This window comes from Bacteroidota bacterium (assembly GCA_016711505.1).
GTDB lineage: Bacteria > Bacteroidota > Bacteroidia > AKYH767-A > 2013-40CM-41-45 > JADKIH01.
The window spans coordinates 57,672-115,342 of the sequence record JADJSV010000001.1; the positions used below are offsets into that span (position 1 = coordinate 57,672).

Sequence of the window (57,671 nt, forward strand, 5' to 3'; positions counted from 1 at the left end):
TCATCTTTTATACTTTAGTTAATTTATTATACAACACTTCTCTTTTCTCGATTTAACATTTGCAATTTGTCCAAAACAGCTCCAACCCATTAAAAGGTTCCCCCTGAAATAAACTTCTTGATTTAACTGTTTGTGACCTGAAATATCTTGTCCGGATTTAATGCCGGTTTGATTACTTCTTTCCCCTCAAACTTTTCGTAGGCGAAGATATATGTAAAAGTCCTTCGTGATACGTCTATAATCCTTTAAGTTGCAAAAAAATCCAAAAATACTTCATATTCACGCCAAATTCGAGGTTTTTGAAGGTGAATCCCTCTTCATCTTTGAAAATCCAAGATACTTTGTAGGGTACATGAAGTTTTTCTAAAACTTTAACATTTAAAGTTTTCAACAATCTAGACCGTTTATGAACAAAATCAAAATCCCGGTCATAAACCGGGATTTTTCTTTGTTAAGGCATACTTTTTTGTGTGTTTTAAGGTTGTTATTTTTCTATCATTAATCGCTTTGTTTCGTTTTGGTATGGTGTCACCAGGCGGATAAAATATATCCCGTTCGGTAATTCCTGTGTATCTATGTAAAGTTCATTATCTCCATCAATGAAATATGGATTCATCTGTTTTATAATTCTTCCTCCGATGTCTATAAAATCAATTGTTGATTTAGTTTCAGCAAGTGAGAAGAATGATAGGGTAAGATTCTCTCGGGCAGGATTGGGATAGATTTGTAATTCTTCCGTTTCGATATCCTCGATTCCAATCGACTTCGATGCATAAGAAGAAGGTGAAATTAGTGCTGAGTTTGAAATTGTAGTGAAATTCTTTTTTGGTGAATATGATCCGGAAGTTGCACCACAAATAGTTTTTACTCGCCATTGATATTTAGTATTTGGTGCAAGTCCTGTCAGGATAATATTTGTTTGTCCTACATTCGGCATTCGAACGTAACTGTAGTTAGGAGAATTTTCAGGTTTATACCGGATCACCAATGAATCACTTGCCGGCAAGGCATTCCATTTTAGTTTTTGGGATTTAGATGTTATTGATTCGGAAAGCATTCCATCTGGTGTAGTTAATAAACATACTTGTTGAGTCGGAATAACAATGCTTTCCGTTAATGAAGTTGCTGAACAACCTAAACTATTTGTTACAACTACAGTATAGTCACCGGTAGTAGTTGCATCATGATTTGCATTGTTAGCTCCACTGATCGATGAATTATTTAACTTCCATTGATAGCTGCTGATCGTTCCTGTGGTTGCTTCTGCTATTGATGAAATTGTGATCGAATTATTATTTAAAGCTCCCTGAGAAATTGATACTGTAGGTAAGCCATTCACTGCTACTGTAACTGCTGATGTTGTTTGAGTAACACCGTTCTTTGTAACCTGACAAGTATAGGTTCCCGAAGTTGTTGCAGTTATGGATGAAGTTGTGGCATTGTTCGACCACAGGTAAGATGTACCACCACCGGCAGTAATCGTTACACTTCCTCCAGCACAAAATGTAGTTGCACCCGAAGCATTAATAGTAGCGGTGAAGGTGGTATTACCTGATCCGGGTAATGGCTTTGGCATGTAACTGTACGTAAACCATTGAAAACCGAGCAGGTTTATATACTGAACACTTGCTGAAAGATCAGCCTGGAAATCTGCCTTGTATTTATTGAATGCTTCAATCTGTGCATGTGAATTTAACCATGGCCCCATAAAATTCGGTTCAGAAGAAAAGATAGGAGCGACATTAACTGTTGAATTATTTGATGCAAGATATTGCAAACGATTTTTACTGTAACCATAAACGGAAGATGGATCAACTCTATATGCATGCAATAATATCCGGTCAACATTCCTTTGTATCTGAGAACCTTGCCCTTGGTTGAACCAACCTAGATATGTTTCTGATGTAACCCCCTGAACTGTTGCAAGTGAATCGATCAGATGCATATTCTGTATGAAATATTTGAATCCACCACTTGAATCACACGAACAATTGTTTGGCTGAAGATATTGCGTGCAATAATATCCACCGGGATTTACTGATGCTGCTGTCCAGAATTCAAACTCAAGATTGAAAGCAGAAAATTTTTCATTTGCATTTGTTCTTCCTGCATTATATGGACCAATTTTATTTTGAAAAGTTGAATATGATTCCCCAACTGCTCCTATGTCAGCAATACCATATGTTTCTCTCGCCTTTCTGATAAAGGATGCCAACCTGTTTACTGAAGTTGAATTGCTGAAGTTTATTGTATGAAGATCATACAATAGGAGATAGTTGAATGAACTATCCACTGCATACTGTAGTAGACTATCTTCCTTTACAGTGTTTCCTAATATCGAGGCAAAGCCATTGACATAGATCCCACGGAAGGAAGGAGTTTGCTGTGCTTCTGATCTGAAAGAGAACAGATAGAATGCTAAAAGTGCGATTAAGTATTTGTGTTTCATTTGCTGTCCAGATGTTTTAAATGTCTGATATGGTTGCAAACTACACTGTGAGAGGCCTTGCAAATTGAACTATTCAGGAGTTTGAGCAACTTGTAAGTTTTATCCGTCTATTCAGCCTTCATTCTGGAATGATTATGAAACCTATAGTAAAAAATGCTTTTTTTGCGAAAAAATCGCATTTTAATTATGCCAAAGTTCATTTTTGATAAAATCACATCTGTAATTTTTCATTTTTTAGGGCTCAAAACAAGACAGTATTTCAGGAAAACCAATAAAAATAGCTGCTTTTTACATTTATCATTTGGTTTTGATTTTCTTTGTGAACTAATCACAAGATTGAATGAAAAAAATTGCATTAGCCTTGCATGGTGGAGCAGGAACTATTTTAAGATCATCGATGACTCCGGAAAAAGAAGCAGAATTTAAAAAAGCTTTATCAGATGCTCTATCAGTTGGATATTCTGTATTGGAAAAAGGAGCATCTTCAATTGATGCAGTTGAACAAACAGTAATGAGTCTGGAAAACTGTCCTTTGTTCAATGCAGGCAAAGGCTCTGTTTTTACAAATAACGGAACACATGAAATGGATGCAGCTATCATGAATGGTTTTGACCTTTCAGCCGGTGCAGTTGCAGTAGTAAGTGGAGTAAAGAATCCTGTCCATCTTGCTCGTATGGTCATGGAAAAATCTGAGCATGTTCTGTTAAGCGGTGAAGGAGCAAGTCAGTTTGCAAAGCAACTTGATCTTGAATTTGAGAATGAAAAATATTTTTTCAATCAGTTTCGTTTTGATCAATTGCAGGAAATTCGTTCTACCGATACATTTCAACTTGATCATTCCGATAAAAAATTCGGAACAGTAGGAGCCGTTGCGCTGGATAGTAATGGAAATATTGCTGCTGCAACCTCAACAGGAGGAATGACAAATAAGAAATACAATAGAGTGGGAGACAGTCCAATCATTGGTGCCGGTACTTATGCTAATAATAAAACATGTGCTATCTCCTGTACCGGACATGGTGAATATTTTCTGCGTGCTGTCGTTGCCTATGACATTTCTTGTCTGATCGAATACAAAGGACTTTCACTTCAGGAAGCCTGCGAATTTGTTGTAAATGATAAGCTCAAAAAATTTGGTGGCGAAGGTGGACTTGTTGCAATTAATAAAAATGGAGACTGTGTTCTCACCTTCAATTCTGATGGCATGTATCGCGCATGGAAAACGTCGGATGAAAGTAATGGGGTTGAGATTTACAAATAGATCTCAACACCATTATTATTACTGAATAATAATTTTGCCTTTGGTTGATTTATTACCTTCTATAATTTCATAGAAATATAAACCACTTTCCCTATTTGGAATTTCTACAGTTACATTAGTTTTATCAATATTTTTTGAAACTTTTATTTCAGAACTCTGAATGTTTGTAATCCTGATTATTGAATGCTGACTTAAGAGAAAATCTGTTTGGATTTTAAAATTTGAAGTTGCCGGATTTGGAAAAACAAATGAATTAGCAGCTGCTAATTTATCAATTCCTGTAATTGAATTTGGAATTACAACTGAAGTTGAAAGTCCGGCAGTCGAAATTCCCGTCCCAAGATTTATTCCATTATCAACTAAGTCACACGCAAGTCCAATTGCATCCGGATTATTTATCGTTGCAAGATAGTTGCTTGAATATTTTGCAATGTAAATTTTACCATCTGGGGCTAGTTTTAGATAACCGGCTTTATAAGATCCATGTGGATTTGTAATTGCTCCTAGATTTATTTCAGAGGCATTTATATCTGTTGGATTATAATTTAGCAAACTATATTGATAAATATTTGCACTTTGCCAATCTGTTGCATACAACATATTACCGTCAGGAGAGAAAGCTACACCCCATGAATTGTTGCGGTTTATAATTGTAATTGGACTCGAAATTAATCCTGTTGCGATATCAAAATTGAATAATTGTATCTGATCACTATAATTCATTGCATTGGCAATTCTTGTTCCGTTCTCGGAAATGGCTAATTGTCCCATAGCTCCATGTCTTGATCCAAATGATCCGCCTGTATTTGCATCGCCAACATTGGAAACAACCGGATTAATATTTAGGCCAGTTGAATTAACTTTGTAACAATTGAAATTTGAATTGCCAAATTCATGTGTGATTATCCAATAACTGTCATCAGATTGATTATAAACCGCTGCTAATTTTTCACATGACGATAAATAAATTAAATTATTTTTAGAAACCACTTCACCGCGGCCGCTATCTAATGACATATCTACAATTGAATAATGCAAACCACCGGTACCAAATTCTGCAACTGTGAAAACGTAGTAATTGTAATTATTCCCTTTGCCGTTATCAGGCTGCTTTATTATTAATGCTGGCTGGCCACCGGTTAAGCTTCCAAGAATACCATTGCCATTTACCATTAGAGCATGATCTTTATTCCAAATGTTTTCTCCATCGCAATAGAATGCCAATGATCCTTGCTCGTCACTGATCGTTGCGACATTATCATAAGTATTAGTTGCACCATTCAATAATGCAACAGGAGTTTGACCGTTAAAATCAATTCCGGCAAGATTTCCGAAATACCAAATTTTGTTTATGCCTGGTAAAATAGCCTGTGCAAAATGTACATTTGACATCAATGCGATAATAAAAAATAATTTAATTTTCATTTCCTTAAACTTCTATGGGAGATTAATTTTTTGACTAATATACTTTATTTAGATAAAATAGATAGTTTTCTGCCTTGAGAAATTAATCTAAATTTTAACATTTCATATTTACAGTTTAAATCGAAGCATAGGCATTATGAAAAAAAGATTGAACGCAACATCAAAAATTACAAAACATTGACATTTTAGCGTTTTTTTGGCCATAGAAATATATCTTTTAGCCATAAATTCTTTGGCTCAACCTTGTTTTTTAATACATTTGATTATTCCTTCATGATGATCAAGAAAAGCATCTTATTATTTTTCTTTTATGGCTTATTTGTAGTCTTTCCAAAAATAAGTACTGCCACTCATATTGCCGGTGGTGAAATGAATTACAGATTTCTTGGCGGTACAACTTATGAAGTAACCCTTACTGTTTACAGAGATTGTTACAACGGCATACCTGACTTTGATAATCCCGCAATTATTGGAATATATGACGGAAATGACGAACTGTTATCTACAACAAGTGCTTTCATTACAACTTCTGGTCCTGTTTCAAATGCTATAAATTCTCCATGTCTGATTCCTCCGACAAATGTTTGCTATGAAGTAGCGAATTATGTCTTTAATATTGATCTGCCTCCTGCTCCCGGAGGTTACACCATTACATATCAAAGATGCTGTAGGAATTCTACTGTAGTGAATATTGTGAATGTCGATGATGCTGGTGCAACTTATTTTGCTACCATTCCTGATCCATCTATTTCAACATTTAACTCAAATCCAAAATATATTAATTTGCCACCAACTTTTATTTGCATGGGTGTTCCTTTTACATTCGATCATTCTGCAATAGATTATGAAGGAGATTCTTTGGTTTATAGTGTTACTGCGCCGTTTCATGGAGGTAGTACATTTGATCCTGTTCCTGACCCTCCGGCTGGACCTCCTTATTCACGGGTGGTTTTCAGAAATCCGTATTCGGTCGCTAACGCATTAGGTGGAACTCCAATGGTGATTGATGCTTCAACAGGATTGCTTAAAGCAACTCCTAATTCACTCGGACAATTTATCTATGGGATTACTGTAAAGGAATATAGAAACGGAGTTTTACTCGGTGAAACTACCCGCGATTTTCAAGTTAACGTTGTGAGTTGTCCCGAAATAACTGTAGCATCGATATTTTCCCCAACAATTTCTTGTGGAACTTTATCCGCAAATTTTGAGAATACAAGTTATAACGCTGCAACTTATCATTGGGATTTTGGTGAATTGGGAGTTACTTCTGATACATCTGCTTTGATGAATCCAACCTATGCTTATGCTGATACAGGCGATTATGTTGCAACTTTGATTGCATATTCAGGATTAAATCCAAATTGTAATGATACCGCCCGCGGTAATGTCCACATCTATCCGGTCTTCAATTCCGATTTCGATATCCGTAATGTATACTGCTCCGGAAGATTTGATTTTATAGACAGATCTTATGGAATTGGTGGCGTAGCTAATTTCTGGAAATGGAATTTCGGCGACGATTCACTTTCTTATGATGTAAACCCCGTTCACATTTATGAAAATCCCGGAATCTATAATGTTTCTTTAATCACTTCTGCTGATTCATCCTGCTATGATACTCTGCAACAAAAAGTCATAGTGCAACAAAATCCTTTTTCGAACTTTGGTATTCAGCTTGACACTTGTTCCTATACAATTAGAACAATTGATTCAGCCTTGTTTGCCGCTTCCTACCGATGGGATTTTGGTGATGGTAATGTCGATTATACTTCTGATCCCGTACATTCTTTTGCAACGTATGGAAATTATACAATTCAGCAAATAGTTTTCACAGATTCCACATGTATAGACACTTCAACATATACCATAACGATCCCGCCATTATCTACTGTAGATTTTGGATATTCAGTCGCAATGTGTGATTCTGTCGTTAATTTTTCAAATTTATCAGTCAATGCAAAAGGCTACCTATGGAATTTCGGTGATGGGCAAACTTCAGTAGCAGAGAACCCTTTACATACTTATTCTTTAGCAGGAACCATTCCTGTGACACTGACCGGAATTTCAAGATATGGTTGTGAAAGCATAGTTAAAAAGGAAATAAATTTTATATCCTTCAAAGAAGCAAAATTCAGTTCAACTCAGGATTCATGTACAGGAAATTTTACCTTTTCAAATGTGTCTGAGAATGCTGTAACGTATGATTGGAATTTTGGCGATGGTACATTAAGTGAAGACAGGCTTCCTGTCCATAATTATGGCACAACAGGAAAATTCTCAGTTTTATTAATTGTCAACAAAGAATCAGCTTGTTCGGATTCTATCACTATTGAACTGGCTCCGGAAGAATTGCTTGGCGAGATATTATATGTTCCCAATTCCTTTACTCCTAACGGTGATGGCCTGAATGATTTTTTCAAATTCAGTACATACAGACCATGCCTGAATTATTCAATACAGATCTACAACAGGTGGGGTACAAAAATTTACGAGAATGAGAATGCAGGAGAAATGGAATGGGATGGTAGATTCCAGGACACAATGGTTCCTGCAGATATTTATGTTTATATTCTGAATAATGGTGAACAACAAAGAAGTGGAATGATCAATGTTATTCGTTGATCCTAAACTTTTCAAAAACCTGCTTAAATTTTTCTTTCCTTTTTTCAATTGAGTAGTTTTCCTTGATTCTTTCTCTGGCAGATTTCCCGTTTTTATTCAGATCTTCAGCAGCAAGATTCTCAATTATTTTTTTTAATGACTCCGGATTTCTTTCATTTAGTATGTAGCCCGTATCACCAATGATTTCAGGAATGGAAAATACATCTGAGCCTATTGGAATACACTGACAAAGCATTGCTTCACATAGAGCATTTGGAAATCCTTCAGCCATACTTAATTGTAAATAATATTTGTGCTTGCTTAAAATTGACGGGAGTTCGTTGTTTGCAATAAAAGGAACCAGATGAATGTTGCTGCTTAATTTGCTGAAAAATCTTTCTTCTCCACCAATGATAGTAAACTTGAATGTAGGGAAATGCTTTGCAACCTCAAGAATAAGATCAATACCTTTTAACTTTTGTTGTGATGTTTTATGTAATAATCCTGCAACTGTTACGAAGCTATTTTCCTCCGGATCACTTTTACTTATAAATTTATTTTCATCATATCCGTTTTCTATGCACATGTATGGAGTTTTAATTCCTTTATTGAAAAAGGCAATACCTTGCTCCGGATAATCGTTCTTATCGTAAGTGTAGTTCGTTCTCCAGAGCGTATGATGTTTTGGAAGGATCAGTGAGCAAAATCTGAAAGAAATCCGTGTAGCCATTCCTAGAAATGTTCTCTGATAATTTCCATACCCAATTGATGGGAAAGAATGGCAGTCTGTACCTGCAGCGATAATTACACTTTTCTTTCCGCCAAGTTTTGAAATAAGTACTGGAAGCAAAGAGTGTATGCCGGCAAGTTGTATATAGCAAATTTTATATCCGGAAAAATTCCTGATCAGAAAAATGAGTTGTTCAAATAATTGAAAAGGTATTTTCCATTTTTGCCCAAAGTCAAAATTGAATGTTCTTACATCATAATATTCTTTATAAATCGCCAGATCTTTCTCTACAAAAGTTGATGTACCCATGAAAAAGTAGAGTGCTTTTTGCTTTTTCATTTAGTCAGTTACAATTTTCTAGCTGAAGTAAAAATTCCGCCTGCAAATCTCTTACCTGCCGGCATAGTACCTATGAAATTTTCCAGGATCCAAATTATCTTTGATGCATAACGAATTGTTTTAACAAAGATTTTTTTTATTTTAAAATAGGGAATTTTTTTTCCATCGATTCCTTCGAGAGTAATTGCAAAACTTAATGCTAAAAAGTATTCATTAACTTCTTCTTTCAATCCTGCTTTTTGAATTGCATCTCTCATTTCATCCGTACCTAGTGGGACATGGACGTCATATACTGGTTTGTTTAAAAATTTATGTAATGTCCCGGTTGCTCCTTTAAAGTTTGGGAGAGTACTTATTAGAATACCTCCTGGTTTCAGGAATTTTGCAAATGCTTTCAAGGTTGATGCTGTATCTTCAAAATGTTCTACTACACCAAATGAACATACAACATCAAATTTCTCAAGAAAGTCTTCAGGCGGCTTGAATGCATCGGCATGGATGACCGACCCTTTAACTTTGTCCCTTTCAAATATTTTTTCAGTCTGCTTACAGCCAAGTTCAGAATAGTCTAAACCGTAAATATCAAAATTGAATTCTTTTTAAAATAGGTTAAAAAGACTGAATTGCCGCAACCAATTTCAAGGATCTTTTTATCAGTAGTATCTAAACCCTTAAATGCTTTCTTGAATAATTTATGCATTAGGCGATTAGGATATTCATTTACGTTAGAAGAATGAATGTTAATTGGTGGTGGAAGTTTAAAATTCTTCCAGAATTGTGTCCAATATTCTTCACCGGCTCTATCCGATTTTATCTCTGTAATTTGGTCTTGCGATGTCATATGATTACTTGGCCGTGAAATTAGCCAAATGATTTAAAATTTTACGTCTTTGGTGCTTTTTTATGTAGTTTAGCAGCAGAATTATGTGTGGAATAACAGGTTTCGTAGATTTTTCAAAGCAGTCTGGACGTGAGGTACTTAGCAACATGGCCAAAGTGCTTCATCATCGTGGGCCTGATGATTCAGGGGCTGAAGTAATTGAAGTTTCCAATGCTGTCATAGGTTTAGGATTCAGAAGACTTTCGATATTAGATCTTTCACCTTTAGGGCATCAACCTATGCAAAATCCGGTTAATGGAAACTGGATTGTATTCAATGGCGAGATCTATAACTTTCAGGAAATAAAGAATGAATTGATTGCTTTGGGACATTCATTTAAATCAATGGGTGATACTGAAGTAATTTTACATGCTTATCAACAATGGGGCAAAGAATGTGTTAGTAGATTTGTTGGAATGTTTGCAATTTTAATTTTCGATAATGCACAGAATAAAATTATTGCATTCAGAGACAGGGTTGGAGTAAAGCCTTTTTTTTATTATTGGTATGACGGACTTTTTATGTTTGCTTCTGAATTAAAAGCATTTCATCAAATCCGTTGTTTAAAAAGTAATCAATAAAAATGCTTTATGTTCTTTTTTCAGCATGGATATATTCCTGCTCCTGATACGATTTTTTAATAATTGCTTCAAATTGAAACCAGGTCATTGGATAGAACTCAATTTAAACGATCGTCAAATCAATTCCGGCTGTTATTGGAATCTTAATGATTTTGCAGAAAGGAAAAGTTGAAAATTGATTATGAAAGTGCGCTTAAGGAAACGGAAAGAATTCTTATTTCAGCTTTTAATTATCGGTTAGTATCTGATGTTCCCGTTGGTGTTTTTTTAAGTGGAGGTTATGATAGTTCATGTGTAGCTGCAATTTTGCAAAAGGAGAAGTCTGCACAAATTAAAACATATACAATTGGTTTTGATGAACCGGGTTATAATGAAGCTGTGTTTGCTAAGGAGGTAGCTAAAGTTATTGGAACTGATCATCATGAATATTATTGCACTTTTCAGGAGGCAAAAGATATTATTCCAAAACTTGCAGAAATCTATGATGAGCCATTTGGTGATTCTTCTGCAATCCCAACAACTCTTGTTAGTATGATAGCAAGAAAACATGTGGTCGTAGCTTTAAGCGCCGATGGAGGTGATGAGTTGTTTGCTGGTTATCCACGACATATTAAGAGCCGGGATCATATTAATAAATTAAAGTTGCTTCCACCCGGAGTTCGAAAACTTGCAAGTTCATTTTTGCCGGATAGCATTCAAACGTTAGATAGACCAAATCGGAGAGATAAGTTAAAAAGAGTATTAAATGCAAAGGATGATGAAGAAATGTTTGATGTAATTAATCAGACTTTTACCTTGTCTGAAGTTTCAAAGTTGATCAAAGGTGAATTTGGCACTTCACAATCCTTTTTTCAAACAGGAAGATTGTCATCAGATAAGGATTTAATTTCTAAGATTCTTGCATTTGAGTTTCAGACTTATTTACCTGAGGATATATTGCAGAAAGTTGATAGAGCAACAATGTCAGCCAGCCTTGAAGGAAGAGAGCCATTTTTGGATCATAGGTTAGCAGAATTTGTATTTCAACTACCCGGTGAATTTAAGATAAATGGCAGTGCACAAGAAAATTATTTTGAAGGATATTGTACATAAATATATTCCAAAAACAATTATGGAACGACCCAAAATGGGATTTGGTGTTCCTGTGGAACGATGGTGCAGAGAAGATCTGTTGGACTTATTTATGGAGCACATGTCAGATGAAGCCTTGTCAAGATCAGGTTTGTTAAACACAAATGAAATAATTCCAATCAGAGATCGTTATCTGAAAGGTAATTTGGAGAATTTTGAGAGAATCTGGTTTATTTTTATTTTCCAACAGTGGTTTAAAAAATGGATGTAATTACTGTTTTGGTATTCGGAAATATCATAACATTGTTGAATAGATTTTTTTATGGGCGTAATTCGCAGACAAGGTATAAAAAACACAATTATTGGATATCTGGGAATTCTGATCGCTTTTGTCAGCTTTTTTGTGGTGCAGCCTTATTGTTTGACTAAGGAAGAAATTGGCCTGACCCGGGTACTGTATTCCTTTTCAATTATTGTTGCCATGTTTGTGCCGTTAGGAATTGGTAATGCTACCATAAAATACTTTCCTCTATTTAAAGATGAAGAGAAAAAGAACCACGGCTTTTTTGGATTCATGAATATCTTTCCGTTGATTGGATATGTTGTTTCTGCCGCACTGCTATTTACGTTCAAAGATTTTATCCTTAACCAATACCGTAGTGAATCGCCATTGCTATTGGAATATTTCGATTTCGTTTTCCCACTCATTTTCTTCAATGCTTTTATTGCGATTCTTTCTGTGTATTGCAATGCTAATTATAAATCAACTATTCCTTCTTTTCTTAATGATGTTGGTGTCAGATTAGCTATGATTGGAATCGTCGGAATTTATTTTCTTAAGATAATCTCCCTTGACCAATTCATTGCAGCTTACATAGGTATTTTTGGTCTGCAATTAGTTCTATTGCTGGTTTATATCTTCTTCTTTGATAAACCTAGTTTCAAAGTGGACTGGCCGTCGTTCAGAGAAAAGAAAATGTTCGAATTGATCCGCTATGGACTACTGCTTTGGTTTGCAAGCGTTGCTTCAATCGGTATAAACAATCTGGATGTAATTATGCTTCCGAAATATCTGACACTGGATTTGGTAGGGATCTATGCTATCGCGGCTTTTATTCCAACAGTTATTGAAGCGCCTATCAACGCTCTGGACAGGATTGCTGCACCTAAAATTTCATTTGCATGGAATGTGACTGACAAGTCACAGATCCAGGAGATCTATCATAAATCTTCTTTATATCTCTTTTTATTCGGTGGATTTTTTCTCATCAATATCCTGACAAATATTCATACTGTTTTGCAATTTCTACCCGATGGATTTCAGAGAGGTGAACCTGTAGTTATCATCTTTTCCATTGGTGCATTGATCAATATGGCTACCGGAGTAAATGGTTCAATTCTTAATACATCGGCAAAATTCCGGTATGGAGCTTTTTATCTGATCCTTCTGGCTATCCTCCTGATCGGTTTTCAGGTCGTTTTCATTCCGGTTTTTGGAATGATAGGCGCTGCATTAGCTACCACTTCTGCACAAATAATATATAACCTACTGGTCTTTCTCACAGTTTACAAATTCTTTAAACTGCAACCTTTCAATATAAAAAACTTGTATGTGCTTATAATAATTATTTGCACCTGCATCCTTTCTTATCTGTTACCTCACTTTGAAAATAAATTTTTTGATATAGGAGTCAGGACTGCTGTTGTTTCACTTATTTATTTCCTGGCTGTGTATTGGATGAATATTGTCTCTGAATTTCACAAACATTTGCCTTGGAAGAATGAAAAGTGAAAAGTGAAAAGTGAAAAGTGAAAAGTGACGGTATAGTTAATCAAGTATTTGCCCAATTGCCGATTATTAATTATTCTACCATTGATTTCGCCTTTGAAATAGTGTTCTTATCGTCTTCGTCTTCCGGTTTCATTTCTATCACTTTTTTGAACCAGACATTTGCTAAAATATCGTCACCTTTATTGTCTCTGTCGTGATATGTTTGTGCCAATTCATATTTGTGCAGGAGGTCATTTGGTTCCAGTAAAACTGCCTTGGAAAAATTTTCTATCGCTGCCTCAAAAGAACCGCCGTCAGGTACACCGCCATACAAGGTATTGATCGCAGCTTTTTCGACAAAATTAAAGTTAGCTATCGTGCGATGCCAACGGCCAAGAATATGATATGCACCGGCAAGTTTTGAATCGTACTTTATGGCTTCTTCGCATTCAGTCCTGATGACTTTCGCATTTGAAATCTTTTGTTTGCTTGATGCATTCTCATTGATCCTTCCTAATGCCAATGCATATGTATAATGTGCCTGCGCATTTCCTTTATTAATTGCAATTGCTTTCCTGGAAAGATATGCGGCATTATTGAAATATTTTTGTTTCTCAGTTTCTGTAGAACGCAAATTTCCAAGTTTGCTGAATAAATATGATGTGTTCGTAAGCAGATCCAGATTATTGGAATCTGTGTTGAGCAACTCTCTGAAGATCTTAAAAGATTCTTCCCATTTTTTTTCTGACTTTAAAATGAGTGCTTTTGAAATTTCATTCTGACAATTTGCCCTAAAACCGCAAAATAAAATTGTTATTAGTAAAATTGCTTTTTTCATATTCGTTCAGTCTTAGTCGCAGGTTTTTCGTTACTCTGCGCTTTGCATTATCAATGCTTGCATTCAATTCAAATCCCAAAATGAGGATCAATGAATTGAAATACATCCACAACATCATTACGATCAAAGTTCCGATTGAGCCATAGATCTTATTATAACTTCCGAAATTATTCACAAAATATGCAAAGCCCGTTGAAACAACTATTGAACTTAGAGCAGCAAATGTCGACCCTGCTGAAATGAATCGCCATCTCTTTTTAACAGATGGAGCATAATAATATAAAAAAGAAATTGCGATAAAAAATAGTGCTAGTACGACTGCCCATTTTCCCAACATGATCAATGCAACTTGTGTTTTGGATTTCAGAATACTTTGAGTAACTAAATATTTTGTCGCTGTTGCTGAAAATATAATCAATGTAGTGGAAATGATCACCAGAGTTGAAAGAATAAATGTCAGTACAATAGCTACCATCCGTTGTCTGAAGGGTGATCTCGTTTCGGATGCGTGATACGAACTATTGAAACCACGCATCATCGTCATAAAACCATTGGTAGTAAAATACAGAGCGGTAAGGAATCCAATTGATAGCAAACCACTGTGCTGGATCTTAACGATGTCAGTAATTGTTGTTCTTGCACTGGCAAATGCAGCTGAGGGTAAAACACCTTCAATGATATTAAGCAATTCATTCTGAAATCCCTTTATCGGAATGTAGGGGATGAGAGAAAAGAGGAATATCGTTGCCGGAAAAACTGCCAGAAAGAAACTGAAAGCCAATGCCTGCGCTCGCGTAACGATGCCACCTTTCTTGATTCCGGTGAAAAAGAAATCAGCTACATAGTAAATGGGCATGTTATCAAAGCCGGGTAAGGCAACCCTTTTTGTATAATCGATAAATGACCTTACCGCAGGGGTGTCACCGAAATATTTTACAATTTCTACAGATGCTCGTTGTAATTTTTTTCCTGCCACTACTTTACTATTTTCATACTTATATCAAGACTCTTATGAGAATGAGTCAATGCTCCTACAGATATAAAATCAACTCCGCTTTCAGCAAATGAACGAATAGTATCTAATGTTATTCCACCTGATGCTTCAGTTTCAAATTTCTTATCGATCAGTTTAATTGCTTCCTTTAGAAGTGCAGGGGAGAAGTTATCCAGCATAATTCTGTCAACTTTTCCGATTGATAAAACCTGATTTACCTCCTCTAAAGATCGTGTCTCAATTTCAATTTTAAGCTTTTTGCCAACTTTTAAAATATATTCATTGGCTCTTTCGATGGCATTTTTTATTCCCCCCGAAGCGTCAACATGATTGTCCTTAATAAGAATCATATCATATAATCCGAATCTGTGGTTGTTTCCACCACCAAGTTGAACAGCCCATTTTTCAAAGATCCTGAAATTTGGGGTGGTCTTTCTTGTATCCAGTATTTTAGTACTGGTTCCTTTGATGGCTTCCACATATTTATTCGTTAAGGTGGCAATTCCACTCATACGTTGCATACAATTTAAAAGTAATCGTTCTGCTGTCAATAATGATCGCACTTTTCCTTCTACTGTCATCACAATATCTCCCGGCTTTACTGCACTTCCTTCTGCGACATGTACCTTTACAATCAAACCTGAATCAACCTGATTCAGAATCTGATCTGCAAGAACCAGCCCGGCAATAATTCCATTTTCTTTGACTTTCACATTTGCAATTCCATGTTCTGATTCCGGAATGGTGGATAATGATGTATGATCCCCATCACCAACATCTTCTTTCAATGCATTTGCAATAAAATCTCTGATCGATAAACCGTAGTGTTCCGTAAATTCCATAGTAATACTTCTAGCTGTGAAATTAGAAAACTTAAAGTGATAATAAGGAAAGGATTTTATGAAGATATTCACAAAAAAAGGCTGCCAGAATAAGGCAGCCTTCCTAAAATTTCGTTGATATTTCTAAATTTCAAATTGTTTAAATCAATCTTTACTCAGATTCAAATCGCAATTCCATCAATACATTCTTGCCGCCGGAACTCTTAAAATAAAAGGATGTTCTATAAGATTTTCCGGAGCTACTTACCAGATTGCCGATTGCATATTGAGTTCCCTCCGGTGATGAGCCTTTATGAATAATGGTAAAAGATTTTGGAGCGTTCTTGCTGAAAAAATCCTTTATTACCTGTTCTGCCTGAGCTTTACTATAAACATCTTCACGGTTTATTATAGTAAGATCTAACGTCGGACCAAAGTAAGTGGAAAGTTGTTTGGCGTCTCCACTACGAATTGCAAAGGCAATTTCGTCGAAGACATCAAGAGAATAGCTCTGACTGAAAACCAGTAAAAGCATTATTAGGGAGATTGTTTTTTTCATTTTGTTGAAAGTCACAGGACTAAAGCAAACATCAAGCCACTTTGGCCCTTGATATGGCTAAAATAATTGTTTTTAAGCATAGAAAGTGCTTTATTTACTATGTTTATGAACATAATGAGGTTATGAAAATATCCTCAAATCATTAGAAGTGTGAAAATCGAATTTATTTTTATCGGAAAAACGACTGAATCCTATTTAAATGAAGGAATATATACTTATTTGAAAAGATTGGTCAACTATCTGCCTGCTGAAATTTTAACACTTCAATCATCGACCTCTAAGATCAGAGAGAAGATCATTGAAGAGGAAAGTAAATTGATCATTTCGAAAATTCAGCCGCGCGACTACCTGGTATTGCTGGATGAGAAGGGAAAAGAATTTACTTCACGTGAGTTGGCAGCATTTATTGAAAAGCAAATGCTGGCTGGTACTAACAGAATGCTTTTTATTACCGGTGGAGCCTATGGTGTGTCTGACGAACTGAAAAAGAAAGTTCATTTTACTCTATCTGCTTCTAAGTTTACCTTTACCCATCAGATGATCAGATTGCTTCTGACGGAACAAGTATATCGGGCAATGACAATACTCCGAAATGAATCTTACCATCATGACTGATAGTAATCAAACTTTATTAAATTTGTACACAGACATCATACTATATGGTAGAATATCTTTCTTTTGTTGACCTGATTATTCCCGTTATTTTTTTAGTCATCATATACCTTATTGCAAAAGGTAAACAGCTGAAAAATATAGAGACTAATTCCAGTTATAGATTTTATATGTATGGTCTTATGATCAAACTTTTCGGCGGAATAGCAGTGTGTTTGATCTATGCTTTATATTATGGTGCCGGTGATACTGTAAATTATTATAACGATTGTGTTGTCTTATTGAATCTTGGTGAAAAGTCTGTTATGAATATTTTCAAATTCATAATTGGTCCGGAAGAATCAGTAGCTTTTGAATTTGATTCCAATACCGGAATCATGCAATATGGGGCTGACCCGCATGCACGTGCTGTTGTTAAACTTACCTGGCCTTTATGTCTGATCGCATTTAAAAGTTTTATAGGTATGACCATTTTGCTTGCCTATATTTCTTATTGGTCTATATGGCGCTTGTATCAGGTATTAGTAGAAGAATTTCCTAAACTTGAATTTGAATTTGCTGTTGCTCTATTATTTATCCCATCAGTATTTTTTTGGGGTAGTGGATTATTGAAAGATACTATTACATTTTCTGCTGTATGTTTATTTTCTTCTTCCTATTTTATAATTCTGACAAAAAAAAGAAACTTTATAAGGAATATTTTGTACATCGTTATTAGTTCAATGTTATTGATATGGATCAAACCATATATATTTTTCGCATTATTGCCTGGAAGTTTCCTTTGGTATGGTGGTATACAGCTTGAGAAAGTTAAGAATAACCTGATCAAGTCATTATCAACCCCTTTCCTGATCATCTTCTCCCTGATCTCAGGTTATTTTATGTTGGATGTTATGAGTGGATTTCTGGGCGATTATTCATTGGAAAATGTACTGGACAAAGCTGTAATTACTCAAATGGATCTGAAGAGTGAACACTATCAGGGATCTGCATACGATATCGGTGATTTTGAACCCACGATAAGAGGGATCTTTTCAAAAATGCCGGCTGCGATCAATGCTGCGCTATTCAGGCCTTACATCTGGGAAAGTTATAACTTTACAATGATTCTTTCGGGAATAGAAAATTTACTAATGCTCGCATTCACAATTTATCTTCTGATAAAATTAAAAGTTTACAATCTTTTCCGGTTAATGTTCAGGCACAGGATCCTGTTTTTTACTGTGTATTTTAGTTTATTCTTTTCCTTTTCGGTTGGATTAACTACATCAAATTTTGGAAGTCTTGTGAGATATAAAATACCTGCAATTCCATTTTATGTTATTTCTCTCATCATTATCAGCTCAACGTATCGTGAGTTGAAAGAAGAGGATAAATTGGATTACCAGGTCGATTTAAAAAAGTCGACCGCATAAACCTTATTGTAGACTTTTTCAGCAATTTCAAAACTTCTGTATTTTTTTGCTACAGCAAATATCCGTGTGGAAAGTGAACTTCCTTCACGTAGAAGAATTTCTATTTTGTCAATTGCTTTTTTGTACTCTTCAATATTTAATTCCTGTAACACTGCGCCTATATTTTCAGATTCAATAATAGACGAATCATCAGATATATCTTTTGTAATGATCACCGGTAATCCAAGTGCCCAGTATTCTCCATCTTTGATTGGGGAGCAGTACCTTTTTGTAGGAATCGGTTTGACGGGTGTAATAGCAAAATCTCCTAAACCCATGTAGTCTCTCACTTCATGATGATGGACAAATTTGCATACTATTTTATTAAATGAGAGTCCGGCTTCATTAGCCCATTGCCTGATCTGATTTGTATCATGATTAGTAAGTAACAGAACCCTGAAATTATCTCCCCATTTATTTTCTGCTTCTTTCAGAAGATAAAAAACTTCTTTTGTAAGATAAATTCCTCCAAATTTTCCTGCATAAACCGCTACTATTTTGTTTTCAAAGCCAAGCCGGTCAGAAAGGACTTTATTTTTTTTTCTCTGTAAGTTGAAATCTTCCAGATCGACACAAGCGGGTTTTACTAAAAAAGTTCTGAGGTTGAAAATTATATTTTCTTACTGCATAATCATACATTCCTTCAGTAGCACTTATCAATATTTTTGCATGCCTGCTCAACTTTTTTTCTAGAAAAAAAAGTAGCCTGAACTTTAAACTATCTTTTGTCCAGGTATTGTTTTCTACCATCGCTTCAGCATGAGGTTCATAACTATCTACAATCAGCCTGCAACCGGTAATTTTACTTAAGATATAACCAATGCTACCGCCTGGAGTACACCAGGCATGAATAATTCCAATGCGGTTTTTACTGATCGCATTTAACAATTTATAAAAATAGCCAAACGCTTTAAATGGAAAATTCAAATTGATTTTAGAGTACTCTAAAGTAAGTAATTCTATTCCGTTTTTGCTTAATAACAATTCTTGTTCTTTTTTAACAATGTCATTCATTTTTAAATGCTCTTGTTCAAAAGTTACAAGGACGATTTTCCTGGCAGGATCGATATTTTTTCTGATCATCCGTACATAGGGTAGAGTATAGGTCTGAACCAGAGCATCCTGAAAACTCCAGTGTGTTAAAACCAAAATACTATTCCTTTTGCTCATTTAAATTTTAAAATTAATTTTCTTCCTACAATTGACTTTGCCAGTAAAGTTAAATATTTACCTTTTAATCCTCCTTTAAAAATTGCTTTGATAGAAAATGAAATTGCCTGAATACGATCTCCATCAAGATAACTGTGAATTCCACAGAAATAATTCCTGTGTGAATAAAGTTTGTTTAATTCTGAAACTGTCAGATCTATATTGTTTCTGATCCATTATGTTGCTTTGATAGTTCTTTCAACAATGATTTTGTTATTTGATTTCATAGAACGATCGGAATGGTCGAACATAGAAATAGTAAGATCATCGAGTAGAATAAGTTTGTGATTTCTTAAATTGCTGATCAGAAACATCCAGTCTTCTTTAATTGCAAAACTTCTGTCTTCTATAAAATAGTTCAGATCTTTAAGATTTCTTTTGAATGATATATTGCATGCCAGCGGATTTCCGTTCAGAAAAAGTGAATAGTTGTAGGTGCCTTCTTTATAATTACTGATATCAGAATTAAAGATCTTTCCATCCTCATTTCTGAAATTAAATTTAGTAGCAATAAAGTCAGGAAAATTATTTTTGAGGATACCTTTGTGAAGTTTAGACAAATGGTCCTTGTGCATAAAATCATCAGAGTCGAACAGAACGATGTATTCTCCTTCAGAATTCCGGATTCCATTGTTTCTTGCAGCTCCTCGCTCTGAATTTGGCTGTGAGATCAACCTGATGTTTGGATAAATTTCTATAAGTGAAGCTAACTTCTTTTCAGGATGATCGGTACTGCCGTCGTCTACTATAATAACTTCAAAATCTGTAAATTCCTGTTTCATGAGGTAAGTTAACCTCTGTTCTAATATTTCACTTCGATTATAGACCGGAATAACTATTGAAAAAACGGAATTTTCATTTTGACAATTCTTTTCGCAGCTCTTCGTATAATTCCAGATGCTTCTGCACCTTATCAGAATACTGAAAATACTTTAATGCATCTTCACGTGCTTTTTCACCTAAGCGTTTTCTCAATCCCGGATCTGAGATCATGCGTTTTAAAGCCAGATAAACTGCCTCAGTATTTGAATAAGGAACAACGAGGCAATTTTCTTCATCACGAGCTGTGAAACAGCTTATTCCGGATAATGTCAATATCTGCGCACATCCACTGATCATTCCTTCCATGATGTTAATTCCAAAAGTTTCACTCTCGGAGTTAATCGGAATGTGAACATGGACATCAAATAATTTAAATAGTGCAATATTATCTGATACGAATCCTTTATATATGATGTGATCCTGAAGATCGTAATTTTGTATATAACGCAATACTGAATTAAAGCTTTCTCCCTTACTGCCAAATATGAGCATTCTGACATTAGGGTATTCCATAAGTAATTTTCGAAAAGCTTCAATCGCAAAAATGTGACCTTTCCAGAATTCAAATCGTGCAACCATTCCAATTATGAAAACATCAGTTTCCAGATTCAGTTCATTCCTTAGTTTTTCAACTCTATTGTCGTCTGTAAAAATGTATTCATCGGATTTCAATGAGTGATGGATAATGGTAAGCTTACTTTCAGGAATCTGGTAGTTTTTTATCAGAAAGGATTTTGCTTCCTCTGTAAGAGCTATAACTTTTTTAGACAAGAAATATGTGATCTTATCTATCATTTTTTGCTTTTTGTTATTATAATCAAAAGCCCATGTAGTATTTCCACAAGTGGATACTCTCATTTTTATTCCGCAAAACCAGGCAGAAATTAATCCTACAAGATTACCATAAGGTACTCCGTATGCACAAGTGATATTTTATTTTTTTTGAGTATGTAGCAAACTTTGATGAAGTTTATAAAGAAATGATAAAAATGTTTATGAGGTAAATAGTAAACCTTAACTCCCATTTTCTTTAGATCATCAGCTAATAGTGGGTAAGTTTCATTTATTATAATATGTATATGCGGAACTCCTCTCTTAAGAAGTTCGTCCCAAAACCAATTCCACCGTGTAGATTGATTAATATGTGAAGTGATAAATCCTATCTTCATCTGTAAAAAAATCTTCGTGAAATTTTCCTTGCCTCTTTAATAAGTGATGGTGGAAGTTTGGTTCTCCACACGATCCTTTCAATTTCCGGTTCTGATTTAAGAAAGTCACGGAAATGAACATTCAGATATTTTGAGATCTTTCTCGCCCGTGAAAAACGTTCAGATTCATAATCATATCGCAGCACGAAACAAAGGAATTTGAATAATAATTTTTGCTGGTCAATAGACTTTGAATCAAAGTGCTTTGAGAAAAAATGAAATGTTGAATCATTTCTTTCTGTTTTTATTTCAAGGTCTGTTATAATTTTTATAGCAGATTCAAATTTTCCTGATTCTGCAATACCGATAAAAACTTTCGACCAGTCATCAATAAATTTTGAAACCGCAGAAACAGATTTGCTCTCAGGATGTAATCTGTATTTTGAAAGACAATGATCTACAAATTGAAATTTAGAAATAATAGCAAATTTGCTGAACAAATCATAGTCCATACCATAATGAAGATTTTCATCAAGCAAGCCGGTTTGTTCTAATAATGATCTTCGGAAAAATGCAGACGGTTGCGGGAAAGTCATACCGGATAGTATATTTTCCAGACTATCATCTTCATTGCCTTTATTTAGCCTTATAACTTTGTTTCCCGAAAATATAATAGAGCTTCCATGAATCAAACCAACTTCATCGGGCATTGCTTTAAAAAGCTCATTTACCTTATGCAATGCACCTTCTGTAAAAAGATCATCACTACATAGCCATGTAGCAATATCTCCGGTGCATTTTTTTAATCCTTTATTTATTGCTTCACTTTGGCCATTATCTTTTTCTGAGATCCAATATTTGAAATGTGCACTGTATTTATTAATAAGTTCTTTTGAATTATCTGTGCTGTCTCCGTCAATAACCACAATCTCCAGATTCGGATAATTTTGGTTAATTACAGATAAGATTGTTTCCTCCAGAAATTCACCTTGGTTGTATGAAGGGATAACAACAGAAATTTTAAGCATATTATTTTTTGACATAGAAGACCTTCAAAGATTCTCCTCTGTTGGTCAGATTTAAAACTGAATTAGTTGCTTTTTTAATAAGTGAAAGTAGAACTTTTTTATCTATTTGAGCACTAAAATTTCGATCTCGTTCATTGTAATCATACTGGAATTTAGTCTCTTTGTCTTTTCTTTTCCATTTTAAAAAAGGGTAAACCAATCGGGAGGGACTGATTCCTTCTGTTTTAGAGTATATTTCTTTGAAATTGAATGAAGTCAGTAACTTTTTCATAGTCTTTTTTGTGAAATAACAAAGATGCTCTGGGAAAACAATATTGTTCCAATTCACTCCAAGAATAATTCTCGCCAACGAATTGAAATTGGGCGTTGTCATATAAAGACTACCTCCTGAGCGTAATAGTTTCTCAAAACCGGCAACGTAGAATCTCGGATCAGGTAAATGTTCAATTACTTCAAGTGATATTATAATGTCAAACTCGTCTGATTCTTCAGGTGGAATACTTTCAAGACTGTTAAAAATATTGTGTTTTTTTCTGATTGCATTTTCCAGCAAGGGAGCAGAGATCTCAGTACCGTAGGTTTTCCAGTTCTTTGATTTTGCTTCATCTAAAAAGTAAGCTTCTCCGCATCCGACCTCAAGAATCTTTCCCGTTTTCCTGAATTTTTCAAGATAGTCGAGCAGGGAAATATATCGTTGTCTGGTTAACTCAAAATACTCATTCGCTATGGGATACTTATCATAAAAATCCTGTAACACTTCCTGAGACGCAATTTTTCTGCTGAAAACAAATGAACAGTTTGCGCAACGTGTTATAAAATGATCATCACCGAATATGTTGATCAGTTTATTCTCTCCACACAATAAACAATTTTGATGATATTTTATTTCTTTATCCATTCGATAGTTAAAAAGCCTGTTTCTCAGATGCCCTGTTTTTATTTCTCCTTACGAATTCAGCAATTATTGTTTTTATGCGTTTGAATTTTGTTCTGTAGTATAATAATTCACTCAGATATGCATTTGTAGCTTTGTTATAGATAGAAGCGTAAAATAATAATTCAGGATCTTTTAAATTTCTATTTTTGAAATTGAAGATCATCAATTTGATATAAGCTTTAATGTAAATATTCATAACTGATCTGTCTGGTTTATAAAAATTGCTTATATATGATCTATAGAGTGATAGAACAACTTCATCACGGCCAAATCCCTTTTGTAATTCGATCAATCGTTCAATGTTTAATCGTGATTCCGGCATATAGTGATCGAACTTCAGTCGCTCGTCGTACCAAAGCTTAAACCCTAAAATTATCAGACCAAAACTTAGTTCACTATCTTCACCGCCACCTCTGTGAGTTATTGATGACCGTCCTGTCTGAATACCCGGAAAATTACTTTCTATCAATAGCTCGTAACTTTTTTTTCTGAGATTAAAACCGGCGCCGTATAAATATGAGCGTTTCTCTTCAACATATCCTGATTTTGGTCCCTGAGGTCCAATAGCAAAATTCTCCTGATATTTTTTAAACCAAAATGGTTCTGTCTTTTCAAAAACTGCACGTCCAATTCCTCCGCAAGCAGCACATTCAGGATGGGCAGAAAATATTTCTGCCACCAAAGTGACCCAGTTTTTACAAACTCTGTTGTCGTCGTCTACAAATGAAATTATATCATACGCAGACTCCTGAATTCCTTTCTTTCTTGCAAATGCTTGTCCCGGCTGAGGTTCTGATACTACTCTGAAATTAGTGACGTTGTCTTTTTTCCAGATCATTTCACTGACTTCAATAGTTTTATCTGTTGAGTTATTGTCTACTAAAAGTACTTCCCACTTTATATCATTGCCTACTTCTTGCATTTGCAAGGCTTCAAGCGTTTCTTTTATACGACTTTCACTGTTATAGCAACAGATAACTATACTTATTCCCTGCATTATTTTTTTAATTCAAATGTGTCAACAAGCTTCTTTTTAAATTCCTCAATGTTTATTGAGTAGTCAATAGGAACTGTTTTCGTATTACCATTTAAAACAAACAACATTTTATCTGCAAGATCGTCAGAGCTGTTCTTGTCGAAGAACAGTACATTGGATTTTATTTGTTCCTTGTTAACAGCCAGATCGCTTGCAATTACAAATTGATTTAATGCTTTGCAGTCTTCAATTACTGTGCTCCAGCCTTCAAATAAAGATGGTTGGAGAACTGCCACTGAGTTTTTCATTAAGACAAGTTCATCCTCTCTTGAAATAAAACCGGTAAGGTTCACCTTTTTGTCAAGTCCATTCTCATTCAAAAAATTTTCAATTTTTAGTATGTATGTTTTATCTCTGTATGAGGTCTTTTTTCCTGTCATTACAATCTGAAAGTCAGGATTAATTTTATTAAGTGACTTAACTGCTTCAACAACCAACAGATGATTCTTATGAGGCCAGAATTGATTCGCAACCAGAAAATACTTTCCCGTAATATAATATTTATTCAATATTTTTTTGTGATCCAGTTTTGAAATATCGGGTACCAGGGAAATGAATGGAAGTATTTTTATTATATTCTGATGTTGGCCGAAAAATTTTTCATAATCGTCGCAAGCATTTTGACTACTTAATACAAGCGTGTAATTATTATTTGAGGCAATTTTTTTCATTTCTGATTTTACAAATGCCTGTTCTTTCTGAGTTATGTACTGAGGAAAATATTGTTCCTGAAAATCTGGTTTCCAATACATTCTTTTTTTATAATAATAAGTCTCTTCACATTCGAAGTATGGATAAAGAAGATCGAAATTTTTAGGAAAAGAATATCTTTTGATCAAATAAACTCCGAAAATCTCTTTGATTACTTTATTTATCGCGAGTTTAAAGAATGATCTTTTGAAAGGTTTGAACTTATAATATTCGATGTAAGGATAATTGATTTCTTTTATCTCATTGATTGGTGTATGGATTGAATATAAGATTATCAGATACGGCCTGATCGAATCATCCAGTAATTTAAAACTACGTATAATGTTCTGAACATAAATCACCATTCCGGCTGAGAAATCATATCCTTCCTGACAATTAAGTACTATTCTCTTTCTTTCAGCCATCTCACATAATTTTTCAATCCTTCGCTTAAACTAATTCCGGATCTGAATCCCAGGGCAGACAATCGTGTAATATCAGCCTGCCAGTTTATTGGATCACCAATCTTCGTTTGTCCACTAAAGGTTACTTTTAGATTTTCGTCATAGATTCTGCAGAATTCGTTCGCAGCTTCGAAAATTGTAGTTTCTGTGCCTGATGAGACATTGTATGTCTCGCCATTGAATTCTCCTTTCTCAATAACAATTTCTATGGCCTTTAACAGATCTCTGATATTTATAAAATCCCGACTTTCATTTCCAGTACCAAAAAGTGAAATGTCATTCGACTTTTGAGTCTTAAGATAAATATCCCAGAAAAGTTGCTTTGTCAATCGTTCACCATAAACAGCAAATACCCGTAAACTGATCGTCTTGGTATTATACAATGAATAAAATTTTCTGCAAATAATTTCACTCAGATATTTATGCCAGCCATAAGGAGAAATTGGACTGATATCTGCCTGTTCATTTATTGGTAATTTTGATGGACTACCATACACAGCTGCACTGGACATGTGCATGAATTTGCATTCAGGCTGATGTCTCACCAAACAGGATAAAATTGTATTGACTGTTTGTGTGTTCAACTGATAATCGAGATCCGGGTTTTCAAGAGAGTAGGGGACACTTCCATTTCCTCCGGCATAGATACATAAGTCAAAAGTATGAGCATTAAAAAGATCGTTATAATCCGGAGAAAATTTATTGACTTGAAAGTACTTTTGTGAATTTCCTTCAAGAACATCGCATCCATAAACATCATTGCCCTCAATAGAAGAGAAGTGATCGATCAAATGTGAGCCGATAAATCCTTTTGAACCTATTATCAGAATTCGCATCTTAATGTGCAATTGCTTTAATAAATTTTGCCGGATTGCCGGCAACAACTGTGAATGATTCAACATCCTTGGTCACAACAGAACCGGCACCTATAATAGCACCGTCTCCAATAGTAATACCCTTCAGGATAATTGAATGGGCTCCGATCCAAACATCATTTCCGATTTTAATTGGATTGCTTGGAACATTTTCCCAGTTTTTTCTTCCATTCAGCCAGTCTCGCGTATCAGTTCTTCTAAGCAAATAATTTTCGGAATGAGTGTCACTATCCTGAATCATACAGTCGAATGAAATTAATACATTATTTCCAATTTCAATCTTATTTGCAGAACCGACGATTGAATTTTTACCGATAAAAACGTTTTCACCTAAACTGATTTTTGCATTGGGTGTATAGGTAGTCAGAATTCCTTCAATCAGGCAATTATTACTGATGTCAATCACCGCTGTTTTATCAGTTTTAAAAATAACTCCCTTGACAACAGTACCATTATCCATAGTATGCATTGTCGCCTTAACAGGAAATAAAAGATTAAACAATCTTCTGATCATTTTACACTTGTTTGAATTGCTTTATGTTGATTTTATATTGACTCCCATTTGCATGAAATAATAATATTTCCATAATCCTTACCTTCATATTGTGAGAATGGTGTTCCTGTATCAGCAACCCTGAAACGGCATTGGCCTTCATGGATGTCAAAAACTTTTCCATCGCTTCTCACAATTGCAAAATGAAATGAATATATGTTTGGTGCAATAAATTCCTTTGGAATCAGCATTGACCCACTTATCCTGTTTTCATGTCGAGCTAACTGATCGAGAGGTTTGTGTATAGTAAAGATTCTGTTTCCATATTTATCCTGCAAAGCAACAGAAAGGATCTCGTCTGAAACTTTATTGTTTGATACAAGAACAAAACTTATTCGAATTTCCTGATTAAATCCAAATACTGATGATGGTTTGTGTTCACCGTCAACGGTTGATACATGTTCAATGTACATTTCTTTGTTAGCTGTCAGTTTAGGATCATGTGTAAAAACATTCTCGCTTTCCTGATAATCGAATGAAAGATATTTTGAGGTAACAATATCTGTACTGTCGCTCACAAGAATTTCGCCTTTACTCATCAGAAGTGCTCTTGAACACAATTGATTTACCAGGCCCATCTGATGGCTGACAAACAAAATCGTACGACCACTTCTTGTTACACCTTCCATTTTTCCAATACATTTTTTTTGGAAATCAGCATCACCAACTGCTAAAACTTCATCAATGATCATGATCTCTGGATTTAGAAAAGCAGCCACTGCAAAAGCAAGCCGTAATTGCATTCCACTGGAATAATGTTTTAATTGCGTGTCAAGAAATTTCTCTATTCCTGCAAAATCGATAATCTCATCGAATTGTTGCTGAATTTCTTTTTTCTTCATCCCCAAAATCGAACCATTGAGAAAAACATTTTCACGACCGGTCAGTTCCGGATGAAATCCTGTTCCAACTTCCAGCAATGATGCAATTCTGCCTCTGGAAATAATTTTTCCTTCAGTCGGTGGTGTAATTTTGGAAAGAACTTTCAGTAAGGTAGATTTGCCGGCTCCATTTTTTCCTATGATTCCAATACTCTCTCCGGCATTCACAGAAAAGGAAACATTTTTAAGAGCCCAGAATTCTTCTGATTCTTTTTTTGAAAAAAAACTCAAAGGATTCATCAGTTTGCTCCGCATCGATTCATAGGGCAAATGTTCATGGTAGATCCTGAACTTTTTGGAGATATTTTGAACTTCGAGTATCGGCTTCATTATGCTAGATCAGCAAAATAATATTCTGTTTTACGGAAATAGGATAAGCCAATTGAAAATATAATCAGCGAGATCAAAAGACATTGTCCTACAAGTTCAAATGAAGGTGGAATGCCATTGATAGCTCCCCGCAGTATTTCTATAGCACCTGAAATCGGATTCAGATTCAATACCGATCGGAGAAAATCGTTTTTAACAATAGTCGCCGGATAGATCACCGGAGTCAGAAACAAAAGAATTTGAATCATGAAAGGAATGATGTATCTGAAATCTCTGTACTTAACATTCAAGGCAGCGAGCAGACAACCAAAGCCAAAAGTTGTAAGCAATGTGATGAATAAAGCTAATGGAAGTAATATTAAAATAAAAAGCAGTGAAAAGGAAGGAAGGTAATAGAACAAAACAATAATAAACATTATCAAAGTCATGCAGAAATCAACCAATGTTCCTAATACACCTGATATGGGAATTATCAACCTTGGAAAATAAATCTTTTTAATAATATTTGAATTGATGACCATACTATTTCCTGCTGTGGAAATTCCTGTTGCGAAAACATTCCACAAGATCAATCCGGAAAAAACAAAAACAGGGTAGGGTAAATTATAGGATTTGATATCAAGATGAGAAGCGAAGAATACTGTGAAGATCACCATTAAAAGAAAGGGCTGAAGAATAGCCCAAAGCGCTCCCAGAACAGTTTGCTTGTACTTGATCTTAACATCCCGTAAGGTGAAAAAATAGATCAGCTCGCGAAAATCCCACAACTCTTTAATGTTGAACTGCAAACCTTTAGCAGGTTTGATTTCATATTCCATATTGGCCGCTTTTACGCAAACCTACATTAAATCTGAGTTTTTATCAAGAATTATAGCAAATTATAAGAGCCAGTTATGAACGAACTTATTTGGAATGTGACACTACTAATTGACGGTAAAATACTTTATCCTTGAAGATGACTCGGATTGTATAAAGGCCTTCCGGAAGATTGCTTACGTCGAACTTATAGTCTGAAAATCCATCCGGTGCCAGATCATTAAATACTTCTGACATCAGGCGACCCGCCTGATCGTAAACAGAGATCATTAGCTTTGATTTATAAGGCAAAATTATCCGGATATTAGCTTCCTCCGAGACAGGATTTGGATAAGGATTTAAAATTGATAATTCATCAGTCCTTGTGTAGCATTTCTCATTATTTGAAATGACATCATCTTTTGACCATTCGGCTCTGAGGCAGTAATGCAATATGAATCACTGTTTATTCCACTCGACAATCTGAATGCTGCGGTAAAATGATAATTCTGAATTCCTGTTGTACCATTTGGAATTGATCGTTCCAGTCTTTCTCTTATAGAATTTCCATCGGAGAGCCGTGCTTCCATTAAGACGTTGTTAATCTCCAGTGTGCCCAGATTTGAAATCGTAGCAACGATGTAGAAATAATTTTCGTCCTCATAGGAAGAATCACCAACAATTGCAATGTCCAATACAGGTTTGATAACATAAATTTCTTTTTGCATTGTATCTTTGCAACCAAAATTACTGGTAATGATCTGAGTAATGGTAAACAAGCCTGTGTCATTGTACAGATAAGGCGGATCCATTTCTGTGCTGATCAAACTGTCGACACCGAAGGTCCACTCAAAAGAATTTGCTGCATACGATTGATCCGTAAATTGAACTGCTAACGGAGGATTTCCATACTGAGGATCAAAACTAAAATTAGCAATTGGCAATCCATGAATACTCACAACTTTTGAAATGGATTTGTCGCACCCAATATCACTTGTAACCAACAATGTAATTTGATAATTACCTGAATCGCTAAATGTATAATTCACCGATGGTCCCATCAAATTTGTATCAGGAGCTTCAATATGCCATTGGTAGTTTGCAATCGTTCCGGCACTGATTGTGGATGTGCTTGTCAGATCATAAGTTGATCCAAGGCAACCCGGAGGAGTAGAAAAAGAAGGCACCGGAATCGGACTCACAGTTACTTGTCTCGTGGCAGATCCGATACAACCTCTTGTTGAAGTTACATTCAAAGTTACCTGATAATTAGCTGCTGAAATATAATAATGGGCCGGCTCTTTGAGTTGGTTTGTCTGACTGTCTCCGAAATTCCAATGATATAAACTGTCTATCGGTGAACCCGGGTTAAAAAATTCCATCAAATCTCCTAAGCAAGTAGGTGAGTAAGTGAAATTAACTGATGGAGTTTGATTTACTCTGATTGTTTGGAAAGCAGTATCACTACAACCATGATTTGTTACAATGATCAACGATGAACTGTAATTCAGAGTTGTATCATACAAGTGAGTTGGATTTGTTAACGTTGAAGTGTTATTAGGAGAACTGAAATCTCCAAAATTCCAGAGGTTTTGTGAAATGCTGCTTAGTGAGTCACAAGTACTTTGATTGGAGAAGACAACGTTTTGTCCTGTACATGCATTATTTGTAGAATAATTGGCAACAGGTTGCTGATGAATTATTACTGTATCATTAACAAGATCGGTACAGCCTTCAACAGAAGTAACTAAAAGGGATACGGGATAACTTCCTATACTATCGAAAGTAAAAAAAACATTGGTGAAAACGGATGAGTCACTATCCGATAAATGCCAAAGGTAGGTGGCAATTGAACTTCCACTTGCAGGTGTCGATTGATTAGTGAATGAAGTCGTTGTGCCTAAACAAACACTTGAAAATGTAAATGCAGCAACCGGACTTTCAATTACGGTTATTGTTTGTTGAGCCGGGGCACTTGGGCAATTTGAAGGGGAGTAAGCAATTAAATTTACAGTATAGGTTCCCGGATTCGAGTATATATGGACCGGTGAAGAAACAGAGTCCAGTTCACCATCACCAAAATCCCAACTCCATGCTGAAATTGTATCAGCAACCACTAATGATAAATCGTTAAACTGTGCAATGTTACCCTGACAAATGGTAGCAGGCAGAGTGAAAGCTGCAGATGGAATATTACTTATTCTGATGTTTTTCGTTATGGTATCATTACATCCGTTGCTTGCATCAACGATATATTGAACCGTGTAATTTCCTATGGTGTTGGGGTATGAATAATTAGGTGAGAAAACTGTATCGGTACCGCCATCACCAAAATCCCATCGGTATCCTGATATCACAGATCCATTTGCAATGGTTTGATTTGAAAAAAGTACTTGCTGTCCAACACACGTGTTGATCTCTTCAAAGGCAGCTATTGGACTTGAATTAACATTCAGATTTGTTGAATAGCTTGCAGAACAATTTCCATTACTGGTAACTGTCAGCGATACCAAATAGTTTCCACCTGTCGGAAAGGAGTAAACCGGGTTTTGTAAAGAACTTGAATCTCCATTTCCAAAGTTCCATTGCCAGTTTACTATATTTCCTGAAGGAATTGTGGAAAGATCTGTAAATGGAGTAGAAGTATTAGAACATCCACTTGCTGCTGAAAAATTTGCCGAAGGCTGTGCTGCAATTGATACCAGATTCATGAATGTATTATCGCAAGTGCCACTACTGGTAGTCAGACTAACAGAATATGTGCCTGAACAAGCATACTGATGTATCGGATTTTGTAATGAACTTGTATCTCCATCTCCGAAATCCCAACTCCAGGAAACAATTGATCCTCCGGAAACGGTACTTGAATCGATAAAATGAACACTGTCTCCGAAGCAAAGGTTGGAGGTTACAAAAGAAGATATAGGTGCGTTTACAATTTGAATTTGTTGTGTTACAGAAGATGAATTCCCAAAACTGTCATAAGCAGTCAGCGTTACCGGATATGTTCCGGAAGTATTGAATGAAACATTCAACGGTGTATTTGCAGTTGATAGTGATATCGAAGCATTTGCCGTATTGTTGTATTCAATCACTTGTAAATTAAAAGAACTGATATTCTGAATAATTGCAAATTGTTTGTTTTCTTTTCTGTAGGTTGATAATCCTTTCGGATTTACACCACTATAATTTTCAATACCTATCAACTGTGCAGTATTTCCTGATAGTGAAGGCCCAAGATCATATTTTCTGATATCATTGCTGGTGTAATTTGTAGTGATCATTTTCCACCCTGAACTATCCTGTATTAAAGCGAGATCACTGGGATTACCATCTGAAATCACAGTTGTAAACGTCGGACTGGTATTGATCGTTGAACCGAAATTTGCTTTGACAACATTTGTCGAACCGAATCCTCCAAAATAAGCATAGTATGTTCCACATTCTTTAGCAAAAATTCCATCAAATACATTTGAAGCTCCCGGAATGCTCACTGGTAAATTAGAAGTTGGAATATTTAGAATTGAATTTCCAAATTCAAAAAGTGTAAAGGTACCTGTAGTAAAGTTTGTTGCCATACCAAAAATACTACCTGAAGAATCAGAAATTACTTTAATTCCCCATGGTGTTGTCATGTTGCTTGTCGATACATTGTGAACTATAGTAGGGTTGTCTGGAATGTTCAGCAAACTGGTTCCGAAATGAATTCGACTCAATGCATAATTTCCATAATCCACTATAAAGCCATACCATTCATTATTTTCTTTAAAAAGTGCGATGTCTGAAGGTTGATAGAGAAATCCAAAGTCTCCAAGATTTTCAACTGATGTATAAGGCTGATCAATTCCATTTGCAAAAATAGTTCTGTACAGAGCAGAACCAGCGCAGTAGAAACCTACAATTGTATCATTTTGCATCTCTAAAGTGATATCTCTTGCATATTCTGCTCCAGCTGCAGTATCAATAATTTTTGTACCTGCATTTCTGAAAAAACCGGGAGTAAAATCCCATTCATAACTGCTGGCATTGACACTCGAATTAGTAAAAGTTATCGGAGCTCCTGCACATACTGAAGCAGGCATACTGAAACTTGCCGATGGACATTGTCCGAATGTTGAAGAAGCCAGTAATAAATTCAAAAAGATTATCATTGAAATTAATGAAATCTTTTTTGGTATTTCGTTATGCATCTAATAGGTCGATTTGAGTATTTTTAAAATCAGATTGTTCTCTGACTCATTACTCTGCATACGAAAACCTACACTTTAAAGTTCTAAATTTAAATTTGAGAAAGCTGCTTTGAAAATAGTTCGTATGTACTTGATATTCCATTGCTTAGCCCTATTTTTGGCGCCCATCCAAGAGATTGGATTTTCGATGAATCCATTAGTTTTCTTACAGTACCATCAGCACGGTTTGTGTCAAAAACAATTTTGCCTTTGAAGCCGACAATTTCTGAAATCATGGCTGATAATTCTGAAATGCTTATGTCGCTTCCGAAGCCTATATTTAAAAAACCGGCTTCATCATATTTTTGCATAAGAATCAAACAGGCTTTTGCAAGATCATCGACGTGCAAAAACTCCCGCATCGGTTTTCCGCTACCCCAGACAACTACCTCTTCCGATCCGTTTAGCTTTGCTTCATGAAATTTACGGATCAACGCCGGTAACACATGCGATTTTTCAAGATCGTAATTGTCATTCGGGCCATATAAGTTGGTTGGCATTGCTGAAATAAAATTGCAGCCATATTGTGACCGGTATGCTTCGCAGAGTTTTATTCCTGCGATCTTGGCAATTGCATACGGTTCATTTGTTGATTCAAGTATTCCTGTTAAAAGGTATTCTTCCTTCAATGGCTGTGGTGCAGATTTCGGGTAAATACATGATGATCCGAGGAACAAAAGTTTTTTAACGTTATTCTGTTTTGCAGCTTCAATAACATTTAGCTCTATAGCCAGATTATCATAGAGAAATTCCGCGCGGTAAATATTGTTTGCATTAATGCCTCCAACTTTAGCAGCTGCTAAAAAAACATACTCAGGTTTTTCGTTTCTGAAAAAATCATTTACTGCCTGCTGATTTCTTAAATCCAGTTCTGTAGATGTTCTTAATACCAGGTTATGAAAGCCATTAGATTCAAGCTCTCTTACGATAGCTGAACCAACCATTCCCCTGTGACCGGCAACATAAATTTTCGAATTATTATTCATGATAATTTAAAACGTTATGTCCACCGTCTTTTAAATATTTGTCTTTCCGGAAAAGTTCAAGATCGCTTTCCATCATTTCTTTTACCAACATCTTCAGATCATATTTTGGTTTCCATCCTAATTGTTTTTCTGCCTTGGATGGATCACCTAAAAGCAGATCAACTTCTGTTGGTCTGAAATATTTCTCGTCGATACTCAATACAACTTTTCCCGCAGGTAAATTATAGTTCGCATTTGAACAGGATACTACAGTTGCAATTTCATTAACGCCTGTCCCTTTAAATTCAATTTTGATCCCAACTTCTGCGAATGACATTTCAAGAAATTCACGTACTGTAGTAGTCTTTCCGGTTGCTATCACAAAATCTTCGGGTTTTTCCTGCTGAAGAATCAGATACATAGCTTCAACATAATCTTTCGCATGACCCCAGTCGCGTTTTGAATCGATGTTTCCAAGATAAAGTTGATCCTGCAAACCCAATACGATCCGGGCTACACCACGTGTTATTTTTCTGGATACAAATGTTTCACCTCTTAAAGGAGATTCGTGATTAAAAAGAATTCCATTCGCTGCAAACATACCGTAAGCTTCTCTGTAATTTACCGTCATCCAATATGCATATAACTTTGCAATTGCATAGGGTGAACGCGGATAGAATGGAGTAGATTCCGATTGAGGAACCTGTTGAACCAAGCCATACAATTCGGATGTAGATGCCTGATAGAATTTTGTTTTCTGAGCAAGACCTAAAATGCGGATAGCTTCAAGGATCCGGAGAGTTCCGATTCCATCGGCATTGGCTGTATATTCCGGTGTCTCGAAACTCACTTTTACATGTGACATCGCACCCAGATTATAGATCTCATCCGGTTGTACTTCCTGAATGATGCGGATCAGATTTGTGCTGTCGGTCAGATCACCATAATGCAATTTGAAATTGATATTTTTTTCATGGGGATCAAGATACAAATGGTCAATACGGTCGGTATTAAAGAGCGAACTTCTCCGTTTTATACCATGAACCATGTACCCTTTTTTTAGCAGAAATTCCGCTAGATAGGCACCATCTTGTCCTGTGATGCCTGTAATTAATGCAACTTTCATATTGAAGAGTAAGGTGCCAAATATAGGGTTTTTTGTGACTGATTGGAAGTACTGGCTGGGGAGAGGGTTGAAATATTTAGGTCAAGGGTCAAAGGTCAAGGGTCATGTATGTCCTCTGACCTTTGACCTTATAAAAAACTGATATCTCATTAAATTATCCCTATAAAAAACCTATTTTGCTCTAACAAATTGAAACTATATGAAGCTGGTTTTCGCGACAAATAACAATAATAAATTGAAAGAGGTAAAGCAATTACTTCCCGCATCTATTGAGATCCTGAGTTTGAAGGATATTGACAGTGAAGATGAAATTGCTGAAACCGGAAGTACTATTCCTGAAAATGCCTTTATCAAAGCCAGATATATCTATGAAAAATTCGGTATGAATTGTTTTGCCGATGATACCGGACTTGAAGTTGATGCACTGGGAGGCAGACCGGGAGTTTATTCAGCCAGATTTGCTGGTCCCGGTGGAAAGTCAGAGGAAAATATTAAAAAACTACTGACGGAAATTAAAGGAGTTGAAAATCGTCGCGCAAGATTCAGAACAGCAATTTGTCTGATGATCGATGGAGTAGATCTTTCGTTTGAAGGAGTTGTTGAAGGTGTGATCACTGAAAGTGAAGCTGGTGATAATGGCTTTGGTTACGATCCTGTATTTCTCCCTGATGGTCACGATAAAACATTTGCTGAAATGACAGACGCTGAAAAAAATGCAATCAGTCATAGGGGAGTTGCAATAAGAAAACTTGTAGAGCATCTTGGGAAACCGGAAATTCTTGTTTAAAATATTTACGATCATAAAATTTATTTAAAATGAAAAAAAATCTACTATTTGTTTTATTGAATCTGACATTTTTGTCTTTTGTAAATGCACAATGTGATTCTGTGATTGTCCGTTCAGGATATGCTTATGGCGATAATGGCGAACGTGATTTTTATAGTGTTGAGCATTATAACGGCTTCAATCACTTACTTCGTTCTGCTTATTATTATGGAAGAGAAACAGGAGAAACATTATGGAATCCTGGAACTAAATATGAAAATTTGTTTGATCTGAATAATAATTTAATTCAGGAGAATTCCTATTCCTTCTCAAATAATGTATATCAGAATGGCAGTCAGACCACATATTCTTACTCAGCATCAGGAAAATTAATAGGAAAAATCAGACAGACATGGAGTTCAAATAACTGGATTGTTACTGATCAACTTGTCATGAATTATGATCTTCAGGACAGACTAATTGATAGTACAATTACAAATGGTAATGCCATTGAAAAAACAATTTTTTCATATGACATGAATGGAAACGACTCATCAATTATTGTTCAGAATGGTTCAGTGAGTTTGCCTTTAACAAACTATACCCGAAACGACTATTACTACGATAGTTCTGGAGATAAAATATTTTCTGTTTATTTTAATTGGAACTCTACTCAATGGGATACAATTTCCAGATCACGATATACTTATCAGGGAAATCTTCCGGATAGTATTATCAAGGAAAGGTTAGATACTGTATGGAAAAATCAATTATTGACTTATTACGAATATAGTCCTTTTGACAAACCTGTGTACATTTATGATATGTCCTGGGCAGATACTGCATGGATCTATGCTTATCGTGAAGTACATGAAATAGATGCTAACGGATATCCTTCTTTTTCAGATTACCAGCGGGCGTATTATGAACCGGATGGAACCTTTTCCTGGTCAACTGCAGGTATGGGTTATTCAACTTATACATACAGTGCCGATGGGAATTTACTTTATGTAGAAGGAAGACCAGCTATCGGTGGTCCATATCATAGTAGTTACTCATATTCAGGAGGAATACTTATCAGCTCTTATGGATATTCCGAAACTATGGGAGGTTTCATTTCTGAGTCGAATTCTACTTACAGATATACAGACATACATGGATTCAATTCTATATGTACAGGTGACAGTACTGTTTTATTTGTCGATAGTTGTTCAGGTTCTACTCATATATGGTCAACCGGTGCTACGACACCTTCAATAACTGTAAATACACCGGGAAATTATTCTGTAGTAACCACTTTACCTAATGGTTTTGTAACAAGTTCTCTTCCTTTTAATGTGTCTGTTGAAAATGGATTACCGTTTATTCCTGTTGGACCTGATAGTACAAAACACATTTGCACAAATTCAACTGCACAATTACAGGTTCCAAATCTTCCAAACGTCTCTTATCAATGGTACAGAAATGATACCCTTCTTGCTAATTCAACTTCTTCTATAATTACTATTCCCGGATCGATTGGTCTTCCCGGTGTATATTATCTTGTTGCAACAAATGTTTGCGGACAAGATACTTCTGCTAAGACAACCGTTCTGATCAATTCTGCTCCCGGTCAAACGACGATAACTTCATCAGGTCCTTTGGATTTTTGTATTGGCGACAGCATCTCGTTGACAAGCTCAAGTGCAGATTCATATCAATGGTTGCCTGGAGGTGAAACTTCACAATCGATAGTTGTCGCAACTTCTGCCAACTACAGCGTAAAGGGATTTGATCTAAATGGTTGCTATACATCGGCCACTGCTAATGTTCATGCAAATGATTTTCCACCTGAGATTGAATTATCAGTCAGTAATAGTTTTATAATTGCGGATTATAGTGGAAGTCACAATCAATGGTTCATGAATGGTGATACTCTTACCGGTCAGACTACTACAAATTGTACTCCTATCCTTGCCGGATATTACTACTATGCAACTGCAAACTCATATCCATGTATTACTTATTCTGATTCCATTTATCTTGATCCGGACACAATAAATGTTTATGCAGGACCTGATGTTTTTGTTTGTGAAAATGGAAACAGAACTGCTATCATCGGAACTTATCATCCAATAATAGGAGGTACACCACCATTTACTTATAGCTGGAGTCCGAATACAAACCTGAACAATTATAATACGGGTAGGGCAATGGTCTATAATTTTACTCAGGACGACACATATTATCTAACCGTTACTGATGCAAACGGAAGAACAGCAATTGATAGTATTTCTGTAATTCTGCATGAAGCAGTAGCACCTCAATTAACGATGACTACCGGAAATGAGATCTGTTCTGAAATTACAAGTTATATTGAGATCGATTATATCAATGAACCTTATACGTTTTATCGATGGGTAGTGAACAATGATACTCTTAATAACACAACTTCTTATCTCGTTCCACGGGTAGCAGGAATTTATCAGGTTGTTATCACTGACCGGCATGGCTGTAATGCAATTTCAGCAGGCGATACTTTAATTCTGCAGACTTTAACTGCTGAGCCCGTTATACATGCACTGCTTGATTCAAACGTATGTGTTAGCGGAACAGGAACTCTATGGGTCAATAATATTTCAGGAAGTACTTATTCCTGGAAAATGAATAATCAGATCATTGGGACATATACATTGCTTCAAGTAAATTATGCTTCCGTTTATCAGGTGAAAATAACTGATGCAAGCGGATGCTGGAGCACGAATACTATTGAATTCGATCCAGCAAATGAAGAAATAACATTCGGCATCAGGGGAAATTCTGATGGAATATATTGCAATGACACTGTATCGTTATTTGCTGCCGATATGGATAACTGGACTTATTCATGGACTTACGAAAATATAAATTTGAATATTGACTCAGCAGTGATCTATGCATTCAATGATGGTGATTATTCCTGTACTGCTGTTTCACCACAAGGCTGTATTGCAACCGGAAATTACACATTGATGCAGAATACTGTCCCTTCTATAACATTAGTTCAGAATGGATTTTTGCTCTCTGTTGCAAGATTTTTTTTCTGGAGTTATGAATGGTATTTGAATGGTATTTTAATTCCAAATGCTTTTACATATGAATATACAGCTTCAGCTCCCGGAGATTATATGGTGCGCATCTATAATTCAGATGCATGTGAATCTTTTTCAAACATATTAACCCTTGCGAACTGCGGACTTTCGGTTGCGAATGCATTAGTTTGTGATTCTGCTTGTAACGGTGAGCTCACTGCACAGGCATTTGGAATCGGAACAATTTCATATCAATGGTCCACTGGTCAGAATACTGAAATGATTAATTCACTCTGTCCTGGTATTTATTCAGTGACCATTACAGACAGTTTAGGGTGCCAGTTTTCAGATACAGCTTTTGTATCGAACGACAGTCTTTCCCTTACTGCTATTTTTACCAGCCCATCATGTCCAACGTGCAGTGATGGAAGGGTAGAGCTCATAGCTGTTAACGGTGTGCCGCCTTACAACTATTTTATCGATCCGCCAATCGTTGCACCAAGTGGAAATAATTTCTATGGTCTTCCTGCAGGCTATTATGAGGTATGTGTATTTGATGCAATTGGATGTTCTGTATGTAATACCGACAGCATTTTAACGTTGGTACCGAATTTAATTTCTGTCTCCGATAATGTTGGAATTTATCCCAATCCGGTAATCAAAGAGTTTTATCTGACAGGTCAATCTGTTTCCGGAAACAATTTTATTGAATTGAAAATTTATGATTCAAAAGGCAATCTGGTAAATTCATTCAGGCAATCATCATCAAAGTTCAATGTTGAAAATCTGAAAGCGGGGATTTATACAGTGCAGTTGCTTCTGGAAAATGAAGTGAAGTACCTTCGCTTTGTGAAGCAATAATTATGTTGGATGTTGGGGTGTAGTCTGCGGCCCTTAAGGCCCTTGCAAAAAAATGTTTAATCTTATAAAGACTTTTACTTATCCTTTACCGACCTCGCAGCATAAAAGAAAATCGAAAACATAGTCAGTATATAGGCGCTGAAAAGGACAGAGTAAATGTGTGTCCATTGTTTCAGATACTTCTCCATAATGATCACTAACAATAAACTCATCAGTGTCACGGCCCAGAAAACCAGTGCAACCTGACGATCGCTGAGGCCTAAATAGGCCAGGGCATGAGTGGTGTGATCTTTTCCTCCGATGAATGGACTTTTACCTTTTGACATTCTGTTGATCACAACCGTGGTAGTATCAATTAACGGCATCAGGAAAACGATGATCGGCAAAAATAAGTTCCTCGCACTGATAAGATCTCCTGAAGGTGGTTCTGCATTCCACAAATATCTTATGCCCATTGCAGCAAGGAAGACTCCCAGAAACTGACTTCCGGTATCGCCCATGTACATTTTTGATGGATGCCAGTTGAAGAACAGAAAGCCTGCCAGTGATGCCATTACTCCGATCATAATGATGAAGTAAACGCTATTGTATTCCTGATGGAAAAGCATTACAGTCAATGCCGAAAGGATAATGCTGATTGATACAGTTGTCGAAATGGCATCCATGTTGTCGAGCATATTCAGGCTATTCATAATACCAACTACCCAGACGATGGTAATGATATAGTTGATGATCTCCACATAACTCAATGTGATCTCTGTACCGGTAACTAGCAATATTATTCCGCACGTAATCTGTGTAAAGAGTTTTAGTAATGGTCTGGTATTATAGGCATCATCAGCAAGCCCCAGCAAAAATCCAAGCATGCCGGCCAATAATATTCCGATAAATTGCTTATTCAGGAATACCTGACTACTGTCAAAAAAAACAGGGTAGATAATAATCGATAAAAGGAAAATGATGTAAAAAGAAAAACCGCCAACAGCAGGCTTTGATTGTGATCCCCATCTGATAACAGTGTCGTCCTGATTTCTGATTCCAAGTGTTTTGACAAATTTCAAAAATAGATTATTGATCAGAAATGAAAAGATCCCTGAGACAATAAAATAAAGCAAGTAAACAATTAAGTAATAATCAGTATTATTTTCAATCATCGGATTTATTCTCGAATTATCTAATTTACAGACTCAGACAATACTCTTTGTATGAAGGCAGAACTTTATCTTTTTCTGAAATAGTAGTATCCTTAATTCCCCAGTTAATATTCAGGTCGATATCATTATATATAATTCCACTTTCAGAAGCAGCATGATAATAGTTAGTGACCTTGTATAAGAACACAGTGTCGTCTTCAAGCACAGAAAATCCATGTGCAAACCCGGGCGGAATCCATAGCATGAAATTATTTCTGTCGTTGAGTTCAATGTCATAATGCCTTCCAAATGTAGAAGAGTCTTTTCGCAGATCCAACGCAACATCAATTACACTTCCTTTGATCACTCTTACAAGTTTCCCCTGATCATAAGGTTGTCGCTGAAAATGCAAACCGCGGATTACACCTTTCTTGCTTATCGACTGATTGTCCTGAACAAATCCAAATGATATTCCGGCATCTCTTAAAGTTCGTTCATTAAAAGATTCAAAAAAATTTCCACGGGAATCTGAAAAAATTCTCGGCTCAATCAATAGCAAACCGGCAATTGGTGTTTCTTTAATTTTCATCACTGAAGTTTAACTTGTGAAGAAATTATTTTTAAACTTCTGCCAGCGTGATAACGGTTTCTTTTTAGAATCTTCATCATAATATCCATATCCATAACCATAGCCGTATCCATATCCGTAACCATATCCGTACCCATATCCATATCCGTATTTGAATCTGGCCGTGTCAACACCATTAAGAATAACAGACAATTTTGTAATTTTATTTTCTTCGATCATCTTATTAAGATTCTGAAGGAAGACTCGTTTTGAATACAATGTTCTTACAATATATAATGGGTAGTCGGCTTTCTTGATTACTTCAACACCATCTGTAACAATTCCTACGGGTGGTGTATCGATGATCACAATATCATACTTAGCTTTCAATTGCTCAATTAACTCTGACATCCGTTTACTTAAGATCAACTCCGATGGATTTGGAGGAATTGGTCCGGCAGTAATGAAATCGAGATTTTTTAAACTGCTTTTATTTATACAATTTTCAGGATTATCTTTTCCAATTAAAATTGTACTCATGCCTTTATTATTCTCGACATTAAATCCCAGGTGGATCTTAGGTTTCCGCATGTCAAGGTCAATGATCAAAACTTTCTTTTCTGAAAAGGCAATAACTCCTGCAAGGTTGATGGCAACAAACGTCTTTCCTTCTCCTGAAATAGTTGAAGTAATTGCAATTACTTTAGGTCCGGGATCACTGTTTATGAACTGTAAATTCGTACGCACTGATCTGAAGGACTCTGAGATCGCAGACTTCGGATTTTTATCAACCAGTAATTGCGAGACAGGGATAAGGCTTTTATACTTTGGTATGATACCAAGCATTGCAGCATCTGTGTATTGATTGATCTCTTCCAGCGATGTGATCTCATTGTAGAAAGATAACGCAGAAATATTAATAAGAAACTGAAAACGAATCCTGCCACAAGACTTCCCGCAATAATGAGTTTTCTGTTTGGTGTTAATGGTCCATAAGGTATTGTCCTTGCTGTAGAACGATGTTGTCAGTAACGATACCGGCACGACTGATTGAAAATTCAATTTTCTTTTCAAGTAATAACTGATAAAATTTCTGATTAACCTGGTATAATCGATCAAGACGAGCCATTTCAGCTTCCTTACTGGGCAGTCCGGCAAAATCACCTTCAAACTCAAATATTCTGTCGTCGACACTTTTAATTTTTTCTGTAAGCGATTTTCTTGAATTAATAATTGAATTCGAAAGCATTTCTCGCTGACGGGTAATATCTTTTTCCAAAGCAATCATTGCAACATTGGCCGGAGTAGCCTGGAATTGTAAATTTGTTTTACGGTCTTCCATTTCCTGAACCTTAGAAACCATTTTCCTTGATCAGGTCATCTGTCACAGTTCCGGCCAGAAGCGGAATCAATTGATCAACATCTTTATTAAGTTGGATCTCTTTTTCTAAACGATTGAGCACTGCAATGTTCAATGAAAACTCTGTACGCTGATCGATCAATGTATTAATATGAGTTAATACATCCTGTGCATTTTGAGTTGGCTGAGTGATCTTGTTCGATCGTTTAAAGACTTCGAGTTTCTTTTCTGATTCCTTTAACTCTGTTTCAATAGATGCTAAAGTTTCATTGATGAATTCTATCGATTTATTTGCACCGGCAGACTTGTTTTCCTTAACGTACATATCGTACTCAGAGGCCATTGTGTTTACAAAGTCACTGGCTTTTTGTGGATTACGGTCTTTAAAAGAGATTCTTACAGTTTGCGCAAATTGATTTGTTAAAACAATTGACATGTTATTATAATACCGATCAACCATACTTTCAGGATTATTGATAATAAAGTAGAATGGATCCTGCTTGATTTTCTTTTGCTGTGCCTGTACGGTGGTGTAATCGACTATTCTTAATTTGAACTTAACTCCGGCGGTATTGTACCATTGCTCGATGTTGTATATTCCGGATACCAGATTGTCATTAAAAGTATAATGTAACTGATACAGGGTTTCGGAAAGAAAATTTACATACACCTGTACTCCATAAAATGACGAATCACTAAGTAGAAAACTGATCTCAAATGGGGTTTGACGATACAGTTCGTAATCTAAGACATTTCCTTGCGCATAATAACTTATATCCAAAGGCATCTGGTTCAACACTCGTCCAAGCATCAACTTCGATCGTAATAATTCAATACTTCCTGCAAGATTATTACTACCCATTCCCATGGCATCATAGAATTGGGCATTCTGAATATTTAAAACTGCATTGGCATTGTTAACGGTTCCGATCTTAATTACTGACTCTGACTGATAAACAGGATGAGTATAACGTAAATAGAGTAGGGAGCCGACAAGTGCGAAAAACAAGACAGTAAGCAACACATAAAAATACTTCTTTACGATAATTGCAAAGAGTTTCAGATCGAACTCTTCATTTATATGGGAGATTTTTTTCTTTGCCATTCTATTGATTAATGTAAGAGACAACTAATAGAATAGAAGATATAATTCCAATTACCGGAAGAACATCAGCCGCGAGTCTCTTCGTAAATCTTGATCCTGCATCAACATAAATGATGTCATTTGATAAGACTCTTAACTCGGAAGTTTTAAGCCCTTCAATTGTTGAGATGTCCGCAAGAAACACTTTTGGATTTTTAGGGTCTCCTCGTAAGATCTTTATGCGATAGGCTTTGCTATATTCTCCGATTCCACCTGCCTTAGCCAGGGCTTCATACAATGTGGTATTATCATTATTCAGTTCAACTACTGTTCCTCTTCCCTGATCGTTCAGAAAAACGATTGCATTTCTATTGGTAACTTTAATTATAATGAATGGATCATTATAATATTTTGAATATAACTGCTCAAGTAATTTTTCGCCTTCCCGCACACTCAATCCAACGACAGAAATACGACCGATTATTGGCAATTTTACAGTACTGTCATTGTCAACACTAAAAGTAACATCAACCATTGCTGAATTACCTTCATTGTTGTAATTAGTGGATGATGTAATATCAACAAGTTTGAATCCATCATTACTGTAAATTTTCAATGCAAGCTTATCGCCCGGTTGAATCAGATAAACTAATGGAGAAGATGAAACCGTTGTGTCTTTGGCAAATTCGTACCCTTTAGGTGTCTTGAACATCCTGTTTGGATTAAATCCCTGACAAGAAGTCAATAATATGAGAATGAAGAGGAGTCTATACATTTTTTTGCTTAGCCAACAAAAATAGAATATTATGTTGAATTGAAAACCCTTTTTTACTTCCACTTTCGTTTAGTTAGTAACTGCTTATATAACAAAGAAACTTCCTTGATCATTCTTGTAAAATGGAATTTTTCACGTACGAATTCCCAGCCATTTTTCCCAAGTCTGTTTCTGAGCTCATCGTCTTCGATCAAACGCAAAAGCTGTTCGGCATATTCTTTATAATCATTGCTATCGACAAGTAAAGCTGTATCGTTCTTGATAACAACATTCTCGATCCCGCCAACATTGGTTGAGATCACGGGTTTATCACCGGCCTGAGCCTCGATCAGACTAACCGGAGTTCCTTCATTGTGTGAACTTATGGCAACAATATCCAATCCGGAAATTGCAACATCCACATCTTTTATCCAACTGCAAAAAGTAAGATCAGCTTTTACCGGTTTTGATCTGAAATAGGTATAATTCATTCCTAATGCCTCCGCTTCTCTGAAAAGTAGTTCCCTGCTTTCTCCATCTCCAATTATGAAAAATCTCACTTTTCTTTTGGTCTGTTTTAAAACCGAAGCAGCACTGGCCATAAATAAGGGGTGATTCTTTACCGGAACCAATCTGCCAATAATTCCAACTGCTATTTCATCGTCTTCCAGAAAATATTTCTTCCGGAACGTTTCTCTTTTCTCAGGTATATCCTCCTGAAATTTCCGGAGGTCGAATCCCAATGGGATCATGTGTACTTTTTCGGCCGGACAAACTCTGTATTTGAAAGTAAGTTCTTTTTTCTGCCGTTCACTGATGGCAATTATTCCTGAACTTTTTTTCGCCAGATATCTTTCTATCATAAGAAAAACTCTTGATTTAATTGAAGAAAAGTAGCTGTGAAATACATGACCATGAAAAGTATGCAGGATCACAGGAACTCTTTCGTGAAATGCTGCAAGGCGGCCTAAAGCTCCTGCTTTTGCAGCATGTGTATGAACTACATCCGGCTTGAATTCACGGATCATTTTACGCAATTGTCTGTACGACCGGTAGTCTTTCAACGGCCGGATTGAACGATGCATCTCAGGGAGATTCACAAAGTTCAGCCCCATATTTTTAACAATATAATCGGAGCTTTCCTCAGAATCATCCTTGGTTCCGGCAACCAGTAAAACTTCAAATTCAGGCGTCAGGTATTTTGTTAATGTGGCTACATGGAAAGCAGGACCACCTAAATTCAACCGATTTATAATAATGAGGACTTTGGGCACATTTCAGATTTGGGCACAAATATAGTTTTTGCTTTAAATTCACAACTTCCTTTTTGTAAACTATTGGTTTTTGAGGGATAATGTCAGTATTGAGTAGGTAGAAATCGAAGGTGATGAAGATGGAATAAAGATTTTGAAGAATTTAATGACTTTTGAAGATGGATATTGAAGTTTTCATATCTTCGCGCCCTCATAAATAAAATAACTATGAACAAAAAAGTTTTTGCTCTCGCAGCTTGTTTCAGTATCGCTACCTTGTTCTCATGTCAAGGTCAGAAAGGAAAATCTGCAGCTAATCTTAAAAACAATGCGGATTCTGTAGCTTATGCTATCGGTATTTCTATCGGTTCTAACATGAAAAAAGACGGTCTTGATTCTTTGAATCTGGATGTTCTTAAAATAGCAATTCAAAGTGCTATTAAAGGAGACAGTCTGATGCTTACTCAAATGGAAGCACAAAGTGTTATCCAGGCTTACCTTGGCGATAAAGCAAAAGCTAAAGGCGATGCCAATGTTGCAAAAGGAAAAGCATTCCTTGCAGAAAATAAGAAAAAACCGGGTGTGGTTGAACTTCCGGACGGACTTCAGTATCAGGTTATCACTGAAGGAACAGGTCCTATGCCAACTCCAACTGATACAGTTTCAGTACATTATCATGGAACCTTGATCGACGGTACAGTATTCGATTCTTCAATTGAAAGAGGTCAACCGGCTGAATTCCCTGTGGGTGCAGTTATCAAAGGCTGGACAGAAGCTTTACAACTAATGAAAGTTGGTTCTAAATACAAATTGTTCATTCCATCAGACCTTGCATATGGCGATCGCGCTGCAGGTCCGAAGATCGAAGCAAATTCAACACTTATCTTTGACGTAGAACTTCTTTCTATCAAAGGCAAATAATATTCTTCAATTTCTATTGAAAGCGGTACCGGATTTTTTCGGTACCGCTTTTTTTTTGTGCATGAAAGGTTTACATTGCTATGGTATATTTTTTAAATTAATTATATTAGAGAGATCAGTTGGAAAGTGGCATGTAAAATTTTTTAAAATAATTTTCAAAAGAGTCTTCACATATCTGTTAAAATCACACACAAATTTAAATCATGAAAAAAATCTATCTCACACAATTTCTATTATTAATTATCTATTCATCCGGATTCAGTCAGCCGGTTTCTTTACGTCCTGATATTATTGTAAATCATGTACTGGATGTAAATCTGCAAGTCACCAGAATGGATCTCGATCCGATCTCCCACGATTTGTTTTACGCAACAACCGGTGGGAATATCTATCGGGTCATGCAACCTTTTGGTGGACCAGCTTATGATACTCTTGTTGCAGATTCAAATTTTCATGGCGTCACTTATGTTCAAGGATTCTGTTTCCGCGACAGTTCAATGTATGTCAGTGGAAATTTAACATCGAACACTCCTTTAACACGTGGAATAGTTTCCCGTGGAAAATTACAACCTGATGGAAGCTGGCTATGGAATGTTGTCGCTATTTCTGAAGCTTATGAAACAGCAGATTATTTTGATCACTTGTTCAGTGGTACTATAGTAAACACTACAGGTGATTCAATCTATGTGACTAGTGGATCACGCGGTGATCATGGTGAAGAACAAACTCGTTACGGTCTCTATAGTGGAATAAGAAATAAACCCATCACTTCAGTAATTCTCAAAATTCCTGTAGATGGTGATAGTCTCATCCTACCTGATGATTCAACAGCGCTTGATACACTCGGACTTATTTTGTGTAAAGGAATAAGGAACACATATGACTTTGCTTACAATGGTGATGGCGATCTTTTCGGTGCGGAAAATTCCGGTGACAGAGATATGGATGATGAATTGAACTGGATCCGAAGCGGACATCATTACGGTTTTCCATGGGTAATGGGTGATGCTTACAATCCGCAACAGTTTGCAGGATTTGATTCTTCTGCAGATGTAATGATCAATCATACAAGTACAAGTTATGTAGAAGGCTTCTTTACCAACGATCCTCAGTTCCCGCAATTACCTCCGGGATTACAATTGACAAAACCGTGTATCAATTATGGTCCTGATGCCGATCAATTCCGTGATTCAACCAATGGAATGATCATGGATGCAAGTGATCTTGCAATTGGAATGTATAGCTTCACTGCACATCGAGCACCATTAGGTTTGGTTTTCGATAGAGATAGTATACTCGATAGTGAGTTCAGAGGACATGGTTTCATTACCTGTTACACTCGTGGTGATTCAACACTTTCAGGAGCATCAACCTTAATGTCACCATTCGGAGATCCGGGAGAAGATATTCTGCATCTGGAGATGACGAAAGACGGAACAGGTGATAATTACACTTTTTCATCTACTCGAATTGCAATGGGCTTCAATCATCCGGTTGATATGGTATTGGATAGCAATATGCTTTATCTGATAGAAGTAGGCTTCAGTGGCACACCTAAACTTTATTCAATACAGATTCCCGGATACAACACAAGAGTAGGAGAGAACGATGAATTTTTAGCAGGCGTTTATCCAAATCCGGCAAGTGATAAATTAGTTGTCAATTATAAAATTTCAAATCAGGAGAAAAGTTCTTTCGCATTATACTCATTAGAAGGAAAAGAAATTCTATCACAGCAGATCTCAAATGAAGTGATGGAAGGGAAATTAGATCTTGATATTTCTTTCATTCCTTCAGGATTGTACATTGGTAAATTTACAAATGGAAATTCTTCGAAGTCTATACGCATTTCTATTGTGAGATAGTCTTTTATAAAAGATACCGAGCGAATATAAAAAGGGAATTAAAATGATTTCTAAAAAACATTTTAGTTCCCTTTTTAATTTTCATTTAAATATGTCTTGCGAATATTAAATTCTGTTTGGTAAAAATTTTCTTTACTTTTTTTTAAAAACTAATTGTCATTTGCATTATTGTTATAAGCTCTATAGCCGTCTGTATTAGCTGACCGGTTAAAAAAAGATTTGCATCTGGATTTACTTAGGCACAGATGCTCATTACCACTACCGACCCCGGAGGGGTCGCATATTTGTAGAAAAAAAAATGAATAGAACCGATCCGACCCCGGAGGGGTCGCACATGATTCGCCGACACCCATATTAAATCGGAATAATCCAAAATATCAATTTCATGCTACCTCAAATTCATAGGATTTTTCAATGATTTCTTTTGAATCCAAAATTTTAATAAAAAATCTTGAAAATTATTTAATTGAAAATGAACATATTAACACAATTCTTGTAATTTATTTAGTACTATGTATTGCATAATACCTTTCTATGACCGTATCTTTGTATCACCAAACAGAAGGTAATACATAGTTCTAAATAATTACACACCAAAATCTCACCCAATGAAAACAAAATTATTTTTCGCGGCCATCCTGCTTACGATAACAGGATATGCTTTTGCAAGTAGCGATTCATCTGAACTCACTACTGACTTGAGAAACTTCAACACTTTTTCAGGCCTAATTGTCAACACACCGGCTAATGTGATCTTATCTCAAGGCGAAACAAATTCAATCCGGATCGAAGGGGAGAAGAATACTGTAAAAGAGATTTCAACAAAAATTGAAAATGGTTCATTGATCATCGACGGAAATAATAAGCACGCTGTAACAATTCACGTAACGGTTCAGGACATAAGTCTGGTCGAGGTAAATGGTGATGCGAAAGTTTATGCCAATGGCCTCATCAATTCCGATATCCTGCTTCTGAAAGTAAATGGCTCAGGAAGTATCCGAATGGATGTGCGGACACTCACCGTAGGCATGATCGTAAAGGGCAAAGGCAAGATCATCGTCTCCGGCAGCACAGGTGATTCCTTTTCAAGAGTGATCGGACAAGGCAGTATCTACGCCGATAACCTGGATGCCAACAGAAGTGAAAGAATCGCAAATCTTCCCGCATCTGACAAAGGCACAACCATCGTTCAATAATAGATAACAAGAAGCAAAATCAAATAAGAGTGGGAGACCTTTCAAAATCGCGTTCAAATCTCTAATTACTAATTACGAATCACGATTTAAAAGTTCCACTTACCACTAACTACTTACAATTTACAAAAAAAGAAAAGCAATGGGCAGTAACCTTGAAAATTCACAAGCTCAGATGCGTAAAGGAGTACTGGAGTTTTGTATTTTGTCGATCCTGGAGAAGGAAGAAATTTATCCCTCCGACATTATCGCCAAAATGAAAGTCTCAAAATTGATCGTCGTGGAGGGTACATTGTATCCATTATTGACCCGATTGAAAAACGGCGGACTACTTCAGTACAGATGGATAGAGAGCAAATCCGGACCGCCACGCAAATATTATTCATTAACCCCATTGGGGACAAAATTTTTAGAAGAACTTCGTTCAACCTGGAAAGAACTCGTTGAAGCTGTTAACCTGACCACACAAAAACCTGATCATCATGAATAAGACTGTAACAGTAAATATCGGTGGAATAGTTTTCCATATCGATGAAAACGCTTACGAAAGATTCAAAGCGTACCTGGAATCGATCCGACTGCATTTTACAACAGCAGAAGGCAGAGACGAAATTATGCAGGATATCGAATCCCGCATCGCTGAAATGTTTCAGGAGAAAGTGAAGGACAGCAAACAGGTGATCACTCTTGAAGATGTAGAGGAAGTTACCTTGTTAATGGGACGTCCCGAACAATTCAATGATTCAGATTCTACAGCTGAAGAGAAGCAAGAACCTATCATTGAAGGAAAAACTCAAAAGAGACTTTACAGAAATCCCGATGAAAAAATAGTTGGTGGTGTCTGTTCAGGAATAGCTGCATATTTCGACATCGATCCGGTCTGGATCCGTTTGATCTTTGCAGGCGCACTTGTATTCTTCGGCTCAGGATTTCTGTTATACATCATTCTGTGGATCATCATTCCTCAGGCTGACTCATCTGTAGAAAAACTAAAGATGCGTGGTGAACCCGTGAATGTATCCAGTATCGAAAAAAACATTCAGGAAGGAAGAGAACCAAAAAGAGACAACTTTGTAAGTCGTTTTTTTGATGGACTTGGAACACTATTCAAATATTTGTTTTTGTTCCTTGGTAAACTGATTGCGATATTCTTCCTGTTCATTGGATTGGTAATTGGAGCAGCATTGTTCTTCTCAATTCTTGCACTGTTCAGATTTCCGGGAACACAAATACCGGAATTCTTAAGACATGTATTTCCTGATGGATTTCAATTCGGACTGGCATTTATATGCGCAATAGTACTTCTTGCAATTCCATTCTTAATGCTGGCATATGCAGGTGCAAGAATGTTGTTCAACATCCGCAAGTCTTCACGGGTGGTCAACTTTACTGCATTGGGAATCTGGCTGGTTGCTTTGGTTACATGCCTGGTAATGGGTATCCGTGTTGGCCGCGAGTTTGCAGACAGTTCAAGTGTACGCCAGACAATTCCTGTCAGTCAACCGGTATCACGCACTATGCGATTGGAAATGGAAAACAAAGAGGAAAATCATTCCGGTGAGAAAAAATACTACGATCGTTGGGGAAATGATGACTGGAACGGTGAGTTCTTTCTGAAAATGAAAGATGGCCAACTTCAGTCCGGGGATATTCATCTGGATGTAGTAAAAAGTCCGAATGATTCATTCCAGCTTGTTCAGATCATGTACGCACATGGTTCATCCAATAAAGAAGCTTCTGAAAGAGCGACTCACATTTCATATTCATTATCGCAATTTGATTCTGTTATGAAATTCAACAGACGTTTCATTATCGACAAAGATGAAAAGTATCGTGGACAGAAAGTTCAGTTGTTATTGAAAGTTCCTGTCGGAGGTTCTGTATACCTCGATCACTCACTCGACGATTTCATCTATGATATCGACAACATCCAGAATATTTACGACAGCGACATGCTAGGAAAAAACTGGCTGATGACTGAAAAAGGATTGACTTGTGTTGATTGTGATGGAAGTGAAGATACAATAGGAGGAGACAAGTACGATTTCAATGATGGCGATAGTCACGTTAAAATTGATCAGCACGGAGTACACATAAGCAGTGGCGAAGGAGATGATGAATCCATTATCAAAGTCGACAGCACAGGCGTTGAGATCAAATCAAATGGAAAAACCAAAAAGATCAAAAACGAAGGTGGCGTGAACATAAAAATAAATTAACAGGTAGTATAATAAGTTAGGTAAGACGCTCTGCTTCGGTGGGGCGTTTTTTTTATGTTCAAAGTTCAAGGTTCAAAGTTCAAAGTTAGCTTCGTAGGTTCCTACAGAGCGAACTTTGAACTTTGAACCTTGAACTTTGAACAAACGTCCCCAAAACATGCAGGATAATATAATGACTATATCCCAATCCAAACTATTTATCAACAAAACCATACTTTTTAAGGATAATATGTTAATAAATTTTGCCTGAAAAGCACCACGTATCAAAAGATTTAGCACATTTGTATATCAGAACGATGATTGTAAGGCAATCACATAAAACAGATATAAATAAACAAATATAACTATGGCAGCAGAGACAAAAGAATCAGCAAAAGAATCAGCTAGAGAATCAGCTAGAGAGAATGGGAAAGAAAAATTAAAGGCCCTTCAATTAACGATCGATAAACTTGAAAAAGCTTACGGTAAAGGTACGATCATGAAAATGGGTGACGAACCTGTTGAACAAGTAGAATCAATTTCTACTGGTTCTATCACTTTAGATATGGCGCTTGGTATAGGCGGGTTTCCAAAGGGACGTGTAGTTGAGATCTACGGACCTGAATCATCCGGTAAAACAACATTGGCAATTCATGCTATTGCAAACGTTCAGAAGAACGGTGGTATTGCAGCTTTCATCGATGCAGAGCATGCATTCGACAGATTCTATGCTCAGAAATTAGGAGTTGATATAGAGAACCTATTGATCTCTCAACCGGATAATGGTGAGCAAGCTCTTGAGATCGCTGAAAACCTGATCCGTTCAGGTGCAATCGATATTATCGTAATTGACTCAGTTGCAGCATTGACTCCTAAAGCGGAGATCGAAGGCGAAATGGGCGAAAGCAAAATGGGTCTTCAGGCTCGTTTGATGTCACAGGCACTAAGAAAACTTACTGCATCTATTAACCGTACAGGATGTTGTTGCATCTTCATCAACCAGCTTCGTGAGAAGATCGGTGTGATGTTCGGTAACCCGGAAACAACTACAGGTGGAAATGCATTGAAGTTCTATGCTTCTGTACGTGTAGATATCCGTCGTATCGGTCAGATCAAAGACGGAGAAAACGTTGTAGGTAACCGTACAAAAGTAAAAGTTGTAAAAAATAAAGTTGCGCCTCCTTTCCGTCTGGCTGAATTCGACATCATGTATGGTGAAGGAATTTCTAAAGTAGGAGAGATCGTTGACTTAGGTGTAGATAAAGGTATCGTAAAAAAATCGGGTTCATGGTTCAGCTACGGCGAAACTAAACTTGGTCAAGGCCGCGATTCTGTAAAGCAATTACTTCTTGATAATCCTGAACTATCCGATGAGATCGAAGGTAAGATCCGTCAGTTGATGTTGGAAGCTGCAGCACAATAAGTTTTGGTAAGTAGTGAGTGGTAAGTAGCAATGCTATCTAAACTTCTACAGTCCAAATTCTAATTGATGTGTTTCCAGTCGGAATTCATTCATAAATAAATTGTATTTTTCAGCCACAAAACAGATCGTTTTGTGGCTTTTTTATTTTAAAGATAATTATGACTCAAAAGATGTTTGTAAAATCGAAAGTACTCCTGCGAAAATTATTTTTATTTCACCTATGTTTATTTCTGGCCTTATCATCCTGCAAAAATGATAAGGCACCAGGTGAAAATGAAAAAGGAACAACCACTAAAGATGCCTTCACAAAATTAAACGAAGACATTGCTGCAAATCCAAATCGGGCAGATCTGTTATTTCAAAGAGCAAAAATTTTTATTCAGAAAGATGTAATGAATCAGGCTTTTGAGGACCTGAACAGAGCGACAGCAATAGATAGCACCAATACAGAATACCTGATGCTCCTGGCTGATGTTGCATTCAAGACTTTCCAGATCAAACGGGCATCCGACAGCTTTGAAAAAGTAGTAAAACTCGATCCGAAGAATAAAGATGCTTATCTGAAATTATCGGAATTGTATTTTTATGTAAAAGGTTACCAGAAAAGTTTGCTCTATTCAAATGAAGCCCTGAAGCTTGACAAAAATCTCGTTCGTGCGTATTATCTACGTGGATTTGCTTACAAAGAGATGGGCGATACTGCAAAGGCAGTATCATCTTTCAATACCGTTGTGGATCTAAGTCCGGATTATGATGCTTTTATTCAGTTAGGAAATATTTATGCAGCAAGAAATAATCCATTAGCTGTTCAGTACTATAATAACGCTTTAAAGATTGAACCCAACAGTACAGAAGCATTATATAACCGCGGATTATTTTTCCAGAATACCGGTGAGATAGGGAAGGCTGTGGCAGATTATAATACCATCATCAAGATCGAACCGCACTATGCAGATGCTTATTTCAATCTGGGATACATCAATTCGGTACTTTCATCCAACTGGAATGAAGCGATCAAATTTTATACAGAAGCAATTAAATCAAACGATCAATATGCGGAGGCTTTTTTTAATCGTGGTGTTTGTTTTGAGAAGATTGGTAATAAGGAAGCGGCTAAAAAAGATTTTATTGCAACCATCGGAATTGTTCCAGGCTATAAACCGGCTCAGGAGAAGTTGAAGAAGTAAGCGGTGGTTAACATAATGTTTGGCAAAAAAGTATTAGGTTCAAAGTTCAATGTTCAAAGTTGGCTTCGTAGGTGGCTACGAAGCCAACTTTGAACTTTGAACTCTGAACCTTGAACTCTTATCAAAAAAAAAAAAGAGAACCCGAAGGTTCTCTTTAAACATTGATTCACTAAAAACTATGGCGTAGTTTTTTATTTTACAGAATCAATCACTGCTTTGAAAGCATCAGGATGATTCATTGCAAGATCGGCAAGCGTCTTACGATTGATCCCAAGATTCTTTGCATGTATTTTTCCCATCAACTCAGAGTAACTCATTTCATAGAGACGAGCACCTGCATTGATACGTTGGATCCATAATGAACGGAAATTACGTTTCTTTTGACGACGATCACGGTAGGCGTAACCTAGACCTTTTTCGACTGTATTCTTAGCAACTGTAAGAACATTTCCTCTCGCACCCCAGTAACCTTTGGCGAGTTTGAACATTTTTTTTCTGCGGGCGCGCGACGCGACGGCATTGACTGAACGAGGCATTGTTTTTTGTTTTTGGCTTAAGCGTCTACCTTACGCAGAACTTTTTTGCTTTTCACCTGGTTAAAAAATTGTTTTGTTTAATTAAAAGATCAGATCACTAGCATTCTCTCAACTCTGTATGTATCTCCAGGAGATACCAAAGCTGCTTTCGTAAGATTACGTTTACGCTTTGTTTCTTTCTTTGTCAAGATGTGACTTTTGTAAGCCTGCTTTCTTTTAATTTTTCCTGTACCGGTTAATTTAAACCGTTTCTTCGCACCGGAGTGCGTTTTCATTTTTGGCATCGCCTTAACTATTTAACTTATTTGATTAATTCTTTTTCACTTTTCACTTTTCGTTAATAATTACTTACTCTTTTTACGAGGAATAGGAGCCAGGTGAATAAACATCCTGTTCCCTTCCAGTTTCGGAAGTAATTCTACTTTACCATACTCTTCAAGTGCCTGAGCAAATTTCAGTAGTATGATCTCACCTTTTTCTTTGTAGGCGATCGTACGACCTCTGAAGTGAACGTATGCTTTTACTTTATTTCCATCCTCCAGAAAGTTCATTGCATGCTTTACTTTGAAGTTGAAATCATGTTCATCGGTGTTTGGACCAAAACGAACTTCTTTTACAACTTGCTTGCCTTGCTTTGACTTTAACTCTTTCTCTTTTTTCTTTTTATCGTATAAGAACTTTTGATATTCAATGATTCTACATACAGGAGGATCTGCAGTAGGAACGATTTCAACTAAATCTAATTCCTGTTCTTTCGCCATCCGTAATGCTTCTTCTGTCGGATAGATATCGCTGACGATATTATCACCAACAAGCCGAACTTGCGGAACGCGAATTCTTTCATTGATCCTGTGCTCATCTTCTTTCTTTACCGGTCCACGTCCTCTTTGGTATGGGGGACGACTTGATGTGGACTTGTTAAAAAGTGGTGGCCTGCTGTTAGATTGATTTGGTGCTGCTATTGGAACCTCCTTGCTAAATGTAATTTATTGTTTGTTGATGTTTAAGCTATTATTTATTTCGTCCTGAACCATTTTCGCGAACTCTTCGAGTGTGAAACTTCCAACATCTCCTGAGCCGTGTCGACGGACTGAAACTTTATTATCGTTGAACTCCTTTTCTCCGATTATGAGCATGAAAGGAATCTTTTTCATCTCAGCATCACGGATCTTCTTGCCAATTGTCTCATCTCTATTGTCAACGAGTCCGCGAATATCGGAATTTATTAGCAATTGTAAAACTTTTTTAGCGTAGTCGTTGTATTTTTCGCTTATACTAAGGATACTTACTTGTTTGGGAGCTAACCAGATAGGGAAATTGCCGGCATAATGCTCAATCAGGAATCCGATGAACCGTTCGTGCGTTCCCAGAGGAGCTCTGTGAATACAAATTGGCGTTTCCAGCTTATTTTGGCTGTTTTTGTATGTTAATCCAAAACGGGCAGGAACTGCGAAGTCAACCTGATTGGTCGCAAGGGTGAACTCCCGGCCAATAGCACTCCAAACCTGAACGTCGATTTTAGGTCCGTAAAAAGCTCCTTCATCCGGAACTTCAATATATGGGATGTTGGATTCGATCAAAACTTTCCGAACCATGTCTTCCGTTTCCAGCCATAGTTCCGGCTGATCAACATACTTTTTGCCTAATTTTTTCGGCTCATGAGTTGAAAAACGCATGACGTATTTATCGATGTTGAAGATCTTGAAATACTTCAGATACATTTCATTCACAGCTCTGAACTCATCTGCAAATTGTTCTTTCGTACAGTAAATGTGTGCATCATTCATCTGAAGACAACGAACGCGCATCAAACCAAACAACTCGCCTGATTGCTCGTAACGGTAACAAGTACCATACTCAGCAAGACGAATAGGAAGGTCCTTGTAACTTGGATTCAGTTCTTTGTAGATCTTATGATGATGCGGACAATTCATTGCCTTGAGATAGTATTTCTCTCCTTCAAGAATCATCGGCGGATACATACTTTCTTCGTAATATGGCAAGTGTCCACTTGTAAGATACATTGATTCTCTTGCAATGTG

The 57,671-nt window shown here is 36.3% G+C and carries 52 protein-coding genes and 1 pseudogene (1 of these 53 only partly in view); 17 read left to right on the plus strand and 36 right to left on the minus strand.

The features are described from left to right. Positions 1-484 precede the first annotated feature (484 nt). Positions 485-2,449 (minus strand): T9SS type A sorting domain-containing protein, encoded by a 1,965-nt coding sequence (locus IPL24_00220; GenBank protein MBK8362143.1) that lies wholly within the window; start codon positions 2,447-2,449, stop codon positions 485-487. Positions 2,450-2,789: 340 nt separating this feature from the next. Between IPL24_00220 and IPL24_00225 the strand changes: the two genes are divergently transcribed. After that, positions 2,790-3,710, plus strand: a complete 921-nt coding sequence (locus IPL24_00225; protein MBK8362144.1) for an isoaspartyl peptidase/L-asparaginase — start codon at positions 2,790-2,792, stop codon at positions 3,708-3,710. Positions 3,711-3,728: 18 nt separating this feature from the next. Here IPL24_00225 and IPL24_00230 read toward each other — a convergent pair whose 3' ends face one another. Further along, complete coding sequence (locus IPL24_00230; protein MBK8362145.1) at positions 3,729-5,135, minus strand: T9SS type A sorting domain-containing protein; 1,407 nt, start codon at positions 5,133-5,135, stop codon at positions 3,729-3,731. Positions 5,136-5,411: 276 nt separating this feature from the next. Here IPL24_00230 and IPL24_00235 point away from each other — a divergent pair, with 276 nt between their 5' ends. Beyond that, positions 5,412-7,760 (plus strand): PKD domain-containing protein, encoded by a 2,349-nt coding sequence (locus tag IPL24_00235; protein MBK8362146.1) that lies wholly within the window; start codon positions 5,412-5,414, stop codon positions 7,758-7,760. Here the strand turns inward: IPL24_00235 and IPL24_00240 are convergent. From IPL24_00240 to IPL24_00250, 3 genes are read right to left on the minus strand one after another with little or no spacing between them, the layout of a single operon-like run. After that, positions 7,750-8,808: a glycosyltransferase family 4 protein gene (locus IPL24_00240; protein ID MBK8362147.1), complete on the minus strand. Its 1,059-nt coding sequence runs from the start codon at positions 8,806-8,808 to the stop codon at positions 7,750-7,752. The two genes, IPL24_00235 and IPL24_00240, sit on opposite strands and share 11 nt — an antisense overlap. Before the next feature lie 8 nt (positions 8,809-8,816). Further along, complete coding sequence (locus IPL24_00245; protein ID MBK8362148.1) at positions 8,817-9,389, minus strand: methyltransferase domain-containing protein; 573 nt, start codon at positions 9,387-9,389, stop codon at positions 8,817-8,819. Continuing rightward, a complete protein-coding gene (locus tag IPL24_00250) occupies positions 9,377-9,649 on the minus strand; it encodes a hypothetical protein (protein MBK8362149.1) in 273 nt (90 codons plus the stop codon). The genes IPL24_00245 and IPL24_00250 overlap by 13 nt, the downstream gene beginning before the upstream one ends. A gap of 146 nt (positions 9,650-9,795) precedes the next feature. On the opposite strand from IPL24_00250, the gene IPL24_00255 reads away from it, so the two are divergent. The 4 genes from IPL24_00255 to IPL24_00270 all read left to right on the plus strand — a co-directional run bounded on the left by IPL24_00255 (position 9,796) and on the right by IPL24_00270 (position 13,132). After that, positions 9,796-10,269 (plus strand): hypothetical protein, encoded by a 474-nt coding sequence (locus IPL24_00255; protein MBK8362150.1) that lies wholly within the window; start codon positions 9,796-9,798, stop codon positions 10,267-10,269. A 168-nt stretch (positions 10,270-10,437) separates the two neighbouring features. Further along, on the plus strand, positions 10,438-11,361 hold the full coding sequence (locus IPL24_00260; GenBank protein ID MBK8362151.1) for an asparagine synthase C-terminal domain-containing protein: 924 nt from the start codon (positions 10,438-10,440) through the stop codon (positions 11,359-11,361). Next, complete coding sequence (locus IPL24_00265; protein ID MBK8362152.1) at positions 11,342-11,611, plus strand: hypothetical protein; 270 nt, start codon at positions 11,342-11,344, stop codon at positions 11,609-11,611. The genes IPL24_00260 and IPL24_00265 overlap by 20 nt, the downstream gene beginning before the upstream one ends. A 51-nt stretch (positions 11,612-11,662) precedes the next feature. Beyond that, positions 11,663-13,132 carry a polysaccharide biosynthesis C-terminal domain-containing protein gene (locus tag IPL24_00270; protein MBK8362153.1) on the plus strand — a complete coding sequence of 490 codons (1,470 nt, stop codon included), beginning with the start codon at positions 11,663-11,665 and terminating at the stop codon, positions 13,130-13,132. A 70-nt stretch (positions 13,133-13,202) separates the two neighbouring features. Here the strand turns inward: IPL24_00270 and IPL24_00275 are convergent, their stop codons facing one another. The 4 genes from IPL24_00275 to IPL24_00290 form a co-directional block, all read right to left on the minus strand. After that, on the minus strand, positions 13,203-13,949 hold the full coding sequence (locus IPL24_00275) for a hypothetical protein (GenBank protein ID MBK8362154.1): 747 nt from the start codon (positions 13,947-13,949) through the stop codon (positions 13,203-13,205). Then, on the minus strand, positions 13,903-14,925 hold the full coding sequence (locus IPL24_00280) for a YihY/virulence factor BrkB family protein (GenBank protein MBK8362155.1): 1,023 nt from the start codon (positions 14,923-14,925) through the stop codon (positions 13,903-13,905). The genes IPL24_00275 and IPL24_00280 overlap by 47 nt, the downstream gene beginning before the upstream one ends. Then, the gene (nadC, locus tag IPL24_00285) at positions 14,925-15,785 is read right to left on the minus strand and encodes a carboxylating nicotinate-nucleotide diphosphorylase (protein ID MBK8362156.1); all 861 of its coding nucleotides are present in this window, start codon (positions 15,783-15,785) and stop codon (positions 14,925-14,927) included. The genes IPL24_00280 and nadC overlap by 1 nt, the downstream gene beginning before the upstream one ends. A 151-nt stretch (positions 15,786-15,936) precedes the next feature. Next, positions 15,937-16,323, minus strand: a complete 387-nt coding sequence (locus tag IPL24_00290) for a DUF4783 domain-containing protein (GenBank protein ID MBK8362157.1) — start codon at positions 16,321-16,323, stop codon at positions 15,937-15,939. 150 nt (positions 16,324-16,473) lie between these two features. On the opposite strand from IPL24_00290, the gene IPL24_00295 reads away from it, so the two are divergent. Both IPL24_00295 and IPL24_00300 read left to right on the plus strand, forming a co-directional pair. Then, entirely contained in the window at positions 16,474-16,938 is a 465-nt protein-coding gene (locus tag IPL24_00295) for a 23S rRNA (pseudouridine(1915)-N(3))-methyltransferase RlmH (protein ID MBK8362158.1), read from the plus strand. A gap of 44 nt (positions 16,939-16,982) precedes the next feature. Then, on the plus strand, positions 16,983-18,350 hold the full coding sequence (locus IPL24_00300) for a hypothetical protein (protein ID MBK8362159.1): 1,368 nt from the start codon (positions 16,983-16,985) through the stop codon (positions 18,348-18,350). Here the strand turns inward: IPL24_00300 and IPL24_00305 are convergent. The 16 genes from IPL24_00305 to gmd all read right to left on the minus strand — a co-directional run bounded on the left by IPL24_00305 (position 18,317) and on the right by gmd (position 35,477). Next, positions 18,317-18,679, minus strand: a complete 363-nt coding sequence (locus IPL24_00305; GenBank protein MBK8362160.1) for a hypothetical protein — start codon at positions 18,677-18,679, stop codon at positions 18,317-18,319. The two genes, IPL24_00300 and IPL24_00305, sit on opposite strands and share 34 nt — an antisense overlap. 241 nt (positions 18,680-18,920) lie before the next feature. Then, entirely contained in the window at positions 18,921-19,472 is a 552-nt protein-coding gene (locus IPL24_00310) for a hypothetical protein (protein ID MBK8362161.1), read from the minus strand. A gap of 302 nt (positions 19,473-19,774) precedes the next feature. Beyond that, a complete protein-coding gene (locus IPL24_00315; GenBank protein MBK8362162.1) occupies positions 19,775-20,527 on the minus strand; it encodes a glycosyltransferase family 2 protein in 753 nt (250 codons plus the stop codon). Further along, positions 20,454-21,278 (minus strand): glycosyltransferase family 4 protein, encoded by an 825-nt coding sequence (locus IPL24_00320; protein ID MBK8362163.1) that lies wholly within the window; start codon positions 21,276-21,278, stop codon positions 20,454-20,456. The genes IPL24_00315 and IPL24_00320 overlap by 74 nt, the downstream gene beginning before the upstream one ends. Before the next feature lie 307 nt (positions 21,279-21,585). After that, positions 21,586-22,611 carry a glycosyltransferase gene (locus IPL24_00325; protein MBK8362164.1) on the minus strand — a complete coding sequence of 342 codons (1,026 nt, stop codon included), beginning with the start codon at positions 22,609-22,611 and terminating at the stop codon, positions 21,586-21,588. Continuing rightward, on the minus strand, positions 22,598-23,494 hold the full coding sequence (locus IPL24_00330) for a class I SAM-dependent methyltransferase (protein MBK8362165.1): 897 nt from the start codon (positions 23,492-23,494) through the stop codon (positions 22,598-22,600). Before IPL24_00330 ends, IPL24_00325 begins: the two co-directional genes overlap by 14 nt. Positions 23,495-23,501: 7 nt before the next feature. Beyond that, positions 23,502-24,530 (minus strand): glycosyltransferase family 2 protein, encoded by a 1,029-nt coding sequence (locus tag IPL24_00335; GenBank protein ID MBK8362166.1) that lies wholly within the window; start codon positions 24,528-24,530, stop codon positions 23,502-23,504. Next, the gene (locus IPL24_00340) at positions 24,530-25,684 is read right to left on the minus strand and encodes a glycosyltransferase (protein MBK8362167.1); all 1,155 of its coding nucleotides are present in this window, start codon (positions 25,682-25,684) and stop codon (positions 24,530-24,532) included. The genes IPL24_00335 and IPL24_00340 overlap by 1 nt, the downstream gene beginning before the upstream one ends. Then, a complete protein-coding gene (locus IPL24_00345; GenBank protein MBK8362168.1) occupies positions 25,663-26,559 on the minus strand; it encodes an NAD-dependent epimerase/dehydratase family protein in 897 nt (298 codons plus the stop codon). The genes IPL24_00340 and IPL24_00345 overlap by 22 nt, the downstream gene beginning before the upstream one ends. Before the next feature lies 1 nt (position 26,560). Beyond that, positions 26,561-27,112 (minus strand): acyltransferase, encoded by a 552-nt coding sequence (locus IPL24_00350; GenBank protein MBK8362169.1) that lies wholly within the window; start codon positions 27,110-27,112, stop codon positions 26,561-26,563. 32 nt (positions 27,113-27,144) lie between these two features. Next, positions 27,145-28,362 carry an ABC transporter ATP-binding protein gene (locus tag IPL24_00355; GenBank protein MBK8362170.1) on the minus strand — a complete coding sequence of 406 codons (1,218 nt, stop codon included), beginning with the start codon at positions 28,360-28,362 and terminating at the stop codon, positions 27,145-27,147. Beyond that, positions 28,362-29,180, minus strand: coding sequence for an ABC transporter permease (locus IPL24_00360; protein MBK8362171.1), 819 nt, complete (start codon positions 29,178-29,180; stop codon positions 28,362-28,364). The genes IPL24_00355 and IPL24_00360 overlap by 1 nt, the downstream gene beginning before the upstream one ends. An 85-nt stretch (positions 29,181-29,265) precedes the next feature. After that, complete coding sequence (locus IPL24_00365) at positions 29,266-29,610, minus strand: T9SS type A sorting domain-containing protein (GenBank protein MBK8362172.1); 345 nt, start codon at positions 29,608-29,610, stop codon at positions 29,266-29,268. Continuing rightward, positions 29,517-33,296, minus strand: coding sequence for a PKD domain-containing protein (locus tag IPL24_00370; GenBank protein ID MBK8362173.1), 3,780 nt, complete (start codon positions 33,294-33,296; stop codon positions 29,517-29,519). The genes IPL24_00365 and IPL24_00370 overlap by 94 nt, the downstream gene beginning before the upstream one ends. Positions 33,297-33,436: 140 nt before the next feature. After that, a complete protein-coding gene (locus IPL24_00375; GenBank protein MBK8362174.1) occupies positions 33,437-34,372 on the minus strand; it encodes a GDP-L-fucose synthase in 936 nt (311 codons plus the stop codon). Then, a complete protein-coding gene (gene gmd / locus IPL24_00380; GenBank protein MBK8362175.1) occupies positions 34,365-35,477 on the minus strand; it encodes a GDP-mannose 4,6-dehydratase in 1,113 nt (370 codons plus the stop codon). The genes IPL24_00375 and gmd overlap by 8 nt, the downstream gene beginning before the upstream one ends. Positions 35,478-35,676: 199 nt before the next feature. Here gmd and IPL24_00385 point away from each other — a divergent pair, with 199 nt between their 5' ends. Continuing rightward, on the plus strand, positions 35,677-36,264 hold the full coding sequence (locus IPL24_00385) for a non-canonical purine NTP diphosphatase (GenBank protein MBK8362176.1): 588 nt from the start codon (positions 35,677-35,679) through the stop codon (positions 36,262-36,264). A gap of 29 nt (positions 36,265-36,293) precedes the next feature. Further along, positions 36,294-40,154, plus strand: coding sequence for a T9SS type A sorting domain-containing protein (locus tag IPL24_00390; GenBank protein MBK8362177.1), 3,861 nt, complete (start codon positions 36,294-36,296; stop codon positions 40,152-40,154). A gap of 74 nt (positions 40,155-40,228) precedes the next feature. Here the strand turns inward: IPL24_00390 and IPL24_00395 are convergent, their stop codons facing one another. Genes IPL24_00395 through IPL24_00425 form a run of 7 tightly spaced genes read right to left on the minus strand, consistent with a single transcriptional unit; the run spans position 40,229 to position 46,327 of the window. After that, on the minus strand, positions 40,229-41,308 hold the full coding sequence (locus IPL24_00395; protein ID MBK8362178.1) for an undecaprenyl/decaprenyl-phosphate alpha-N-acetylglucosaminyl 1-phosphate transferase: 1,080 nt from the start codon (positions 41,306-41,308) through the stop codon (positions 40,229-40,231). A gap of 25 nt (positions 41,309-41,333) precedes the next feature. Then, entirely contained in the window at positions 41,334-41,876 is a 543-nt protein-coding gene (rfbC, locus tag IPL24_00400; GenBank protein ID MBK8362179.1) for a dTDP-4-dehydrorhamnose 3,5-epimerase, read from the minus strand. Positions 41,877-41,885: 9 nt separating this feature from the next. Further along, a complete protein-coding gene (locus IPL24_00405) occupies positions 41,886-42,917 on the minus strand; it encodes a CpsD/CapB family tyrosine-protein kinase (GenBank protein MBK8362180.1) in 1,032 nt (343 codons plus the stop codon). Beyond that, on the minus strand, positions 42,838-43,218 hold the full coding sequence (locus IPL24_00410) for a hypothetical protein (GenBank protein ID MBK8362181.1): 381 nt from the start codon (positions 43,216-43,218) through the stop codon (positions 42,838-42,840). Before IPL24_00410 ends, IPL24_00405 begins: the two co-directional genes overlap by 80 nt. Next, positions 43,208-44,320, minus strand: a complete 1,113-nt coding sequence (locus IPL24_00415; GenBank protein ID MBK8362182.1) for a hypothetical protein — start codon at positions 44,318-44,320, stop codon at positions 43,208-43,210. The genes IPL24_00410 and IPL24_00415 overlap by 11 nt, the downstream gene beginning before the upstream one ends. A gap of 1 nt (position 44,321) precedes the next feature. Beyond that, positions 44,322-45,074, minus strand: a complete 753-nt coding sequence (locus IPL24_00420) for a polysaccharide biosynthesis/export family protein (GenBank protein ID MBK8362183.1) — start codon at positions 45,072-45,074, stop codon at positions 44,322-44,324. Between the two features lie 53 nt (positions 45,075-45,127). After that, positions 45,128-46,327 (minus strand): glycosyltransferase, encoded by a 1,200-nt coding sequence (locus tag IPL24_00425; protein ID MBK8362184.1) that lies wholly within the window; start codon positions 46,325-46,327, stop codon positions 45,128-45,130. A 207-nt stretch (positions 46,328-46,534) separates the two neighbouring features. Here IPL24_00425 and IPL24_00430 point away from each other — a divergent pair, with 207 nt between their 5' ends. The 7 genes from IPL24_00430 to IPL24_00460 all read left to right on the plus strand — a co-directional run bounded on the left by IPL24_00430 (position 46,535) and on the right by IPL24_00460 (position 55,093). After that, positions 46,535-47,227 (plus strand): FKBP-type peptidyl-prolyl cis-trans isomerase, encoded by a 693-nt coding sequence (locus IPL24_00430; protein ID MBK8362185.1) that lies wholly within the window; start codon positions 46,535-46,537, stop codon positions 47,225-47,227. A 203-nt stretch (positions 47,228-47,430) separates the two neighbouring features. Continuing rightward, positions 47,431-49,092 (plus strand): T9SS type A sorting domain-containing protein, encoded by a 1,662-nt coding sequence (locus tag IPL24_00435; protein MBK8362186.1) that lies wholly within the window; start codon positions 47,431-47,433, stop codon positions 49,090-49,092. Positions 49,093-49,700: 608 nt separating this feature from the next. Continuing rightward, on the plus strand, positions 49,701-50,288 hold the full coding sequence (locus tag IPL24_00440) for a DUF2807 domain-containing protein (protein ID MBK8362187.1): 588 nt from the start codon (positions 49,701-49,703) through the stop codon (positions 50,286-50,288). Between the two features lie 139 nt (positions 50,289-50,427). Further along, positions 50,428-50,775, plus strand: a complete 348-nt coding sequence (locus IPL24_00445) for a PadR family transcriptional regulator (GenBank protein MBK8362188.1) — start codon at positions 50,428-50,430, stop codon at positions 50,773-50,775. Beyond that, entirely contained in the window at positions 50,768-52,504 is a 1,737-nt protein-coding gene (locus tag IPL24_00450) for a PspC domain-containing protein (protein MBK8362189.1), read from the plus strand. Before IPL24_00445 ends, IPL24_00450 begins: the two co-directional genes overlap by 8 nt. A gap of 346 nt (positions 52,505-52,850) precedes the next feature. After that, the gene (gene recA, locus IPL24_00455) at positions 52,851-53,906 is read left to right on the plus strand and encodes a recombinase RecA (protein ID MBK8362190.1); all 1,056 of its coding nucleotides are present in this window, start codon (positions 52,851-52,853) and stop codon (positions 53,904-53,906) included. A gap of 170 nt (positions 53,907-54,076) precedes the next feature. Next, positions 54,077-55,093, plus strand: a complete 1,017-nt coding sequence (locus tag IPL24_00460) for a tetratricopeptide repeat protein (protein ID MBK8362191.1) — start codon at positions 54,077-54,079, stop codon at positions 55,091-55,093. A gap of 191 nt (positions 55,094-55,284) precedes the next feature. Here IPL24_00460 and rplT read toward each other — a convergent pair whose 3' ends face one another. The 4 genes and pseudogenes from rplT to thrS all read right to left on the minus strand — a co-directional run. Next, on the minus strand, positions 55,285-55,629 hold the full coding sequence (rplT, locus tag IPL24_00465) for a 50S ribosomal protein L20 (protein ID MBK8362192.1): 345 nt from the start codon (positions 55,627-55,629) through the stop codon (positions 55,285-55,287). Between the two features lie 89 nt (positions 55,630-55,718). After that, positions 55,719-55,913 carry a 50S ribosomal protein L35 gene (gene rpmI / locus IPL24_00470; GenBank protein ID MBK8362193.1) on the minus strand — a complete coding sequence of 65 codons (195 nt, stop codon included), beginning with the start codon at positions 55,911-55,913 and terminating at the stop codon, positions 55,719-55,721. 60 nt (positions 55,914-55,973) lie between these two features. After that, on the minus strand, positions 55,974-56,591 hold the full coding sequence (locus IPL24_00475) for a translation initiation factor IF-3 (protein MBK8362194.1): 618 nt from the start codon (positions 56,589-56,591) through the stop codon (positions 55,974-55,976). Positions 56,592-56,615: 24 nt separating this feature from the next. After that, positions 56,616-57,671 (minus strand): annotated as a pseudogene (thrS, locus tag IPL24_00480) (threonine--tRNA ligase); it runs 887 nt beyond the window's last position.

Coding starts and splice junctions, on each gene's coding strand:
- IPL24_00220 (MBK8362143.1), bottom strand. CDS start 2,449: ATGAAACACAAATACTTAATCGCACTTTTAGCATTCTATCTGTTCTCT.
- IPL24_00225 (MBK8362144.1), top strand. CDS start 2,790: ATGAAAAAAATTGCATTAGCCTTGCATGGTGGAGCAGGAACTATTTTA.
- IPL24_00230 (MBK8362145.1), bottom strand. CDS start 5,135: ATGAAAATTAAATTATTTTTTATTATCGCATTGATGTCAAATGTACAT.
- IPL24_00235 (MBK8362146.1), top strand. CDS start 5,412: ATGATCAAGAAAAGCATCTTATTATTTTTCTTTTATGGCTTATTTGTA.
- IPL24_00240 (MBK8362147.1), bottom strand. CDS start 8,808: ATGAAAAAGCAAAAAGCACTCTACTTTTTCATGGGTACATCAACTTTT.
- IPL24_00250 (MBK8362149.1), bottom strand. CDS start 9,649: ATGACATCGCAAGACCAAATTACAGAGATAAAATCGGATAGAGCCGGT.
- IPL24_00255 (MBK8362150.1), top strand. CDS start 9,796: ATGGCCAAAGTGCTTCATCATCGTGGGCCTGATGATTCAGGGGCTGAA.
- IPL24_00270 (MBK8362153.1), top strand. CDS start 11,663: ATGGGCGTAATTCGCAGACAAGGTATAAAAAACACAATTATTGGATAT.
- IPL24_00275 (MBK8362154.1), bottom strand. CDS start 13,949: ATGAAAAAAGCAATTTTACTAATAACAATTTTATTTTGCGGTTTTAGG.
- nadC (MBK8362156.1), bottom strand. CDS start 15,785: ATGGAATTTACGGAACACTACGGTTTATCGATCAGAGATTTTATTGCA.
- IPL24_00290 (MBK8362157.1), bottom strand. CDS start 16,323: ATGAAAAAAACAATCTCCCTAATAATGCTTTTACTGGTTTTCAGTCAG.
- IPL24_00300 (MBK8362159.1), top strand. CDS start 16,983: ATGGTAGAATATCTTTCTTTTGTTGACCTGATTATTCCCGTTATTTTT.
- IPL24_00310 (MBK8362161.1), bottom strand. CDS start 19,472: ATGATCAGAAAAAATATCGATCCTGCCAGGAAAATCGTCCTTGTAACT.
- IPL24_00320 (MBK8362163.1), bottom strand. CDS start 21,278: ATGAGAGTATCCACTTGTGGAAATACTACATGGGCTTTTGATTATAAT.
- IPL24_00325 (MBK8362164.1), bottom strand. CDS start 22,611: ATGTCAAAAAATAATATGCTTAAAATTTCTGTTGTTATCCCTTCATAC.
- IPL24_00330 (MBK8362165.1), bottom strand. CDS start 23,494: ATGGATAAAGAAATAAAATATCATCAAAATTGTTTATTGTGTGGAGAG.
- IPL24_00335 (MBK8362166.1), bottom strand. CDS start 24,530: ATGCAGGGAATAAGTATAGTTATCTGTTGCTATAACAGTGAAAGTCGT.
- IPL24_00340 (MBK8362167.1), bottom strand. CDS start 25,684: ATGGCTGAAAGAAAGAGAATAGTACTTAATTGTCAGGAAGGATATGAT.
- IPL24_00345 (MBK8362168.1), bottom strand. CDS start 26,559: ATGCGAATTCTGATAATAGGTTCAAAAGGATTTATCGGCTCACATTTG.
- IPL24_00350 (MBK8362169.1), bottom strand. CDS start 27,112: ATGATCAGAAGATTGTTTAATCTTTTATTTCCTGTTAAGGCGACAATG.
- IPL24_00355 (MBK8362170.1), bottom strand. CDS start 28,362: ATGAAGCCGATACTCGAAGTTCAAAATATCTCCAAAAAGTTCAGGATC.
- IPL24_00360 (MBK8362171.1), bottom strand. CDS start 29,180: ATGGAATATGAAATCAAACCTGCTAAAGGTTTGCAGTTCAACATTAAA.
- IPL24_00375 (MBK8362174.1), bottom strand. CDS start 34,372: ATGAATAATAATTCGAAAATTTATGTTGCCGGTCACAGGGGAATGGTT.
- gmd (MBK8362175.1), bottom strand. CDS start 35,477: ATGAAAGTTGCATTAATTACAGGCATCACAGGACAAGATGGTGCCTAT.
- IPL24_00385 (MBK8362176.1), top strand. CDS start 35,677: ATGAAGCTGGTTTTCGCGACAAATAACAATAATAAATTGAAAGAGGTA.
- IPL24_00390 (MBK8362177.1), top strand. CDS start 36,294: ATGAAAAAAAATCTACTATTTGTTTTATTGAATCTGACATTTTTGTCT.
- IPL24_00395 (MBK8362178.1), bottom strand. CDS start 41,308: ATGATTGAAAATAATACTGATTATTACTTAATTGTTTACTTGCTTTAT.
- rfbC (MBK8362179.1), bottom strand. CDS start 41,876: ATGAAAATTAAAGAAACACCAATTGCCGGTTTGCTATTGATTGAGCCG.
- IPL24_00410 (MBK8362181.1), bottom strand. CDS start 43,218: ATGGTTTCTAAGGTTCAGGAAATGGAAGACCGTAAAACAAATTTACAA.
- IPL24_00415 (MBK8362182.1), bottom strand. CDS start 44,320: ATGGCAAAGAAAAAAATCTCCCATATAAATGAAGAGTTCGATCTGAAA.
- IPL24_00420 (MBK8362183.1), bottom strand. CDS start 45,074: ATGTATAGACTCCTCTTCATTCTCATATTATTGACTTCTTGTCAGGGA.
- IPL24_00430 (MBK8362185.1), top strand. CDS start 46,535: ATGAACAAAAAAGTTTTTGCTCTCGCAGCTTGTTTCAGTATCGCTACC.
- IPL24_00435 (MBK8362186.1), top strand. CDS start 47,431: ATGAAAAAAATCTATCTCACACAATTTCTATTATTAATTATCTATTCA.
- IPL24_00440 (MBK8362187.1), top strand. CDS start 49,701: ATGAAAACAAAATTATTTTTCGCGGCCATCCTGCTTACGATAACAGGA.
- IPL24_00445 (MBK8362188.1), top strand. CDS start 50,428: ATGGGCAGTAACCTTGAAAATTCACAAGCTCAGATGCGTAAAGGAGTA.
- IPL24_00450 (MBK8362189.1), top strand. CDS start 50,768: ATGAATAAGACTGTAACAGTAAATATCGGTGGAATAGTTTTCCATATC.
- recA (MBK8362190.1), top strand. CDS start 52,851: ATGGCAGCAGAGACAAAAGAATCAGCAAAAGAATCAGCTAGAGAATCA.
- IPL24_00460 (MBK8362191.1), top strand. CDS start 54,077: ATGTTTGTAAAATCGAAAGTACTCCTGCGAAAATTATTTTTATTTCAC.
- rplT (MBK8362192.1), bottom strand. CDS start 55,629: ATGCCTCGTTCAGTCAATGCCGTCGCGTCGCGCGCCCGCAGAAAAAAA.
- rpmI (MBK8362193.1), bottom strand. CDS start 55,913: ATGCCAAAAATGAAAACGCACTCCGGTGCGAAGAAACGGTTTAAATTA.